This window comes from Actinomadura violacea, from assembly GCF_017573465.1.
GTDB lineage: Bacteria > Actinomycetota > Actinomycetes > Streptosporangiales > Streptosporangiaceae > Spirillospora > Spirillospora violacea.
On the sequence record NZ_JAGEPF010000013.1, the window covers coordinates 170,513 to 227,662 of the forward strand.

Genomic DNA, 57,150 nt, shown 5'->3' on the forward strand with positions numbered 1-57,150 from the left:
CGGGATGATCCACGGCGGGCCGGACAGCGCGATGACGGCGGCGCCGACGACCAGCGCGACGCCCGCCGCGCCGAGCCCGAACGAGCGGGTCGTGGTGGGCCGCCAGCGGTCCGAGCGCTCCCGGATGCCGGTCGCGATGACGTCGGCGACGTCGTCGAACGACATCTCGGGCAGCTGCGCCATCCGCGGCCGGAAGTAGAGGATCTCCCCGTCCCGCACCCCGAGCGCGCTCGTCGTCTGCGCCGGGTCGAAGGGGTCGCCGTCGAGCCGCTGCAGCACCCAGCCCGAGTGCGCGAGACCGGCATCGGCCATATTCTCGCCGGCCGCCCGCAGCAAGGTGGGAAGCATGTGCGCCAGGGGTACGTCTGCGGGCAGGGAGACGTCGATGCGCCGCCGCGGCGCGACGATGGTCACCCTGCACAGTTCGGTTGTGGCGGGGGAATTCACGGGAGCTCCCGTCCTCCGGGGTCGGATCGCGGGCCGGATCCGATCGACGCGCAGCTTAGGATGTGACGTCCGAATACGCTAAATCAACACCGAAACGTCAACATCACGCCAACGGGCCTGCGGGTCGGTCGCGCTCCCGGCATCGAGCGGCCACCCCGGGGGGCGTGACCCGTGGAGGGAACCCCCAGGTGAGCACGATCCTCGTCAAGCGCAAGGAGCGCCGTAAACCGCCCCCTGCCCCGAAGGGCGAGCTGCTCCTGGAGTCCCCGCCGGAGATCCCGGAGATGCAGAGCGGCGGCATGCAGGCGGTGCTCACCTACCTGCCGATGGCCGTGATGCCGGTGATGATGGGCCTGATGTTCATCGGCGGCGGCACCAAGTCCCCGATGATGATGATCAGCAGCGGCGGCATGGCGCTGGCCATGGGCGGCATGATGATCGGGCAGCTCGGCCGCGGCTCCGGCGAGCGCAAGTTCAAGCTGAACGGCGCCCGCCGCGACTACTTCCGCTACCTGAGCCAGGTGCGGCGCCGGGTGCGGCGGGCCGCCGAGCAGCAGCGCGAGTCGCTGGAGTGGAACAGCCCGTCCCCCGACTCGCTGTGGTCGCTGGTGATGAGCGCGCGGATCTGGGAGCGCCGCCCCGCCGACCCCGACTTCGGCAACGTGCGGATCGGCGCCGGCCCGCAGAAGCTCGCCGTGCAGCTGATCCCGCCGGAGACCAAGCCCATCGAGGACCTGGAGCCGATGACGGCGGGCGCGCTGCGCCGGTTCGTCCGCGCGCACTCCACCGTCCCGAACCTGCCGGTCGCGGTGTCGCTGCCGTCGTTCTCGCGGATCCTGCCGATGGGCGACATCGACGCGGTCCGCGGCATGGTCCGCTCGATGATCGCGCAGCTGACGGCGTTCCACTCCCCCGACGACATGCGGGTCAGCGTGTGCGCGTCCGCCGAGGCGATGCCGCACTGGGACTGGATCAAGTGGCTGCCGCACTCGATGCACCCGACGGTGACGGACGCGGCCGGGCCCGTCCGGCTGATGGCGGGCAGCCTGTCGGAGCTGGAGCGGATGTACGGCACCGAGGTGAAGGACCGTGCCCGGTTCACCCCCGGCCTGTCGCAGAACGACCTGCCGTACCACGTCGTCATCGTGGACGGCGGCGCCGTCACCCCCGACTCGCAGATCGGCTCGGACGGCATCGAGGGCGTCTGCGTCATCGACCTGTCCGGGCACGTCGCGCCCACATCCGACAACACGATGCTGCGGCTGCGGGTCGCCGCCGACAAGATGGCGATGCTGCGCCGCGACCGCACCGGCAAGGACGTCGCCAGCTCCCTCGGCCGGCCCGACCGGTTCAGCTACGTGCAGGCGGACGGCCTCGCGCGGCAGCTCGCGCCGCTGCGGGCCAGCGCCGCGGCGGGCGCCGAGCTGGACGCGCTGTCGGCCGCGACGACGCTGACGACGCTGCTCGGCGTCCCCGACCCGGCCCGGATCGACCCGCGGCAGTCGTGGCAGCCGCGCGCGCCGCGCAACCGGCTGCGCGTCCCGATCGGCCTGGACGCCGACGGCCGCCCCATCGAGCTCGACATCAAGGAGGCCGCGCAGGGCGGGTACGGCCCGCACGGCCTGTGCATCGGCGCGACCGGTTCCGGCAAGTCGGAGCTGCTGCGCACCCTCGTCCTCGGCCTGGCGATGACGCACTCCTCCGAGGTGCTGAACTTCGTCCTCGTCGACTTCAAGGGCGGTGCGACGTTCCTCGGCATGGACGGCCTCCAGCACGTCTCCGCCATCATCACCAACCTGGAGGACGAGCTCCCCCTCGTCGACCGCATGTACGACGCGCTGCACGGCGAGATGGTGCGGCGCCAGGAATGGCTGCGGCAGGCCGGCAACTACGCCTCGCTGCGCGACTACGAGAAGGCCCGCGAGCAGGGCGCCGCGCTGAAGCCGATGCCGACGCTGTTCGTGGTGCTGGACGAGTTCTCCGAGCTGCTGTCCGCCAAGCCCGACTTCGCCGAGCTGTTCGTCATGATCGGACGGCTCGGCCGGTCCCTCGGCGTCCACCTGCTGCTCGCGTCGCAGCGCCTGGAGGAGGGCAAGCTCCGCGGCCTCGACACGCACCTGTCGTACCGGATCGGCCTGCGGACGTTCTCGGCGATGGAGTCGCGGGTCGTCCTCGGCTCACCCGACGCCTACGAGCTGCCGCAGGCGCCCGGCAACGGCTACCTGAAGATCGGCACCGAGTCGCTGACCCGGTTCCGCGCCGCGTACGTGTCCGGACCGTACCGCCCCGACGAGGAGACGGCGTCGCAGAGCGGGCAGAGGGGCCCCAGGCAGCTCGCCCAGATCGTCCCGTTCACCCCCGCCTACGTGCAGCCGCGGATGCAGGAGCAGCCGCAGGAGCAGCAGGCCCCGGAGGACGACGGCCCGCAGATCAGCCTGTTCGACCTCGTCGTCAAGCAGCTCGCCGGCAACGGCCCGCCCCCGCACCAGATCTGGCTGCCGCCGCTGGACGAGCCGTCCACCCTCGACCAGGTCCTGCCGAACCTGCAGCAGACCCCCGAGTTCGGCTTCACCACCGCCGGCTGGGACGGCCGCGGCCAGCTGCACGCGTTCGCCGGCATCGTCGACAAGCCGTTCGACCAGCGCCGCGACCCGATGTGGCTGGACCTGTCCGGCGCCGCCGGGCACGTCGGCGTCGCCGGCAACCCGCAGGCCGGCAAGTCGACCCTGCTGCGCACCCTCATCACCTCCCTCGCGCTGATGCACACGCCGCAGGAGGTGCAGTTCTACTGCCTGGACTTCGGCGGCGGCTCCCTCGCCCCGCTCGCCGACCTCCCGCACGTCGGCGGCGTCGCCAGCCGCCTGGACCCCGACCGCGTCCGCCGCACCGTCGCCGAGGTGTCCGGGCTGCTGGAGTCCCGCGAGCGGTTCTTCACCGAGCGCGGCATCGACTCCATCGCCACCTACCGGCGGATGCGCGCCGCCGGCCAGATCCCCGGCGACGGCTTCGGCGACGTGTTCCTCGTCGTCGACAACTGGCTGACCGTCCGGCAGGAGTTCGAGGCCGTCGAGTCCACCATCACCGACCTCGCCGCCCGCGGCCTCGGCTACGGCATCCACGTCGTGGCCGCCACCAACAAGTGGTCGGAGTTCCGGCTCACCATCCGCGACCTGTTCGGGACGAAACTGGAGCTCAAGCTCGGCGACCCGTACGAGTCGGAGATGGACCGCAAGCTCGCCGCGAACGTCCCCGAGGGCCGGCCCGGCCGCGGCATCACCCGCGAGGGCCTGCACTTCCTCGGCGCCCTCCCCCGCGTCGACGGCCGCCCGTCCTCCGAGGACCTCTCCGACGGGGTCAAGCAGCTCGTCCAGACCGTCCAGTCCGGCTGGCAGGGCCGCCCGCCCGCTCCGCAGGTCCGGATGCTGCCGGACGTGCTGCCGCTCACCTCGCTGCCGCAGGTGTCCGAGACCGGCAAGCGGATCCCGATCGGCATCGACGAGGAGACCCTGTCGCCCGTCATGCTCGACTTCGAGAACGACCCGCACTTCGTCGTCCTCGGCGACAACGAATGCGGCAAGTCGAACCTGCTGCGCCTCGTCGTCGACGCCGTCAAGGCGCGCTACACCCCCGACGAGGCCCGCATCATCATGCTCGACTACCGCCGCGCCCTCCTCGACTCCGCCGAGAGCGACCAGGTCATCGGGTACGCGGCGTCGTCGACCGCCGCGGGCGGGCTGATGAAGGACGTCAACGGCGCCCTCGTCAACCGGCTCCCCCCGTCCGACCTGACCCCCGAGCAGCTGCGCAACCGGTCCTGGTGGAGCGGGTCGGAGCTGTTCCTCATCGTGGACGACTACGACCTCGTCGCCACCCCGTCCGGCAACCCGCTCGCGCAGGTCGCCGAGCTGCTGCCGCAGGCCCGCGACATCGGCATGCACCTGATCCTCGCCCGCACCATGGGCGGCGCGGGCCGCGCCATGTTCGACCCGGTCATGCAGCGCCTGAAGGACATGGCCAGCCCGGCGCTGATCATGTCCGGCAACAAGGACGAGGGCAACCTGTTCGACGTCCGCCCCGGCCCGCTGCCCGTCGGCCGCGGCACGCACTCCGACCGCCGCGCCGGCAAGCGCCTCATCCAGACGGCGTTCCACGGGGAACCCCGGTAACGACCACCGAAGAGCCCCGGGCCACGGTCCGGGGCTCTTCGCGCACGGCCGCCTGGAAGTGCGCGCACTCCGCCAGGTCCTCATGACCGCAGCCCATGGCGCACTCGATGACGTCGAGCGCCGCCCGCGCCTCCTCGATCCGCCGGACGAGGTCGTCGCGCCGCCGGCGCAGGATCTCCCGGCGCCCTGCGGCGTCCGAAGTCGCCAGCATCCCGCGGATCTCCTCCAGCCCGAACCCGGCCCGCTTCGCCCGCAGAATCACCGCGACCCGCTCCAGATCGCCCCGCCCGTACCGTCGCCGCCCGCCCGCCGCCCGCTCGGGACTCAGCAGCCCGACCGCCTCCCAGTGCCGCAGCACATGCGTCGCGAGACCGAAGCGCCCCGCCACCTCCCCGATGGACAGATCGGCGCTTGACTTCATGTCGACATTAAGTCGCAGCATGACCCGCATGTCCACGGAACTGATCGCCGCACTCGACACCGCCGACGCCGTACCCGGCGCAGAACAGCTGCGCGCCCGCACCTACGACCTCCTCCAAGCCGCACCCGGCGCCCTCGTCGCCGACATCGGCTGCGGCACCGGACGCGCCGTCGCCGAACTCACCGCCCGCGGCGTTCGCGCCACCGGCATCGACCCCGACGAGCAGATGATCGCCACCGCCCGCACCCGCGCCCCCGGCGCCGACCTCCGCGTCGCCGACGCCCGCGCCCTGCCCTTCCGCGACGCCGAACTCGCCGGCTACCGCGCCGACAAGGTCCTCCACAACCTCCCCGACCCCGGCCTCCCGCTCACCGAGGCCCGCCGCGTCCTCGCCCCCGGCGGCCGCATCGTCCTCTGCGGCCAGGACTGGGACGCCCTCGTCATCGACTCCTCGTTCCCCGACCTGACCCGCACCCTCGTCCACGCCCGCGCCGACCGGATCCCGTCCCCCCACTCCGCCCGCCAGTACCGCAACCTCCTCCTCGACGTCGGCTTCCACGACGTGGCCGTCGAGGCCCGCACCGCCCTGTTCACCGACGCGACGATCCTCCCCATGCTCACCGGCCTCGCCGCCGCACACCAGCAAGCCGACGAATGGCTCACCGACCAGCAAGAACGCGCCCGCACGAACCGCCTGTTCGCAGCCGTCCCGTTCTTCCTGGCCTCGGCCACCAGCCCCTGACCGGGGTGTGACTATGCGGCCCAATCGAGGGGCGGGCCGTTGCCCCCGGTTCGCGGTCGCGCATCCGCTGGCGGAAGCAATCGGTAGACGTAACGCCCGTCTGGATCTTTGGTGATCTGGATCTGATCGGGGCTGGTGTGCTTGAAGCGGTTGTGCCAGCCGCAGGTGAGAGCGAGCCGATCAATATCGGTGGGCGACTTACCGAGTGCCCATCCACCGACGTGATCGACTTCGCACAGCGTGCCCGGCATCTCGCATCCACGCACCGCACACGACGGATAGAGCGTCTCGAGAACCTGGCGTTGGGCAGCGGAGGCGAACCGTTCCCGGTAGCCCAGATAGAGCGGGGTGTTGCCGCGTCCCAGCAGCAGAGCCGACACCCCGGCGGCCAGCGCGATCCGACGGGCCTGAGCCGCAGGGATCGGTGTCCCGTCGGTGAGACGCGCCGGGGCGTTCCCGCCGGTCAGCGTCTCAAGGTCGCAGATCACGGTGACCTTGCTGGCCTTGTGCCCGCCCGCCAGCACACTGGACAGGGCAGCGGCCGTGCGCTCGCCCACGTCCCGACGATCTTCGGGCCCGGCCGGCTTGGCCAGCGGGGCAAGGGTGCCGTCCCAGATCGCGGCGTCCTCGGGGTTCAGCCACCCCTTCACATACCGACCGCCGTCCAGAGAAAGCGTGGTCGTGATCCACGACTTGGCATACCCGCGCTTGGAATCCTCGTCCGGCGCATCCTCATTGCCATCACGCTCGGCGATGACGTCACGGATCCGCTGCCCGAACGCCGCGACCTTCCCAGCCGAGAAGCCCTGGTCGGCCATCTCCAGCAACACGGCCTCGGCCTGACCGCAGTCCGCGTCGTCCAGCCGAGCGACCGACTCGGCGACGGTGGTCGCGTACCCGTACGACAACTCCCCGGCCGCGAGGCGCTTGGCCACCTGCGGAAGGCGATGCCGCTGCCGAGCGAGCGTCAAACGCTCCTTGGCGCGGCTCTCACGCATGCCGAGCCTCGAACGAAGCCATGCCCGCGTGGAGGGATATCCCCACCGCTGCTGCTCTCCAACCACGTCCACCCGGCCAATGAGAGTCGCGAGCGCACTTTCCTGTAGATCGGTGGCAGCCGCCAGAGCCTCGGCCAATTCCAGTGACGCTGCGGCCGAATCGGGCACTTCCCGCGCGGCGAGTTCAGCAGCGATCAGCGAAAGGGCGTCCACCAGTTCCAAGGTGGACGCGCCCTCAAGCTCGACCGTCACTGATTGCATATCTAAAGAATACCATGAGTGACGAACAATCGAACTCCCGAGCGGGCATTTCCTGGGTTGGTTTTCCAAACCGACTCAGCCAAGCAATTTGCCCGCATTCGCCCCTTCGCACCTTACGGAGGGGGTGGTGGGGTGGCGCGACCCGGGGCGGGGCAGGCGGAGCCTGCCCCTAACGCTGCCTCAGGGGCCGCAGAGGCTCCAAAGTCAAGGGTGGACGAAGTCCATCGCGCAGCGACGCCGAAGGCGCCCTTGACTTTGGAGGGGCGGCCCCGTACGCCAGCGCCACCCCACCACCCGAACACCCATTCCCCGAATTCCGGATATCAGGTAACCAACAAAAGAGTTCGCGATGAAAAGACACCAAGCCCCAGCGAGTCAGTTGCGGTCTTCGCCGGTCGGAAGGGCAGGAATGCGACCCGGCTTCCAGTTGCGGCGGCGGCCCATCGGAATGACCGCCCCGCCGAACGCGACAACGAGAGTGAGACCGAGGGCCCCGCCGGCTATGCCGAGGCCGATGTTGCGGGTGCGGTGGTCGACGGGCGCGGCGTGCGCGATGGGGACGGGCCCGCTCAGCGGACGCGCGGCGGACGTGTCCCCAGGCTTGGCGTTGGGGTCCAGCTCGGCGGACACCGCCTGCATCGGGCTGATCATGCCGTAGCCGCTGCCCTGCCCGTTGCCGCCCTCGGCGGTGAGCAGGATCCGGTTGATGACCTGCTGGTAGTTCAGCTTGGGGTAGTGGGACCGGACGAGCGCGGCGACGCCCGCGGCGTAAGGGGCGCTGAAGCTGGTGCCCTGCAGCCCGCCCGCGTACCCGGTCCCGACGGTGGTGATGATGTCCTGACCGGGCGCGGACACGTCGATGCGCGTCTTGTGGTTGGAGAAGTCGGAGATCGTGCCGCTCTGGTCCACCGCCGCGACGGACAGCACGCCCGGGTAGTTGGCCGGATAGCCGGCGCTCTCCTTGCCGCGTTCGTCCTTGTCGACGTTGCCGGCGGCGGCGACGATCAGCACGTCGTGCTGCTGCGCGGTCTTGACGGCCTGCCGCAGCAGGGTGGTGTCGGGCGCCCGCGCCGAGACGTTGATGACGTTGGCGCCGTGCTCGGCGGCCCACGTGATCGCCTTCGGCAGCAAAGTGTTGTCGTCGGTGCTCTCACCGGTGGTGAACTTGGCGTCGAGCAGCTTGGCCTGCGGCGCGACCCCGACGAACGGGACGTTGCGGCGGCGCTGGTCGGTGGCGGCGATGATGCCCGACACCTCGGTGCCGTGCCCGTAGCAGTCGGTGGGGGTGGTGCCCGTCGCGTCGTAGCTGCCGGCGATCTTGCCCTTGAGCTGCGGGTGATCGGCCTCGATGCCGCTGTCGACGACGGCGACGGTCACGCCGGCGCCGCGGGTGATCGTCCAGGCCTGCTCGAAGTCGAGCCGCCGCTGCGCCCACGGCTGCTGGGTGATCGCCGAGGCGGGCTGGCCGCTCGGCTTGTTGCACTGGGTCTGCGGCTTCTTCTGCTCTTGCGTCTTCTTCGGCGTGGGCTTGCCTGTGGGAGACGGCTTGGTCGACGGCTTGGTGGTCGGCGCGGCGTCCGGGCGGTCGCCGGGGGCGGCGGACGCGGCCGGGGCGAACACGAGCGCAGTGGTCAGGGCCAGTCCGGTGGCGCCGGCCACGAGTCCCGCTCCGCGCATTCCCCATCTCTCCTGAAACCGTACGAACGCCACGACTCTAGACGATTAATCGGACTCCGCGTCCTTCGCCGGCGGGTCGACGAGGTCGTCGTCCCACGTCCAGCCGAGGGTCCGGGCGGTGGCGGCGAGGGCCTCCCGGGTGCGGCCGCAGATGTCGACGGAGTAGTCGGCCATGCCGGTGTCGTGCCGGACGATCACGTCCGGCCCACCGAAGAAGGCGGTGTCGGCGCCGAGTTCCCGCCAGTTCTGCAGGCCCATGGGACGGTAGGCCGCTTCGATGCGCGCCCGCACTCCGTCCGGGAAGTCATCGTCGCCGAGCTGGACGGACCACCCGAAGTGGGACGGCAGCCGGACGGCGGCGAGGAGCACGAAGAACTCGGAGAGGGACTCCGCCTGCAGCGCCCATCCGTCCTCGTCGATGCTGACGAACACGCGCGGGTCGTCCTGGCCGGCCTCGGACGCGAGGTACGCCCACTCGTTGCAGTACTCGTACTCCGCCATGAAGCAGCAGAGCCGCAGGTCACCGCCCGGCTCGACGAACGGGTTCTCCTCTGGCAGGCCCTCGGCGACGCCGTAGCCGGACGGGTCGGGCCGAAGCGTCGGCGGGTACTCGGGGTTCGTCCAGTACAGCCGCGACGAGTGGGTGAAGGAGTTGAACGGCAGGTCCCACCATTCATCCAGCGCCTTCGGGATGGGCAAAGACCGGTCGACGCCCTTGAAGGGGTCCTCTTCCTCACCGGTCCATTCCTCATGCAGGGTGCGGACGTAGGTGCGGTGCTCGGTCTCGGACCATTTCGGCCATGGGACGGCTCCGGCGGGCACCGTGTAGCCCCATTCGTCCTGAAACTCGCGCAGTAGGTCCCAGCGGGCTCGCCGCGCGGCGAGCCGGTCCGCGAACCGCCCATAGTCGATGATCTCGGCCACGCTGGCAGCGTAGCCCCGTCAAGAGACGGAGCGCCCCCTGCCCATGAGCCCAGACAGACCGCCGACCGCATCCGCACACCCCTCACCCTCCGGAGGATGACCGGATGCGGACATGACACCGAGGCCCACCGAAGAACCACAACCGATCACTAGCCGGGCACAGCACCACCCGAGCCGCCAGCGCGTTCCAGAGCGAGGTCGTCCAGCCGGCCCCGGTCGTCGAGCCATTCGTGCGGAAGGCTGCTGGCGTCCAATTCCACGAGCGGAATTTCCGGCGTCAGGGCGCGCAGGGCCCGTTCCAGGGCACGCCGGCTCAGCCACCAGTCGCGCTGCCGCACGTAGCCGCTGACCGCGTGCTCGCGGGGGAAGGCGTCACCGGACAGGTTGCCGGCCATGTGCTCCAGGGTCTCCCGCTCGGCGCCGGACAGCCCGGGACGTGCGCGCGCAGCGGCCAGCCGCTCCTCGAACTCGGCGACGCCGCCGGGCGCGTCGTCCCGCAGGCTGACGCCGAGGTACCGGATCGGCGACCGGCGGACGACCCGCGGCGTCTCGAAGCGGACGACCGCGTCCACGTCCGGCCAGGGAAAGAACTGCGGCGAGGCCCCGGGACGCGCGCCGACCCGGACGCCGTCCGCGTCGAGGGCGAATGCCGTCCATCCGCTGCGCACCATGCGGCGCAGGCGCGCGACGCCCCCGCCGATCAGCCACGCGATGACGACGACCCAGAACACGATGCCGAACACGGCCTGCCAGGCGCGCATCTCCGCCATGAAGATCCCGGCGGTCACCAGCGGCGCGGCGACGACCCCCGCGATGATCATGAGAACGGGCACCACCGGGACGAAGCGGATCTTGTACGCCATCCGAGGAGCTTAAAGACTTAACGGTCGGTCGTACTAGCATGCGGCGGGTGCAGTCCACCGCGCCGGTCCCCCCGCCGCCGGGGGAGCCGTTCGGCGAAGGCGGGGGCAGGGCGTCCGTGCGGCGCCGGCTGGTCCCCGCCGTCGTCGTGTGCGCGGTCGCCGCGCTCGCGGCCGCGACGTGGGCCGCGGGCGGGTTCAAGGACGCGCCGAACCAGCCCGTCGAGAAGCCCGGCAAGGCGCTGAACGTCGGCCTGTTCACCGTGACGGTCCGGGACGCGCGGATCGGCGCGGTCCAGGGCGCGTTCGACACGGATGCCAAGCGGTATCTGATCGTCCGGATGCGGGTGGTCAACAACGGCAAGGAGACCGAGTCGCTCAGCTACGGCGGGCTGATGGACGGTCTCGCCGCGCGCACCAAGGCCGGCAAGTGGCTGAAGCCCGACCAGGTCGAGGGCGTCGCGGCCGGCGCGAAGACGGACTCGGTGCAGCCGGGCCTGCCCGTCGAGGCGTCCGCGATGTGGAAGGCGGGGCCGGCGGACGCGCCGCGCACGTTCACCCTCGGCCTGCGGAAATGGGAGTACCGGACGGGGTTCACCGACGTCAGCTACAACTGGCTGCCCGACACCGAGAACGACGCGCTCGCCGCGAAGATGACGCTCCCGGTCACCCCAGCCGCCCCCGCACCCACCGCGACGCCGACACCAGCGCTGTTCCCGACGCACACGCCACCCCCAACACGACGCCCGACCCGGCGCCCGGCGCGTCCGCCCGCGCACGGCATCCGGCCCATCACGCCCCACCCGACCACGAGCCCCCGATGAACGGCCGCGAACTGCTCGTGCGCGGCGGTACCGGCCTCATCGGGACGGGCCTGATCGTCGCGGCGATGTGGGTGCATACGATGCGGCCGAAAGTGGACGCCAAGGAGATGGACCCGCTCCGCAACGACGGAAAGATCGGGCAGACCGTCTCGAACCGGATGTTCAGCGTCCGCGTCGACGGCGTGCAGGCGGCCCGTTCGCTCGCGTCCGGCCTCAGCTTCGGCGACCATCCGCCGATCGGCACCGACGGCATCTATCTCGCCGTGAAGATCCGGGCGAAGAGCGAGCGCGAGCCGCTCCGCCTCGGCACCGCGAAGCTGGAGACGCCGGGCGGCTACAGCTACCGCTACGACCCGCGCTCCGCCACGACGAGCACGATCCCGGACATGCAGCCGATGATCTGGGCGCCCGGCACGCTGCTGTTCGAGCTGCCGAAGAACCACCTGCAGGGTGCGCACCTCGTCGTCGGGACGGGCGGGCTGCTCCCCCAACTGTCGGCCGCCGTCGACATCGACCTCGGGATCAGCGCGTCCGGCGTGCAGGCGCTGCTGCGCAGTGCCGTCGACCGTTACGATCCGGAGCCGTCCTCATGACGACCGCCGGCCACGCCTTCGGGGACCCCCAGCAGACCAACCCCGACCTGCCCGTGATCCCCCCACACCCCCCACGCCGACAGCGACAACGGCAAGGGATCCGCCCCCGCGACCGCCGCATCGTCCAGGCGTTCGCGCTGACCGCCCTGATACCCGCCCTCCTGGTGCTGAAATGGAAGGACGAGACCAACAGCGTCCAGAAGAGCATGAAACCACCGGAGAAGGTGACGGACGTCCCGCAGGGCGCGACCGGCACGCTCGCGGGCGCGCAGTGGAAGGTCGTCGGCCGGCAGACCGTCGCCCCGCTCCCGCTCGGCGGCGCCAAGCCGAAGGACGACACGGTCACCCAACTGCAGGTCGTCCTCGCCGTCCGGCCGGACGACGCGGCCGCCGCGAAGGCGATCGGCTCCTACGGCATCGTCTACACCTTCACCGACGGCGACGGCCGCAGCTGGTCGGCGACCGGCCTCACCACCGGGACGGCGCGGCCCGGCGCCGTCGCCCGCCTCACCGTCAAGGGGACGGTGCCCCGTACCAGGGCGGCTGCCCTGGCGCTGCGGGTGCAGGCGCCGAAGGCGTCACGGAAACCGGGGAAGCCACTGCCTTCGCTGCGTTTCGCGCCGTGACCCGCGCCATCACCAGGTTGAACGCCGCCGCGAGCAGGCAGATCCGCAGGATCTGGAAGACCAGGCCGGTCCCGTAGGCGACCATCGGCAGCCGCGGCATCCACCACGTCACCTCGTGCGGTCCGAGCAGCCCGTACACCCACCGGCGGGACGCGTCCTCCCCCACGTCCAGCGCGCTGAACAGCAGGCAGAACACCGCGAACGGCAGCATCCCGGACCGGCGGACGAGCCGCAGCCCGTACCAGGCGGGCAGCCACATCTCGCGGAACCCGCGGGTCAGCACCTCCCGGACGCTGCCCTCCCGCTCGATCCCGCCGGCCGCCGCGAGCCGCCGCGCCGCCCGGCCGCGGCCGAGCACGACCCGCTCGTCGCCCGCGTCCAGGCCGAGGATGACCCCGGCGATGACCAGCCAGATCAGCGCGCCGAGCACCGCGTCCTTGAACGGCGGCCACAGGTCCAGGACGGGTCCGGCGGCGCCGTCGAACCACTGCCAGGCCTGCCGCCCGGTGATCCAGTCGGTCGCGTCGCCGCGCAGCTGGTCGATGGTGAAGATGCCGAACAGCGTGAAGTTGATCTCCAGGAAGGCCATCAGCGCGCCCGCCGAGCGGCCGAGCCGCTCCTCCAGCAGCCACTCCACCGCCGTCTTGATCACGAAGAACGCCGCGGTGATGCCGACGGCGAGCACGATGTGCTTCTCCAGCGAGATGAGCATGCCCATCCCCTTGAGCTGCCCCTGGAACCCGTTCTCGGCGAAGCCGCGGCTCGCCGCCATGTCGGCGAACTCGCGGGCGTCGTCGGCCTGCATCCCCCACGCCAGGTAGAAGATGACGAACGGGAGCGCGGCCCGCGCCATCGCGCCGACCACCGACTCGTCGTTGCCGACCGCCCACGGCGTCAGGTCGCCGCCGCCCTCGCGGGCGTGCACCACGTCCAGGCCCTCGCGGACGCAGTGCACCATCAGCACCGCGGTCGCCAGCGTGATCATCACCAGCAGCCCGACGGTGACCAGCGGCGCGACCGTCGCGGCGGTGCCCTTCATCGCCCCGAGCTTGTACCCGCCGTACAGCGCGCCGTAGCGCAGCAGCCGCCCGGCGGTGAACCACAGGGTCAGCGGCAGGACGAACCGCCCCGCGAGCTTCAGTGCGGCCCACGGCAGCAGCAGCGGCGACCGGGCGGACAGTACGAACATCGCGCCGATGCTACCCCGCCCGTCCGCGCGGCCCCAGGCCGTGCGCCGCCGCGGAAACGGCGAACGCCACCACGGAAAACGACGAACGGCACCAGGGAAACGGCGAACCCCGCCGCCCCGGACGGACCGGGACGGCGGGGTTCGGCGGTTCGGAGACCCGAGGTCAGATGGCGACCTCGAGGCCGGCGACCTCGCCGGTCTTCGCGGTGACCGCGTTGTCGACGCTCACGCCGCCCGCGGCCAGCACCCGCACCGTCCAGTCGCCGTCGGCGGCGAAGAAGCGGAACACGCCCTCGTCACCGGTGACGACCTCGGCGGTGAACTCGCCGGTCGAGTCGAGCAGGCGCGCGTACGCGCTGGACACGGGGGCGCCGTCACGGGTGACGGTGCCCTGGATCACGGCCTCGTTGGTCAGGTCGACGGTCGCGGGAAGGTGCGCCGTCTGCTCCGGCGCTGCGCAGCCCTGGGTCATTGCTCCTCCATCTCCGTGCACACGGAAAAGATTCGTTCCGCCGGCGGCGGTGGGGTGTCCTGCCTGGTCTTGCTTCGGGCTTGTTACTTGGGGTCGCCGAGCTCGATCGGCACGCCGACCAGCGAGCCGTACTCGGTCCAGGAGCCGTCGTAGTTCTTCACGTTCGGCAGGCCGAGCAGCTCGCGGAGCGCGAACCAGGTGTGCGACGAGCGCTCACCGATCCGGCAGTAGGCGATCGTGTCCTTGGACAGGTCGACGCCCGCGTCGGTGTAGATCTGCCGCAGCTCGTCGTCGGACTTGAACGTGCCGTCGTCGTTGGCCGCCTTCGACCACGGGATGCTGCGCGCGGTCGGCACGTGGCCGGCCCGCTGCGACTGCTCCTGCGGCAGGTGCGCCGGCGCGAGCAGCTTGCCGCTGAACTCGTCGGGCGAGCGGACGTCGATCAGGTTCTGCGCACCGATCGCGTCGACGACCTCGTCGCGGAACGCGCGGATCGTCAGGTCCTGCTCCTGGGCCTTGTAGTCGGTGCGCGGACGCGACGGGACGTCCTCGACCAGCTCGCGGGAGTCCAGCTCCCACTTCTTGCGGCCGCCGTCGAGCAGCTTGACGTTGCCGTGCCCGTACAGCTTGAAGTACCAGTACGCGTACGCCGCGAACCAGTTGTTGTTGCCGCCGTAGAGGATCACCAGGTCGTCGTTGGCGATGCCCTTGCCGGACAGCAGCTGCTCGAAGCCGGTCTTGTCCACGAAGTCGCGGCGGACCGGGTCCTGCAGCTCGGTCTTCCAGTCGATCTTCACGGCGCCACGGATGTGGCCCTTGTCGTAGGCGGACACGTCCTCGTCCACCTCGACCAGGACCAGGCCCGGGTCGTCCAGGTGGGCCTCGACCCAATCGGTGTCCACCAGGACGTCGGAGCGGCTCATGCGGGAACCTCCCTGTCGGAGCGAATCTTCGCGGTGATACGTCGGAAGAGCGGATATATCTCGCAGCCGAGGCAGAACCCGAACGCCGCGTTCAGGAACGCCGCCGCCAGCGCGAGGGCGGTGGCACCGATGCCGAGCCAGGTGATCCCCGTCCCGTATCCGACCGTCCCCGCCAGGGCGAAGGCGAACCCGACGCCCTGCGCGAAGCGGGGCGCGGCCTCGTCCTCCAGTTCCCTGGGCGGAGCGAGCCGGGGGCGGATCAGCGCTTTGAACACCAGCCCGTACGGGGCGTACCGCAGACCGAGGAACGCGCCGATGGCGAACACGACGGCCTGAGCGGCGAGCAGTGCCCAGCTTCCCGTGACCAGGACCGCGACGAGGACGACCGTCGTGACGGACGCGCCGAAGCGCGGCCCACGCGGATCAACCTGCATCGGGGTGCTCCATGGCGGAGAGGAAGCGTGCGTACGAGCGTGGAAATCGGAAGAGCTCGGGGGCGGAAGGGCTCGATGCCTCAGGCCGGGCGACAGAGCGAGGCGGCCACGCGGCAGAAGTCGACCGCGCGGCGCTTCGTGAGCATCTGCTCTGTCCAGTAACGCACGGCACGATGGTAAGCCGACAATCCGCGCCCTGTCACATCCGTCTCGCCTTCCGAGACAGTGACATGTGTCTTATCCCAGGTCATCGGGGTACGGCTCACAGGTTGATCGCCCGTTCCCGGGTCTTGACAGGGCCGCCGGAGCCGGGTCGCGGTCACCGGATCGCGGCGCCGAGGGCGGCGATCACGTCGGCCTTGCGGGGCGCCCCCGCGGCGCGCCGGACGATCCGCCCGGCCTCGTCGAGGACGAGCACCGTCGGCGTCCGCACGACGTTCAGCCGCCGCACCAGTTCCAGGTGCGCCTCGGCGTCCAGTTCCACGTGCGCGACGCCGTCGACCATCTCGGCGACCTCGCCGAGGACGCGCCGGGTCGCGCGGCAGGGCGCGCAGAACGCACTGGAGAACTGCAGGAGCGTGGCCTTCGCGCCGAGTTCGGCGCCCAGCTCGTCGGCCCGCAGTTCTTCGTGCGGCAGGGTGTCGCCCACCTGGTCGTCGCCGTCCTTCCGTGCGCGGACCGCCGCCGGTGTGGCGCGCAGCACACCGTCACGGTGCCGGCGCACAAGGCCGAACACCGTCGCCGCCGACAGCACCACTAGGGCGACCAAAGCTCCGGTCATCATTGTCGACAACCCGCCCGCGACCGCGTTTCTTCCACACCGCGAGCCTACGTGGGGATGGTGAGCAGCGGTTTCCCGTCCAGCCCGACGATCTCGAACGAGTACAGCTGACCGCGCGGGAACATCGTGGAGCCGTGATAGTCGCCATAGCCGCGGTCGTACGGGACGGACCAGCTGCCGATCGCGTCCCGCCGCCCGTCCCGGGCGATCACCATCATCCGGCAGTGCTCCCCCTTCGGCACCCCCGACAGGTACAGCTCGACCTGCGTGCCCCACTCCTTGCGCTGCAGGTAGACGACGCCCTTGACCTGGTTGCCGGGGTTGACGGCGACGATCCGCTCGCCGCGCCCCGCCGGCTCCGCCGTCTGCTCCGGCGACGGCGTGGCCGACGCGGCGGGCGGGGACGCGGCGCGGCCGCCGCCGCTCGCCGGGAACACGAACCCGCCGAACAGCGCGCCCGCGACCAGCAGCAGGCACGCGGCGGCGGCGAGCGGCGCCCACCGGGCGATCCCCGCGCCCCGCCCGCCGAGCCGCCGGCGCAGCGGCCCGAGCGGCCCCCTCCGCCGTTCGGACGCGCGGGCCAGCAGCCCGTCCAGGAACTCCGGATCCGGCGGCTCCGCCCGGCCCGGCCCGGCCGCCCCGCCCGGCCCGGCCACCTGCGCCAGCTGCGCCTCCTCGACCCGGCCGAGCAGCGCCGGCAGCCCGGCCAGCCCCGCCAGCTCGTCCCGGCACGCCGGGCAGCCCTCCAGGTGCGCGTCGACCCGGCCCCGCTCGGCCGGTTCGATCGCGCCGACCACGTACACGCCGAGCGCGGTGCGCACGTCCGCGCATTCGTTCATGGCGCCAACCCCCGCTCCTCCAATGCGAGTTTGAGCGCCCGCAGCGCGTAATAGGTGCGGGACTTCACGGTGCCGGCCGGTATGCCGAGCGCCGTCGCGGCCTCGGCGACCGATCGGCCGCGGTAGTAGGTCTCCACCAGCACCGCCCGGTGCGGCGGCGTCAGCTGGGCGAGCGCCTCGGCGACCGTCCAGGACTCCAGCGCCCGGTCGATGTCGTCGGTGCCGGGCAGCGTCGCGATCACCTGCTCGTCGATGCCCGTCTCCGGGGGCCGCGCCCGCTTAGCCCGGTGCGCGTCCACCACCAGGTTGCGCGCGACGGTGAACAGCCACGGCCGCACCGGACGGCCCGACAGCGCGTCCGGATGCCGCCAGGCGCGCAGCAGCGTCTCCTGCACCACGTCCTCGGCCTGCGCCCGGTCCCCGCCCGTCAGCCGCAGGACGTAGCCCAGCAGCGGACCGCCGTGCTCGCTGTACAGGGCGCGCAGCAAACCCTCATCCGCGGTGGGACCCACATCACTGTCACGGCTCCGGAAGCGTCCCGGTTCACCGCGGCCGCGGCTATTTCTGCTGCTGAAGATCGTTCAGGTTGACGTTGTGGGCGGTCGCCGCGACCCGCAGCCCCTCGGGGGTCGGCTGGATCTCGCTGATCCGCGACCCCACCGGCAGGTCCCGCACCGGGACGATCCAGGTCAGCTGCTGCCGGACCAGCGTCAGCGGCAGCTGCGCCGCGCCGTTCGTGCCCACCGACTCCGGCGTGATCGCGATGCCCTTGGAGGTCGCCTTCACCGAGACCACCGCGCTGCCGTTCACCTGGAACCCGAGGACGGTCCCGGTCAGGTCGACCGCGAGGTCGTTCCCCTTCGGCGCGATGCTCTTGACCTCCTTCGGCGCCTCCTTCTTGATCACGTCGTAGGGGACGATCGCAGAGGCCGTCGCGGTGTCGGCCGTCATGTTCGAGGTGTCGCCGTTGATCACGTCCGAGAGCGGCGCGTTCAGCCCGCGCATGTCCACCTTGACGCCGGAGACGGTGACGCCCTGCTCCGTCCAGTCGCCGATGTCGACGGTGATGTGGTCGTAGGAGCCGCCGACCACCTGCGTCAGGAACGGGATGCCGTGGATCGTGACGTCCGGCTGCTGCGGCAGGTTGTACTGCGCGGCGACCTGCTGCCCGATCCGGTTCTGCGCGACCCGGACCCCGACCCGGTCGGCGACGACGAGGCCCACGGCGACCACGATCAGCAATGCCAGCAGTGCTTTGCGCATCTCTCTCCCTCGGGCGGCGGCACGCGCGATCGCCACACCTTATTGCCCGGAACGCCCTGGTCGAGTCGCACTGCGGAATGAGATCGCCGCACCCCGGCGTCACCCCGGGAGATCAGCCGCCCGCGAAGGGCGGGAGCACCTCCACCACGCCGCCCTCCGGCAGCTCCACCGACCCGTGCGGGCGGGCGCCCACCGGGTCCCCGTCGATCAGGAACGAGCTGCGCCCGACGACCCGCGCGAAGTCCGCGCCGCGCCCCGCGCGCCCCAGCGCCGCCTCGATCGCCTCCGCCAGCGTGCCCGCGTCGTAAGGCTCCTCGTGCGTCCCCGCCGCCGCCTTCGCCGCGGCCCAGTACCGCATCGTCCCTCTGGCCACGCTCCCACGATCTCATGCCCGCCGGACATGCGCCCATTGCCACCGGCGGGGCCTCGTATAAGCTCATGACGAGGGATCCGGGCGACGAGGCCATGGAGTTCATCCGCAACACCCTTCATGGCCGCCTCGTCTCCGAGCCGTGGCCGTGGCCGGGCTCGGGGGTGGGCCGCCTGGGTCCTACGTCTTTTTATGGACGAGGAGGCGGGCACTTGAGCAGCTTGCTCTTGCTGACCAACGCGCTGGAGCCGTCCGACGAGATCCTGCCCGCGCTCGGGCTGCTGCTGCACTCGGTGCGGGTCGCGCCCGCCGAGGCGTCCGCGCTGATCGACGCGCCGCCCGCCGACGTCGTGCTGGTCGACGCCCGGCGCGACCTCGTCCAGGCCAAGAGCCTGTGCCGGCTGCTGCGCACCACCGGACTGGACTGCCCGCTGCTGGGCATCGTGACCGAGGGCGGCCTCGCCGCGCTCAGCTCCGAATGGGGCCTGGACGACATGCTGCTGCAGACCGCCGGGCCCGCCGAGGTCGAGGCGCGGCTGCGGCTCGCGCTCGGCCGCGCCGCCGCGGTCGCCGACGCCGACGAGGTGCCCGGCGAGATCCGCAGCGGCGAGCTGACCATCGACGAGGCCACCTACACCGCGCGGCTGCGCGGCCGGATCCTGGACCTCACCTTCAAGGAGTTCGAGCTGCTCAAGTACCTCGCGCAGCACCCGGGCCGAGTCTTCACCCGCGCCCAGCTGCTGCAGGAGGTGTGGGGCTACGACTACTTCGGCGGCACCCGGACCGTGGACGTCCACGTCCGGCGCCTGCGCGCCAAGCTCGGCGCCGAGTACGAGTCCCTGATCGGCACCGTCCGCAACGTCGGCTACCGCTTCGTCCCCGACCACCGCCCCGGCGAAGCCGAAGAAAGAACCCCCGCCAAGGCATGAGCCCCGGCGGGGGTTTTTCGTTCAGCGCCTGCTGACGACGGTTCCTGCGGGTTGAAGCTCAGCCCGTCTCACGGGCAGGCACGCGGAGCGAGTGCAGCGAGCGGAGCGGGCCTGCCCGACGACGGACGAGGCGTTTCGCCGCGGAGCGCCAGCGGAGCGGGGAAACGCCTCGTCCGTCGCAACGGGGGTTCCAGGGGGTCGCCCCCCTGGGCAAACACGTCAGTTCTTACTGACTACCGCTCCCGTGTCGGGGTCGAGGATGACCTGTTTGGCCTTGGGGTGGCGGAAGTCGAACATGCCCTCGATGCTGCCCGCGCGGCCGTCGAGGGAGGCGTCGCCGAGGCGGCCGGTGCCCCAGTTGTCCTCGATGAAGCGCAGCACGGACGCCTGCTCGACCGGCCGGTGGTCGACGTGGTTGACCTTCGCGTAGGGCGAGACCACCAGCATCGGCAGGCGCTGGCTCGGGCCGCAGCGGTCCTTGTAGCCGCCCATCGCCTCGACGCCCGTGCACAGCGGCTGGTCGACGGCGGGGTCGGCGGAGCCGTTGGTGACGCGCGGGGCGACGTGGTCGTACCAGCCGTCGGAGTCGTCATAGGCGAGGACGACGGCGGTGGACTTCCACTCCGGCGACTTCTGCAGCTTGTTGATGGTGCCGGTGACGAACTTCTGCTCGTCGATCGGGTCGGAGTAGCCGGCGTGGCCGTCCTGGTAGGACGGCGCCTTGAGGAAGCTGACGGCCGGCAGGTTCCGGGCGTTGAGCGCGGCGTCGAAGTCCGTCAGGTCGTACTGGTGGTTGGCCTGGTCGGTGCGGCCGATGGCCTGGACGGACGACGGCGGCAGGTGCTTCTCGTTCGCCGTGGACTTGTAGTACTGGAACGGCTCGTGGTGCGGGCTGTAGTCGACGACCTGGTTCTTGCCGATGTTGGCGTGGGCGGAGCCGCAGACGGCGTAGCCGTTGGCCTTGCCGGTGGGGCGGAAACCGCCCTCGAACCAGCCCCAGGTGACCTTCTTCTCGTTCAGCAGGTCGCCGACGTTCTTGCCGGTCATGACGGCGAGGGCGTTCGTCGAGGTGTGGTTGTTGCCGGAGCAGTCGTCGAACGCCGGGTCCGGGTCGTTGATCATCGTGCCGATGCCGTCGGCGTCCGGGGACTGGACGGTGTAGGCGTCGGTGACCTTCTCGTGGGTCTTCGGGTCGACGGCGTAGACGCCGTGGGTCTGCCCGGAGATCAGGTTGATGGCGCCGGGGGTGGACGGCCCGAACGTCCCGTCCCACGAGTTGTCGCTCATGGCGTAGTGCTGGGCGTAGTTCCACATGCCGGTGACGGTGTTGCCGTCGAAGTAGTCCATGACGAGGCCGGGCTCGCCGAACAGGATCGGCTGGCCGGTGCACTTGTCCTTGCCGGTGAACTCGACGAACTTGTCCATCTTGCCGCCGTTGACGGCCTTCTGCTCGGCGCCGTAGCCGTGGTCCTGGTCGCAGGTGAGGGCCTGCGACGGGGTCAGCCGCTTCGGGTCGTACTGGTTCGGGTTGTGCTTCAGGAGCTTCTTGGTGAGGCCGTCGACCTTCGGCGTGTGCTTGGCGGGGTGGAACGGCGTCCCGTCGGTGTTGGCGGCGTGCGGGTACGTGCCGAAGTAGTGGTCGAAGGAGATGTTCTCCCCGTAGATGACGACGACGTGCCGGATCGGTGTGCGCGCGGGCGCGCCGGGCCCGTGGCCGGCGCCGCCGGCCCGGGCCGCGACTCCGGTGGGCGCGCCGGCGGATCCGCAGGCGGCGGCGAGGCCGGCGAGCCCCGCGGTGACGGCCGCGGCGGCGATCAGTGCGGGCCGGCGGCGGGCGCCGCGGCGGCGTCCGGTTCCGGCCGGTTCTCTTGGACCTGGTGTCTCCCGCATGTCTTCCTCCTCTGGTGAGGGGCTTTGCAGGCGCGCCGCGCGCCTACTGGAGCAACCCCCGGCCGAGATGATCTACCCGATCTCTGACGCCGGGAAGAACGAAGAAGTAACCGCCGCCGAACGGTGATATGTAGTCGGTGAGGGGCTCGTCGGCGAGGCGCTCCTGCACGGCCTCGAACTGGCGGTGCGGATCCTGCTGGAAGCAGCCGAAGACGAGGCCCATGTCGAGGTTCCCGGCGCCGTCGACGCCCCGGTCGTAGTTGCAGGACCGGCGCAGGATGCGGCTGGCGTCGGTGTCCGGGACGCGGGGGTTGGCGCGCCGGATGTGGCTGGTCAGCGGGATGACCTTGCCGACGGGGTCGGCGGCGTAGCGGGGCGCGTCGGTCTCGTGGACGCCGTCGAGGGGCGCGCCGGTGTCGCGGCTGCGGCCGAACATCTGCTCCTGCTCGGGCAGGCCGACCCGGTCCCAGAACTCGACGAGCATCCGGATCAGCCGGATGACCTGGTACGTTCCGCCGGACGTCCAGGCGGGCTCGTCGCGTCCGGCCCAGACGAGCCGGTCCATCTCGGCGGCGCGGGCGACGTCGGGGTTGGCGATGCCGTCCTTGAAGCCCATCAGGTTGCGGGGCGTGCCGGACGGGCGGGGCCGGTTGGCGAACCCGCTGATCCGCCAGCGGATCTGCATGCCGCCCCGGGTGTGGCGGCACAGGTCGCGGAGGGCGTGCAGGACGGTGTCCTCGTCGGCGGCGCCGAGGGTGAGGGCGAGGTCGCCGTGGCACCAGGCGGGGTCGAGGTCGTCGTTGGGGAACGTCCGCATCGAGGTGAGCCGCTTCGGCCGCCGGGACGCGAGCCCGAACCGGTCGTCGAACAGCGACGCGCCGACGCCGGCGGTGACGGTGAGGCCGCCGGCGGGGGCGTCCGGGCCGAGGATGCCGGAGTCGGGCGGCGGCGCGCTGATGCCCGGTTCGGCGGGGACGCCGCCACTGGTCAGCACGCGCGCCCGGTCGGTGAGGGCGCGCATCAGGTCGGTGAGCTCGGCCTTGTTCTCGGCGATCACGTCGAACGCGACGACGATCGAGCGGGCCTGGGGCTCCTCCAGGATCCCGGCCTGGTGGACGCCGTGGAACGGCGGAGCCTTCGGCGATGGGCTCTCCGGGTCCCTGTCAGCGGCGGCGGCGCTGCCGGCGGTCACCGCGCCCGCGACGCCCGCCGCGAGCGCGCCGCGCAGGAACGAACGCCGCCCCGGGCCGGTCACGACGTCCTCCTCACCGCGGCGACCGTGGCGACCGACGCGAGCCGTTCGACCAGGTCACCGACGGCGCCGTTGATGCGCTCGCGGTCGGTGGTGCTCAGCTCGTCCAGCGGCGTCCACTTCCCGTGCCGGTGCTGCGCGTCCAGCAGCTCGGACGTCCGGTCGAGGCCGCCGTCGATGCCGCTGAGGTCCATCCGCGGTGTCAGCACGGGACGCATCGGGTCGAGCACCGCGCGGGTCCCTTCGAGGTTCGCGGCCGCGGTCGCGAGGGCCGTCCCGCTGCCCTGGTCGCCCTTGCCGGTCAGCTCGAACTGCACCGTGTTCTCCAGGATCTCGTGCGCCCGCAGCCCGAGGTCCGAGGGGTCGATCTGCTCGCGCGGGAAGTCGGCGATCAGCGCCCGGACGTCGTCGGCGAGCCGGTCGGCGGGCTTGCGCAGCGACGACGCGGACTCCCCGTGCCACAGGCCGTGCTCGACGCGCCGGAACCCGGTGAAGCCGGGATCGCGGACGCCGTCCGGCAGGCCCGCCGGACGTCCGTCGATCTTGCCGGCGTAGTCGCCGAACGTGCCGTACGCGGCGCCGAGCCGCTCGTAGGCCAGGTGCGCGGGCAGCCACTTGTCGCGCGCCGCGTCCAGGTCGCCCGAACGGACGGCGTCGCGCAGCGCGTCCACCCGGTCCCGCAGGACGCCGAGCCCCTTGGTCACGTACGCACGATAGGACCGCAACGCCGGGAAGAGGTCGTTCTGCGTGACGGGCCGGACCGCCGGACCGCCCGCCGGGCCGTCCACCGTCACCTTCGGACCCGTGACGGGATGCCCGCCCTCCGGGAAGCACCAGAACGCGTACGTCCCGCCGCCGAGCGTCACCCGCATCTCGCGCGTCGTCCCCGGCCCGACCCCTTCCAGCTCGGCGTAGATCGCCCCGCTGGACGGGTCGATCAGGTCGACCTCGGTGGCGGCGCTGTCGCCGTTGTGGACCAGCAGCGTCCGCGTCCCGGCGCGCGGGTCGCTCCAGCCGCGCCCGCAGTGCGCCCGGTCCGCCTGCACCACCGTCCCGCCACGGTGACCGTCCCCGGAGCACGCCGCAAGGGAGCCGGCGAGCACCGCGCACAGGGAGCCGCCCAGCAGCCGCCCCCAGAGGAACGCACGATCACCGTCCACCGCGGCAGGTTAGCCGAAGCGGCCGGTGATGTAATCCTCCGTGCCCTTCTGCTCGGGGTTCGTGAAGATCTTGCTGGTGTCGTCGATCTCGATGAGCTTGCCGGGCTTGCCGGTGCCGGCGATGTTGAAGAACGCCGTCCGGTCGCTGACGCGCGCGGCCTGCTGCATGTTGTGGGTGACGATGACGATCGTGTACTGGCTCTTCAGCTTGCCGATCAGGTCCTCGATCGCGAGCGTGGAGATCGGGTCGAGCGCCGAGCACGGCTCGTCCATCAGCAGCACCTGCGGCTGGACGGCGATCGCGCGGGCGATGCACAGCCGCTGCTGCTGGCCGCCGGACAGGCCCGCGCCGGGCTTGCCGAGGCGGTCCTTGACCTCGTTCCACAGGTTCGCGCCGCGCAGCGACTCCTCGACGATCTCGTCGAGCCGGCGCTTGCCGCGCACCCCGTTCAGCTTCAGCCCGGCCGCGACGTTGTCGTAGATCGACATGGTCGGGAACGGGTTGGGCCGCTGGAACACCATGCCGACGACGCGCCGCACCGCGACGGGGTCGACCGACGAGTCGTACAGGTCCTCGTCGTCCAGCATCACCTTGCCCTCGACGCGCGCGCCCGGGATCACCTCGTGCATCCGGTTCAGGGTGCGCAGGAACGTGGACTTGCCGCAGCCCGACGGGCCGATGAACGCCGTCACCGAGCGCGGCTCGATCGTCATCGAGATGTCCTCGATGGCGTGGGTGCCGCCGTAGTAGGCGTGCAGCCCGGACACTTCGATCCGCTTCGCCATTGTGGGGTCTTCTCCTATCGGGCTATCGGGCGGACGGCCTGCGCAGCCACGCGACGAGGCGGGCGGCGAGGTTGAGCAGCATGATGAGCAGGATCAGCACCAGCGCCCCGGCCCAGGCGCGGTCGACCGCGTTGGCGTTGGGGTCGGTGGACTGGTCCCAGATGAAGGTGGGCAGCGAGCCCTGCGCGCCGCTGAACGGGTCGGTGTTGATCGCCTTCGTGATGAAGATCGTCAGCAGCAGCGGGGCGGTCTCGCCCATCACCCGCGCGACGGCGAGCATGACGCCGGACACGATCCCTGGCAGTGCCGTCGGCAGCACCACGAACATGATCGTGCGCCAGCGCGGCACGCCGAGCGCGTACGCGGCCTCCTTGAGGTCGCCGGGGACGAGCTTCAGCATCTCCTCGGTGGCGCGGACGACGGTCGGCAGCATCAGGATCGTCAGCGACAGCGCGCCCGCGAAGCCGGAGAAGTCCATGCCGAGCGCGAGCAGCCAGAACGCGAGCACGAACAGGCCGGACACGATCGACGGGATGCCGGTCATGACGTCGACGAAGAAGCTGATGGTGCGGCCGAGCCGCCCGCCCCGCGCGTACTCCACCAGGTAGATCGCGGTGAGCACGCCGAGCGGGACGGAGATCAGCGCGGTCAGCCCGACCTGCTCCAGCGTGCCGATGATGGCGTGGTAGGCGCCGCCGCCGGCGTCCTTGCTGGCCAGGCCGTTCATCGAGTGCGTGAGGAACACGCCGTCGAACCGCTTGGCGCCGTTGGAGATCACCGTCCACAGCACCGACACCAGCGGGATGATCGCGAGCGCGAACGCCGCGTAGACGAACACCTTCGCGGCGCGGTCCTTGGCCTTGCGTCCCGCCGACACCGAGGAGAGCGACGACGACTTCGTGGAGAGGGAGGTCACGAGAACTCCTTGCGGCGGGCCACGACCGCGCGGGCGCCCACGTTGACGAGCAGGGTGATGACGAACAGGACGAGGCCGGACGCGATCAGCGCGCTGCGCCCCGTCGGCCCGGACATGGCGAAGGTGTTGGCGATGTTCGCCGCGAACGTGTTGCCGCCGTCCTTGAGGATGTGCCAGTCGATGCCGGCCGTGGTGGACAGCACCATCGCGACCGCGATCGTCTCGCCGAGGGCGCGGCCGAGGCCGAGCATCGCCGCCGACACCATCCCGGACCGGCCGAACGGCAGCACCGACATCCGGATCATCTCCCAGCGGGTCGCGCCGAGCGCGAGCGCCGCCTCCACGTGCGCGTGCGGGACCTGCACGAACACCTCGCGGGTGATCGCGGAGATGATCGGCAGGATCATGATCGCGAGGACGATGGCGGCGGTGAGGATCGTCCGGCCGCCGGTCTCGCTGCCGCCGAACAGCGGGATCCAGCCGAAGTAGGAGTTGAGGAACCCCGACACCCCGGTCATCTTCGTGACCAGGAAGTTCAGGCCCCACAGGCCGTAGACGATGCTGGGCACGGCGGCCAGCAGGTCGACCAGGTAGGCCATCACGCCGGCGAGCCGGCGGGGCGCGTAGTAGGTGATGAACAGCGCGATGCCGACCGCGACCGGCACCGCCATGACGAGCGCCAGCACCGAGGTCATCAGCGTGCCGAAGACGAGCTGGGCGATGCCGAACTTCGCGGGGGCCCCGTCGGGGTTCCACTCCTGCGAGGTGAGGAAGTTCGCCTTGTCGTCCTGGAGCGCGGGGATCGCCTTCCACACCAGGAAGACGGCGATCGCCGCCATGATCGCCAGGATCACCAGGCCGGAGCCGCGGCTCAGCCCGGCGAAGATCCGGTCCCCGGCGCGGCCGGTGCTCATCGAGAGCGCGGGCCGGGGACGCTCCGCCGCCTTGGCCAGGGCGGCGGGGGTTTCGCTCGTCACGGTGTCTCCCTCCTCGCGGCCCGCGTCCGGGCCGCTGAGACGTGCGGCGGCCCCGCCGCCGGCATCGCCGGCGGCGGGGCTGTGGCTGGTGCCGGAGTCCTCGACGGTCAGGACAGGCCCTTGACCGTCTCGCGCACCTTGGTGGCGATGTTGTCGGGCAGCGGGGCGTAGCCCTGGGCGGTCAGCGACTGCTGGCCCTCGGTGCTGGAGATGTAGGTGAGGAAGGACTTGACGAAGGCGGCCTGCTCGGTCGGCAGCCCCTTCTCACAGGCGATCTCGTAGGTCACCAGGACGAGCGGGTAGGCGCCCGCGACCTTGGTGTTGTAGTCCAGCTTCAGGCTGAGGTCGTTGCCGGTGCCGACGATCTGCGCGCCCTGGACGGCCTTGGAGGCGCTCTCCGGGCTGATCTCGGTGTACTCGCCGGCGCCGTTCTGCAGCTTCGCCGTCTGCAGGCTGTTGTTGCTGGCGAACGACAGCTCGACGTAGGAGATCGAGCCCTCGGTCTGCTTCAGGGCGGTGGAGATGCCGTCGGAGCCCTTGAGGCCCTGGCCGCCGGGGGCGACCCACTTCTTGCCGGGCTCGAACGACCACACGTCGGGGGCGGTGGCCTTCAGGTACTTGGTGAAGTTGTCGCTGGTGCCGGAGTCGTCCGAGCGGTGCAGCGTCTTGATCGCCGAGGACGGCAGCTTGGCGCCGCCGTTCTCCTTCGCGATCGCCGGGTCGTTCCACTTGGTGATCTTGCCGGCGAAGATGCCGGCCAGCGTCTTCGGCGACAGCTGCAGGCCGTCCACGCCGTTCAGCTTGTAGACGACCGCGATCGGGCCGGGCACCATCGGCAGGTCGATGGCCTTGCCGGTCTTGCAGCGGGCGTCGGCGGGGCCGTGCTCCTCGGGCTTGAGCGCCGAGTCGGAGCCGGCGAAGGCGACCTGGCCGGAGGTGAACGCCTGGATGCCCGCGCCGGAGCCGCTCGGGTTGTAGTTGATGTTGGCGCCCGAGCACTTGCTCGTGTAGACCTTCGTCCACTCCTCGATCGCGTTCTTCTGCGCGCTCGACCCGGCCGCGTTGATCGCGCCCTTCGCGCAGTCGATGTTGGCGGCCGCGGCGCTCGTGGCGCCAGTGGTGCCGCCGGAGTTGTTGTCGTCGCTGCCGCAGGCGGACAGGGCCAGCGCACCAGCGACGACCACACCGCCGAGGGCGGCGAGCCGAGAACCGTTCTTCACCGGGAGGTCTCCTCTTGGATTCGTCGGGCGGGTCCCCCGACCGCCGCTTTGGCACGGTTTGACCAGGTGGTGGGGTCGCCGTCGGAAGCGACGGTAGGCAGGCGAGGTGACCGGACGCCCCGATCCAGGTGAACGGAGAATGAACGAGGCCAAGCTCTATTGCGAAGAATGTCCCGATTTGGCGTGGCCGCTGGGTTAACAGCGCAGCTCAGGCATGCCAAAAGCCCGTACGGAGACGGTCATCCGGGTTTGCGGCGGCCCGCCGCCGGGGAGCGCCGGACGGGCCGGCGTCCCGGGTCACCGCGGGTCGGCGGGCTCGTCCAGGCGGCGCTTGTAGTAGGCCCACGGCGAGTCGAAGTCGGACGGGACGATCTGCTCCCAGCCCCGCTCCTCCAGGGCGCGCCTGCGGCGGCGCGACGGCCACCACAGCCGCCGGTGCTCCCACTTGTCCGGCGAGGCCTCGACGAGGTGGAAGAGGTAGCCGTAGTCGACGGAGTGCCAGCCGCGTCGGCCCTCCTCCTCCAGCGCCTCCATCTCGTTGAAGGCGTGCAGCGGACGGAGCACCCGGTGCGCCGGGCCGCCGTCCGGGACGGCGCCCTTCGCGCCGGCCACCGCGGCGCCGAAGCGCTGCTGGGCGGCCTGGCGGCTGATGCCGAGCAGCCCGCCGAGCGCCTCCCAGCTGTGCCCGGCGGCGCGGGCGCCGGTGATCGACTGCCGCAGCAGCCGGCTGGTCTCCTCGGCCGCGACGGCGGACGCCGCGACCATCAGCAGCGGGGCGTCCGGGTCGCTGTCGAGGCCCTTGCGGCCCTGCTCGCAGGCGGACAGGACGGCCTCGGTGACCGCCTCGCGGATCGCGTCCGCCTGCTCGTCGCCGACGGCCGCGCTCACCGGCCGTCCTCGTCGCGCGGGGGCAGCGGTTCGAGCTCGTCGAGGCGGGCGGCGTCCGCGGCGGGCCCGGCCGAGCGCACCGCGGAGGCCGCCGCAACCACGCCCGCGACGAAGACCGTGAACGACGCGACGATGGACGCGATCCACAACGCGAGGCTGTCGTACACGGCCTGGAAGGCGAGCAGGACCCCCACCACCGGAAGGCCGGCGATGGGGATGAGGGCGCGGGCAGTGGACGTCATGATGTCAAGGATTCCTTGACATCACCCCTCGTGTCAACGATTCCTTGACATCACTCGCCGATGCCGTACATGACGTCGACCGCGAACCGCGTGAAGCCGAGCGACTCGTAGAGCCGGACGGCCGCCGTGTTCGACTCGTCCACGTACAGCATGAACTGCTCGAGCCCGGAGTCGCGGAGATGGTGCAGGCCGGCGAGGGTGAGGGCGCGGCCGAGGCCGAGGCCCTGCGCGTCCGGGTCGACCCCGACCACGTACACCTCGCCGATGCCGCCGGGATGCGTCTTCGTCCAGTGGAACCCGGCGAGCTCACCGCCGCGCTCGGCCAGGAAGAAGCCCGACGGGTCGAACCAGTCCTCGGCCTCGCGCTCGCGGACGTCCTCGATCGTCCAGGCGCCCTGCTCCGGGTGGTCGGCGAACGCGCGGCCGTTCACCCGCAGCCACGCCTCCTCGTCGCGTCCCGGCTCGAACGCCCGCAGCCGGACGCCCTCGGCGACCTTCGGCTCGGGCAGCGGCCCCTCCGCGGGACGGCGCATCTGGAACAGCGCGCGCGCACGCTCCATGCCCTCGGACGCGGCGAGCCCCGCCGCGGCGGGCAGATCACCATGCGCCCACACGCGCAGCGGACCGCCCGCCTTCTCGCGCAGCGCCCGCAGCAGCGCGCGCCCATGCCCGCGCCGCCGGAACTCCGGATGGACGACCAGCTCACCGGCCGCGGGCTCGTCGTCCGTCGCCGGATCGAAGTGCGCGTACCCGGCGACCGCGCCGCCGTCTCGCACCACCAGCCCCCCGCGCCCGGCGCGCAGCGCGAGCAGCGCGTGCTCCGACAGCGGTGCCACCCCGTCCGCCCCGGTGGCCGCCTCGACCAGCGCGGCCTCGTCCCCCCGCAGCTCGCTCATGATCACACCCTAACCGCCCGCCGCCCTGGTCAAGTTGTCACATAACCGTCATCACTCCGCCGATCGCCGGATGCCCGGCCTCTCTAGCGTCCAGCGCATGATCCGACGACGCACCCTCCTGGCCTGCGCCGCTGCCGGGGTCACGGCCGTGGGCCTGGCCGCGGCGCCCGCGTCCGCGCACCCCAAGCCCCCGGCGTCCGTGCGCCTGCTCGCGCTGAACGACTTCCACGGCAACCTCGAACCCCCGGCCGGCAGCTCCGGCACCGCCATCGACGAGAACGGGAACTCCGTCCCCGCCGGCGGCGCCGCCTACATCGCCGCCCACCTCAAGCAGCTGCGCGACCGCGACACCCTCACGGTCGCGCAGGGCGACCTGATCGGCGCCTCCCCGCTGATCTCGGCCGCCTTCCACGACGAGCCGTCCATCGAGTTCATGAACGACATGGGGCTCACCGCGTCCGCCGTCGGCAACCACGAGTTCGACGAGGGCTACCAGGAGCTGCTCCGCATCCAGAACGGCGGCTGCCACCCCGTCGACGGCTGCTCCCCCGCCGGGAAGTGGAAGGGCGCCAAGTTCGACTACCTCGCGGCGAACGTGCTGCTGGAGAAGAAGAACAAGCCGATCCTCAAGCCCTGGACGATCCGCCGGATCAACGGCGTCAAGATCGGCTTCATCGGCGTCGTCACCAAGACCACCCCGACCATCGTCACCGCCGACGGCGTCAAGGGCCTGCGGTTCGACGACGAGGTCGACGCCGCGAACAGGGCCGCCAAGGAGCTGCGCAAGCGCGGCGTCCACGCGATGGTCCTGCTCGTCCACGAGGGCGACCAGGTCAACGCGGGCGAGCGGCCCGACGACTGCGGCATCGTCCCCGGCGCCGGCACCCGCATCGCCCAGCAGGCCGACCCTGACATCGACGTCGTCCTGTCCGGCCACACCCACCAGCAGTACGTCTGCACCGTGAAGGGCCCGGACGGCCGGCCGCGGCTCTACTCGTCCGGCTCCTCCTTCGGCCGGATCATCACCCAGGTCGACCTCAAGGTGGACCGCCGCACCGACGACATCATCCGGTCCTCCATGAAGGCGGACAACCACGTCGTCACCCGCGACATCGCGCCCGACCCGGCGACGCAGAAGTTCGTGCAGACCTGGAAGGACCGGGTCAGCGTCATCGCCGACAAGCCCATCGGCAAGATCACCGCGGACCTCACCCGCGCCCCGTCCGCCGGCGGCGAGACCGCGCTCGGCGACGTCATCGCCGACTCCCAGCTCGCCGCGATGAAGGACAAGGGCGCGCAGCTCGCGCTGATGAACCCCGGCGGCGTCCGGACCGACCTGACCTACAAGGCGAGCGGCTCCGAGGGCGACGGCGTCGTCACCTATGGCGAGGCGTTCGCCGTCCAGCCGTTCAGCAACGTGCTCGGCGTGACGTCGCTGACCGGCGCGCAGCTCGACGCGCTGCTGGAGCAGCAGTGGACGTCCGCAGGCGAGAAGATCCTGCAGCCGTCGGCGAACCTGCACTTCACCATCGACCGCTCCAAGCCCGTCGGCGACCGCGTCTCCGGCATCACCGTGGACGGCACCGCCGTGGACCCCGCCGCGACCTACAAGGTCGCCGCCAACAACTTCCTGCTAGGCGGCGGCGACGGCTTCACAACGTTCACGCAGGGCAAGGACCAGGTCCTCGGCCCCATAGACCTGGACGGCTTCGTCACCTACCTGACCGCCCAAGGCACGATCAGCCCCCCACCCCTGACCCGAATCACCGGCAAGTAAGACCCGCCCAAGGAACGGAAGGCCCGGCTGAACACCGGACCGGAAGGCCGGACCTCAGCCACGGCCACGGGTAGGCCCGCGGAGCGAGTGCAGCGAGCGCAGCGGGCCTACCCGACGACGAACAACGCGTTTCCCGCGGAGCGCCAGCGGAGCGGGAAACGCGTTGTTCGTCGTGACGGGGGTTCCAGGGGGTCGCCCCCCCTGGGAAAACACGGCCACGGGTAGGCCCGCGGAGCGAGTGCAGCGAGCGCAGCGGGCCTACCCGCCGGTCGACAGGCTGTTTCGCGCGGAGCGCTAGCGGAGCGCGAAACAGCCTGTCGACCGTGACGGGGGGGTTCCAGGGGGGTCGTCCCCCCTGGGAAAATCAAGCCCAGAAGTGCACGGCCCAGTACACGACGGCGGCGACGATCGCGGCGGCGGGCAGGGTGAGGACCCAGGCCATGACGATGTTGCCGGCCATGCCCCAGCGGACCGCGGAGAGCCGCTTGGTGGCGCCCGCGCCCATGATCGCCGAAGTGATCGTGTGCGTGGTCGAGATTGGAGCGTGCCAGAAGTAGGCGGTCACGTACAGCACGATCGAGGCGGTCGCTTCCGCGGCGAACCCCTTCGGCGGGTCCACCTCGATCACCTTGCGGCCCAGCGTCCGCATGATCCGCCAGCCGCCCGCGTACGTGCCGAGCGACAGCGCGCCCGCGCACGACACGATCACCCACAGCGGCACCGAGTTCCCGCTGGCGTGCCCGGTGGTGACCAGCGCGAGGACGATGACGCCCATCGTCTTCTGCGCGTCCTGCAGGCCGTGGCCGAGCGCGAGGGACGCCGCGGACAGCGTCTGCGCGATGCGGAACCGCCGCACCACCCGGCTCGGCTGCGCCCGCCGGAAGATCCACAGGATCGCGACCATCGCCAGGTAGGCCAGGACGAACCCGACGACCGGCGACACCACCATCGGCACGACGACCTTGTCGACCACGCTGTGCCAGTTCACGAAGGACGACGAGGCCAGCCCGGCCCCGACGACGCCGCCGATCAGCGCGTGCGAGGACGAGGACGGCAGCCCGAAGTACCAGGTGATCAGGTTCCAGGTGATCGCGCCGAGGACGCCGGCGGCGATGACGGTGAGGCCGTGCAGGCCGGACGGCGGGGTGATGACCTCGCTGATGGTCTTGGCGACCTGCACGCCGAGCAGCGCGCCCAGCATGTTCATCACCGCGGCCATGCCGAGCGCCACCCGCGGCGTCAGCGCGCGCGTGGACACCGCCGTGGCGATGGCGTTGGCGGCGTCGTGGAAGCCGTTGGTGTAGTCGAACACCAGCGACACCACGATGACCAGGACGAGCACGGCCATCTGCGCGTCGGACCGCAGCCCGAGCGCCCCCGCGATCATCACCAGGACGATCCCGGCGAGCAGCAGCAGCCAGGCGCGGCCGCTCACGCGGCGCGTCGCCTGCTCACCGATGGTGGGGGCGGCGTCCGCCGACGGGTCCCGGACGAGCGTCGAGCCCGGGTCCTCGCCTGCGCTCATGATTCCTTGACCGCGATGGTCTCGACCGTGTTCGCGACGTGCTCGAACGCGTCCGCGGCCTCTTCCAGGCAGTCGATGACCTGCTTGAGCTTCAGCACGTCCAGGGTGTCGTACTCGCCGCTGAACAGCTGCGCGAGCAGCTTGCGGTACACCTGGTCGCCCTGGTTCTCGAGCCGGTTGATCTCGATCCAGTACTCGCTGAGCTCCTTCATGGAGCGCAGCCGGGGCATGGCCTCCGCGGTCAGCTCGGCGGCACGCTCCAGCACCTCCACCATGTGCACGATCCCCTTCGGGAACTCGTCGATCTTGTAGAGGACGACGAGGTCGGCTGCCTCCTCCATCTCGTCCATCACGTCGTCGATGGTGGAGGCCAGCCGGTAGATGTCCTCGCGGTCGAACGGGGTGATGAACGTTTCGTTCAGCCGTCGCATGATCGCGTGAGTGCATTCGTCGCCCGCGTGTTCGCAGGCGCGCATCTTCTCCGCGATCGCTGCCCGGTCGGCGCCGTCGCTGATGAGCTCCACGAGCAGCCTGGCGCCGGTGACCAGGTTGTTCGCCGAGTCGGCGAACATGTCGTAGAAGCTGTCCTCACGCGGCGTGAGACGCAAGCGCACGTCGTTCTCCTGAAGTGCCGGAACAGTCCGGAGAGGATCGTAGGCGCTACCGGCCGTAAAAAGAACCTTTGCCCCAGCTTCGACCGGTGTCCCCCATCCTCTCACCTACAAGATTGCCCTAGATCACCAGGTACATACCCCTGCGGCTACGCCAATCGGGGCGGCTGCGCCTAGGCTCAGGGGCGGAGGAACGGCCGTACGGAGAGTGACGACGCGCGTGAGTGAGATTCGTTACAGCGCCCCGGCGATCAGCTGCGGGCATCGCGTGACCGCGATCAGCGGTGAGGCCTGGCAGGCGCCCGGCGGTCGCGGCCGCCCCGGAACGTGAACCGGGGACGTCCGTGGCGGACGTCCCCGGGCGGATCGGATCTCGGCTAATCCTGCGGCGTCAGCTCGCGACGACCGGCCTCGCCGGAACGCACCCCGAGCACCATGTCGATTTCCGCGATGGTGAGCGGCCGCTCCGCCGCCGCCACCGCACTGAGCATCTCGGCATAGAGTTCGATCTCGTCCAGCGCAACGCGGTCGTGGACGCGCAGATCGAGGTTCTGCTGGCGCACCGCGTCCACCTCCGTTCGTTCCCCACACCCAAGTCGAGGCTACGCGTCCCGCCCCGACGGGCACATGACCCAAGAGGGCCATTCGAGGGCCACCTGCACCCGTGGTCTTCCCGGGTCAGGCGGGCATGATGCGCCCGGCCACGCGGGAGGGGTCCCGGACGGCGCGCGCGGCGGACGCCGCGGGCGCCGTCAGCCGCCCCGGTGGAAGTCGCCGAGCATCTGCTCCAGCGCCGTCTCAGGCAGGTCGCGGGCGGTGAGCCGGGCCACCGTCGCCGCGTTCACGTCCGCACCCGCCAGGCGCGCCGCCTGCCGCGCGACCGTCTGCTCGAACAGCGCCCGGACCGTCCTGGCGTAGGCGAACGACGGGTCCTGCCGCATGCGCTCGAAGCGGGTGAGCAGCTCGACGCGCAGCTCCTCGTCCAGCATGTACAGGTCGCGCTCGGCGTACTTCTGGAACAGCTGGACCATCTCCCGGTCGCTGATCCCGTGGAACTCCACGATCCGCCCGAACTCGGCGCGGAACGCGGGGCTGCCCGTGAGGAACCCCTCCATCTCCGCCGCCGGGCTGGAGCAGACCACCATGAACCGCCCGCCGCGCTCCCGCATGCCGCGCAGCAGCTCGTTCACCACGGCCGGGCTGCGGTCCAGCAGGTTGGCCTCCTGGATCAGCAGGACGCCGCCGAGGGCCTGGTCGATCATCCCGGCGACCCGGCTCTCGGTGTCCGGCTGGTCGCGGCCCGCCAGATGCACCGGACGGCACGCCACCACGTGCCCCGACTCCAGCAGGCCGAGCGCCGCGTAGATCCCGCCGACGAGTCCCGCCACCGTCGTCTTGCCCGTCCCCGGCGGGCCCGTGAACACCAGGTGGTGGTGCACGCGGTCCGCCACGCCGTACCGGACCCGGTCCGCCGACTGCTCCGCCTCGTCCGCCAGCTCCCGGACGACCGCCTTGACGTCCTCCAGGCCGGTCAGCCCGTCCAGCCGGTGCAGGTAGCCGTCGATGTCGCCGGGCGGCCGCAGCGCCGGCTCGATGCCCTCCGCGACGCCGTGCAGGTCGTCCGGCGTCAGCACGAGCCGGTCGTGCGACGCGCCCGCCCGCGCCATGTTCCGCTGGCTCGCCTGGTCCAGGTACGCCTCGACGAGCCGCGCGTTCACCAGGTCGCCCGGGCCGCGCAGCCGCTCCAGGTCCTCCTGCGCGACCTCCAGCGCCGACGCCCCGATCGTGACGCGCCGCTCGTCCGCCAGCAGGTGCAGCAGCGTCATCCGGTTGTCCAGCCCGCCGAAGTCCGGCAGCCGGTGCACCCGGAACGCCTGCACCAGCTTCGGGTGCTCCCTCAGCAGCTCCTTGTACGCGCGCGGCTCGCACGTCGCGATCAGCGGCGTCGTGTTCACCGGGTCGCGGCGCGCCCGCCGCACCGCGCCGGTCACCGCCACCGGGTCCTGCGCGGCCCTGATCGCCACGTCCAGCCGCTCGAACAGGATCGCCGGACCCGGCTGCCGCAGGATCCGCTCCACGGCGTCCACCGGCGCGTCCCGGACGTCGTCGGCGTCGTGCGCCCGGATCGCCCCGTCGCCGAGGCCCGCGTCCGCCAGCGTCAGCGCGATCAGCCGCGCCAGCCGGCGCTGCCCGGTGTGCGGGCCGCCGACCAGCAGCACCCCCGGCACGCCCGTCGGCGACGACCCCGGACGGCCGTCCACCCGGGTCGCCTCCGCGTCCTCGCCGGCCGGCGAGTTCCACTCCTGGACCTGCGCGCGCAGCTCGTCCAGCAGCTCGCCCGCGTCGTGCTCGCCGGACACGAACCCGATGCCGAACCGCTCGAGGGTCGGCCGGCGGCCGAGGTCCTGCGGCGGCGGGATCTCGTGGACGGGCCGCTCCGGCGACGGCGTGTCGTCCAGGAAGTCGAAGTCGCCGACCATCGTCTCGGACATGATCCGAGTCCCCGGACCGGGCGGCGGCCCCGGCGCGGGACCGTCCGCCATGTCCTCGGGGCCCAGGATCCGCGTCCCGGGCGGCTGCGCGTTCTGCGGGGGCGGAGGCACCGGCGGGCCCCCGGCGCCCTCGAACCGCGTCGCGTAGGGCTGCGCCCCGTCGTCCTCGGTCCGCGTCGCGTACGGGTCGAAACCGGGCGCCCCTTGCGGGCCGGGCGGCCCCTGGGGGCTCTGCGCGCCCGGCGGGTTCGCGGGTTCCTGCGGGTTCGGCACGCCCGGTGAGGCGTGGGCGGCCGGGGGTACGCCCGCGCCCGGCGGCATGCCCTGCGCGGGAGGCCCGGCGCCGGGGCGCTCGTAGCCGAGCTGCGTGTAGGGCGGCACGATCGGCTCGTCGTGCTTGTCCTCCTCCGGGGAGAACCCGCCGCCCCGATACTGCTCGGCGTCGGGCGACGTCGCCTCCTGGTCCTGCGCGGCGAAGGGCTGCTGCCCGCCCCCCGGATACGGCGCCGGCGGCTGGCCGGCGGCATACGGAGGCTGTTCCGGCCCGCCCGAGTACGGCGCACCGGCCGCCGGCTGACCGGCGGCGAACGGAGGCTGCTCAGACCCGCCCGGGTACGGCGCACCGGCCGCCGGCTGACCGGCGGCGAACGGAGGCTGCTCGGACCCGCCCGGGTAGCCCGCTCCCGGCGCGCCCTGACCGGACGGCGGGGCGGCCTGCATGCCGAAGGCGGCCTGCCCCTGGCCGCTCGGCACGGGCTTGGGCGCGGACTGCTGGAAGCCGAGTTCGGTGTACGGCGGCGCCGCGCTCCCGGCGGCGGCGTCCTCCTCGGCGGGCGAGTACCCGCCCATCCCCGGATCCGGCGACGCGAACCCCGCCGCCGGCGGCTGCTGCCCCGCCGGCCCGGGCGCGTTCTCCCACCCGGGCTGGGCGGGCGGCTGGACGAACGGCTGCGCCGGGCCCTGCGGCTCCGCCGGCTGCGGCGGCGACCCGGGCGCCACGCCCGGCTGGCTCTGCATGCCGAACGGCGGCGACGGCGACGGGCCGGGGGGCGACGGGTTCGGGGGCGGCGTCTGCGTCGGCGCGGCGGCCGTCGCGCGCGCCCGGCTCCGCCCGATGATCCCCGCGACGAGCGCGGTGGGCACCGGGAAGCCGCGGGGCCGCGCCGGCATCCCGCCGAGCCGGCACCACGCGAGGTCCAGCTCGTACATCGCGGCGAGCAGCGTCTCCGCGCCCTCGCCCGAGCCGGCCGCCCGCAGCGGGTCCGGCAGCCGCAGGTCGACCGGCCACAGCCGGCGCAGCGGATGCCCCTTCTGCTCCGCGACCGCCTGCACCGTGTACCGGATCTCCGGGTCCAGCCACGGGACGATCGAGCCCGCCATGTCCTTGCGGACGACGTCCAGGTCGGCGGCCAGCAGCGCCGCCGCCACCATCCGCGGCTCGGTGTACGCCGGGTCCGCGGAATCGCCCGGCAGGCCTCCGATGGCCTCGCTCAGCGTGTAGAACGCGTGCCGGAAGTTGTCGCCCGGCGAGCTCTCGTTCCGCAGCGCCGGCACCAGGTGCGGCGGGCACCGCGTCAGCCACTGCTGGACGATCGCCTGGTCCCCGTAGGGGAGCGCCCCGTAGTCCACCGTCGGGTTGCTCAGCGTCGTCCCGAGGATGGCGAGCAGCGCGTCCGCCCGGATCTGGAACCGCGGGTCGTCGCGCAGCGCGCTCGCGACCGCCCACATCGTCCGCAGGACGACGACCGCCGCGTCCACCCGGCTGGCCCGCAGCCGCTCGGAGTACAGCCCGACCAGCGTCTCCAGCGCGGGCGGGGTCAGCCAGCGCGGGCCGTCCACGTCCGGCAGCGGCCTGGCCCGGTACGGCTTCCACAGGTCGAGCATCTGCGCGTCCAGCCGGGCGTCGAACACCGGCGCGGACGCGCACCACATCATCACGCCCCACGCGACCGCCACCGTCGACGGCGTCTCCTGCGTGAACTGCGACCACCAGTGCGGGTACTCCGGCGCGGACAGCGCCGCCGCGGACTCCACCGTCGCGCGGACCCGGGCCGTCAGCTCGCTCGCGAACCCGTGGCCGACGAACGGCAGCGACGCGGGCGGGTCATAGGAGAAGTCGGGGCCGGCCGGGATCACGTGCGGCGGCAGCTGCGGGACCTGCATCCCGCCCTGCTGCGCGGGCCGCGCAGCCATCCGCACCGCGGGCGTCCGCGGCGGCGGGCACAGGTACCACTGCCCGTCCGAGGGGTGCAGCCGGTACCACCGGGCCCACGCCCCGAACAGCCACCACGTCCCGTCGGGCAGGACGAGCATGCGTCCGGCGATGGCGTGATGGCGCTGCTGAGGAGGCGCCGACGGCCACCATTGGGCGGCCACCATCGCCCTCGTGTCGCGCTCGGCCTCCGTGAACGGATCCTGCCCCATTTGGGGGCTGGGCGGCGGAGCATTGCCATAGCCCGGTCCCCACACCACGGGGGTCATGGTAGTCAGACGGAGCGCCCGGGAACGCCCCCCGTTTCGCCCGGTGCCCCGTCTCCCCAGGTCAGGCGCGTGCGGATCAGCGCCAGGAGGCTTGCCGGTGGCGCCCGGCCTTCTGCATGTAGACGTCCGGCGTGTGCTGCAGGACGAGCCGGTCGTTCTCGTTCAGCTCCCGGACGATCTTGCCGGGCGTGCCCGCGACCAGGACGCCCGCCGGGATCTGCTTGCCGGGCGGCACCAGCGCGCCCGCCGCGATGAGCGTGCCCGCGCCGATCCGCGCGCCGTTCAGCACGATGGCGCCGATGCCGATCAGCGAGCCCGTCTCGACGTGCGCGCCGTGCACCATCGCCTTGTGCCCGAGGCTGACCCGGTCCTCCAGGACGGCGGGCATGCCGGGGTCGGCGTGCAGGCAGCTGAGGTCCTGGATGTTGCACTCGTCGCCGACGACGATCTCCTCGTCGTCGCCGCGCAGCACGGAGCCGTACCAGACGCTGGACGCCCGGCCGAGCGTCACGCGTCCGACCACCACCGCCCCGGGCGCCACCCACGCCTCGGCGTGGATCGTCGGCTCTTCCTCACCCAGCGACCCCACATAGCTCATGCGCCCGATGCTAAGCCGTCCCCCTCTCTCCGCCTCTCGCCCCCTGCCCGGTGCCGAGCAGGGCGCGGATGTGCGACACGGGGGCGCAGGTGGGGGCGTTTTTTTGGGAAATTGGGTAGTTTGTCGGCTCCAGCCAGTGAAGAAACGGCAGCGAGAAGGGCGTTCCGGTTGCGCGATCGGGGCGGATCGCACGAGAGTCGATGCTGACGTTTCTGCTGTGGGCCCGCTGACCGGCGGGTGAGGATTCGCAAACCGACCCTGACGGGGTGATACCCCCGCCAACGACCCCCCAAGGCATCATGAGCAACGAAGCCGAAATCCTGCCGAACCTCCTTCAAGACGAGTCCTTCGAGATCGTCATGCGCGGCTACAACCGCCGCCAGGTCGACGACTACATCGCCCGCGCCCAGCAAAAGCACCGCGAGCTCGAGGCCCGGCTCGCCCGCGCGCAGGACGACGCCGAGCGCGTCCGCCGCGAGATGGCCGAGGTGCGGGAGGCCCGCAAGCCCACCGGCGACGACCTGAGCGACCGGCTCCGCCAGATCATCAACCTGGCCGAGGACGAGGCCCAGGACAAGGTCGCCGAGGCCGAGGCCAAGGGCACCGAGATCCGCCAGGACGCCGAGCAGGAGTCCAAGCGCATCATCGACGAGGCCCGCGCGCACGCCGACAAGAACCTCTCCCAGGCGCAGGAGAAGGCCGACCACATGCTGGCCGCCGCCAAGAAGGAGTCCGACAGCGTGCTGTCGGGCGCCAAGCAGGAGGCGGAGCAGACGGTGACGAGCGCCCGGCTGGAGGCCGAGCGCACCCTCACCGCGTCCGAGCGCCGCGCCGGCGTGATCAACGAGGGCGCCACCCAGCGGCTCACCGCGCTGACCAAGAACCACACGCAGGCGCTGCAGCGGCTCACCGAGATCAGCGAGACCCTGCACCGGCTGCTGACCGCCGAGAACGAGGCGGGCCCGCTGGAGAAGATGGTCGAGGACGCCGTCCGGCAGTCGCCGCCGCGCAAGCAGCCGGCCGCCGGCCAGCCGGTCGCGGGCCAGCCGGTCGCGGGGCAGCCCGCCCCGGCCGCCGCGCCCAAGCCCGCCCCGGCCAAGCCGGTGACCGCGCCGGCGCCGTCGATGAAGAAGCCGGAGCCGGACGCCCCGGCCGCCGCCCCGGGCCCGCAGGTCCCGCCGCCGGCGAAGGCGCCGCGGCCGGTGGAGGACGCCGACGGCGGCCCGTCCGGCGGCCACGCCCCGATCGTTCCCCCGGCCCCGCGCGGGCCCGCCGACCCGAGCTGATCCCCAGCCCAGGCGGAAACGTCACCCGCTCCGCGAAAGGGGCGCCCGGCCCGCGCCGGGCGCCCCTTTCGCGTCCGCGGCCGTTCGAGGGGCGCGGAGATCGCCGCATAGGATCGTCCGGGTGAGCAAGAGGACCACCACGCGCAACGGAACCGCCCGCCCGATCAGGCTCCTCGGCGACCCGGTGCTGCGCACCGAGTGCGATCCCGTGCGGACGTTCGACACGGCTCTGGAGAAGCTGGTCGACGACATGTTCGTCACGATGTACGAGGCGGACGGCGCGGGAGTGGCCGCGAACCAGGTCGGCTCCGGTCTGCGGCTGTTCGTGTACGACTGCGAGGACGACCGCGGGCGCCGGCACGTCGGCCACGTCGTCAATCCGGTTCTCGTGGCCGCCGACGGTGAGCTGCTGGTCGAGGCCGAGGGATGCCTGTCGCTGCCCGGCATGCGCTTCGACACGCCGCGGCACGCGCACGCGGTCGTGGAGGGCGTGGACGCGAAGGGCAGGCCCGTCCGGGTGGAGGGCACCGGGTACTTCGCCCGCTGCCTCCAGCACGAGTGCGGGCATCTCGATGGCCAGGTCTACATCGACACCCTCTCGGGCGATGTCCGCCGCGAGGCCATGCGGGCGATCCGGGATCTCCGTCACACCGCTTGACGGCGGCGAGCGCGAGCGGACGGTTTCCGGCGAAGGCCCGGCACACCCGCACAGGAGAGGCCCCGGCCCGGCTCGCACGCGGCGACCGGCCCGGCCGGACGAGAAGAAGCGACAGCCCGACCCCCGGACGTGAATAGCGATCCGGGCCTTTCGACATGCCTTCTGACATCCATTTCCCGCACCCGCAGCGGTCGATTCTGAACAGTATGCGAACAAGAATTCGCCGGCTGGTTCCCGCGTCCGCGCGGATGCTAGGTTCGCAGCACAACTCCAACAAATAGAGCCAGCATCCGGCTCACGGAGTTGCGTCCGATTCACCATGGGACGCAACACGGGGGCCGGATGTTCACCTGCCCCTTGTGTCGTCCCACGTAGACCCAAGGGGTTGACGTGAACAACAAAGAAAACCGCAAGACCGGAGGCGGCGGACCCGCCCCCGGTGAACCGGCCCGGACGAGAGGGTCCAGGAACTGGCTCGTCGCGACCATCGCCGGATCGCTGTGGCTGCTCGTGGCGGCCGTGGCGCACGTGGCGGGCGCCGTCTCCCAGCGGAGCGCCACCGCCGTGATGCAGCCGCTCACGGCCGACCACCAGGTGACCGCGATCCAGGCCACCACCCTGACCTACCTGGTCAGCGCTCCCATCTACTGGGGGCTGCTGGCGGTGGGAAGGAAGCGGCTCGGCGAGGCGAGGCTGCGCGACGCCGCCCCGCCCACCGAAACCGCCGAAAAGCGCGACAGGTGGCTTTCCCGCCTGCCGCGCGCCGTCCGGTGGTTCCCGCCGGCGCACAGGCTCCTGTCCCGACTCGTCGAATGGGAGAAGAAGCACCGGTGGGTGCTGACGGTCCTGCCGTTCCTGGTGGGTTTCGTCGGCGCCAACATCCTGGCGCAGTTCTACGCCGCGAGGCTCCCCTTCTCGACCGGCAATGCCATCACGACCTTCGGCCCGATCACCTTGGGGCTGGTGCTCGTGTGGCGGACCAAGAAGGAGAGCACGCGGTTGCGAAAGGACCGCGACAGGGCCCTCAAGCTGTTCCTGACGCTGTTTCCGGCGGCGGGAGCGGCGATGATGATCCCGTGGGGTCAGCACATCGACGGCGCCGGGGTGCTCGCCGCCCTGGGCGGCGCCGTGTGCTCGACCCTGATGGTGTCCAGTTCGAAGGACATGGCCGACGCGAAGATCGCACTCAAGGGAACGGGCCTGCCCATGGCGGTGGGTCTGGTCCTCGGAGCGCCGTCCCTCATCACCGTCCCCTGGGGATGGGAGGTCGGGCGGCACGCGATCATCGGGGGCCTCCTGGTCATCGCCGGGGCGGTCCTGTACTGGCTCGCGCAGGGACCCCTCCGCCTCCCGAAGAGGCTGGCGGGCGCCCTGGCGGCCAACGGGCCCGCACTGTCCGGCCTCGTCGGGCTGACCGTGCTCAACCAGGCCCTCGGCCTGCTGAGCCTGATCGGCATCGGGACGATCCTGGTCGGCTCGCTGCTCAACGCGGCGCTGACCGGCTCCCCCGAGGAGCGGGCCAAGGAGCTGGCCAGGTACGGCAACAAGGCGCCGGATGAGGAGCCGAAAGCTCACCATCCGACGCCCGACAAGAGCGTCGCGCGCACGAGGTCCGCATCTCGGCGCGCACGCAGGAGGCCGCCGAGCTGGTCGGCGCAGGTCCGGAAGCGGAAGGCGCAGGCCAGGACGGCCAAAAGGAGGCGGAAGCCCTGAATGATCGCGGCCCCGGGTTCACCCCCGGGGCCGCAACCCCAAAGGCGGACCATCATGGTCCGGGCGGCGCCCGGAGACCTTCGTGTCCGGACGATCGTCCGGCGACTCCCGTGTCCGACCGGGGCTCAGTCGGTGTCCAGCGGGAGCAGCACGCGGAACGTCGCGCCCTCGCCCGGGGTGGAGTCGACCTCGACGGACCCGTCGTGCGCGGCCACGAGGGCGGCGACGATGGCGAGGCCGAGGCCCGTGCCGGTGCGGCCGTCCTCGCGGGAGCGGGACGGATCGGCGCGGTAGAACCGCTCGAAGACGCGTTCGGCCTGGTCGGGTGCGAGACCGGGGCCCTCGTCCGCGACCTCCAGCGCCGCGGCCGGCGCCCCGCGCAGGGTGCCGGGAGACAGCCGAACCTCGACCGCCGTGCCCGGCGGCGTGTGCGCCACCGCGTTCGTGAGCAGGTTGCCGAGGACCTGCCGGAGCCGCGGCTCGTCCCCGCGCACCTGGTAGGCGAGGCCGCCCTCGACCGACAGCTCGATCGGACGGTCCGGCGCGACGACCCGCGCCTCCTGGACGGAGTCCGCGGCGACGGCGAGCAGGTCGACCGGCCGCCGCTCGATCGGCCGCTGGCGGTCCAGGCGGGCGAGCAGCAGCAGGTCCTCGACGAGCAGCCCCATCCGGCCGGCGGTCTCCTCGATGCGGCCGATCATCCGGCCGATCTCCTCGGGAGTGCGGGCGGCGCCCTGCCGGTAGAACTCGGCGAAACCGCGGATGGCGGTCAGCGGGGTGCGCAGCTCGTGGCTCGCATCGGCGACGAAGCGGCGCATCCGCTCTTCGGACCGGCGGGCCGTCTCCTCCGAGCGCCGCGCCGCCGCCTCCGACTCCGCGCGCGCGCCGAACGCGGCCTCGATCTGCGCGAGCATCGCGTTCAGGGACCGTCCGAGCCGTCCCATCTCGGTGCGCGGGTCGGCCTCCGGGACGCGCCGGGACAGGTCGCCGGCCGCGATCGCGCCCGCGGTCTCCTCGATCTCGGCGAGCGGGCGCAGGCTGGCGCGCACCACCCACACCCCGAGGACGACCAGCACGGCGAGCACCAGCAGCCCGACGATCACGTCGATGGCGATCAGCCGGTTCACGGTCCGCTGGATCTCCGCGAGGCTGACGGCGAGCAGCACGGTGGCGCCGGTGCCGCGGATCGGCTCGGCGATCACCCGCCATTTGGCGCTCGACCCGCCCGTCCCGGGCACGGTGAACGGCTCGTCGACCCGGCTGGTGAAGTCGGCGGGGAACTTCGGGTAGCCGCGCTCGCTCGGCGCGAGGCTCTGCCCGAGCAGCCGCCCGTTCGAGTCGCGGACCTGCGCGTACATCTCGCTGGGCACCCGGACGTCCACCTTGTAGTCGCCCTGGATCTCGGGGGTCACCTGGATCAGCACGTGGCCGACCGAGGAGCGCAGCTGGTCGTCGGCACGCCCGACGAGGTACTGGCGCAGCACGGACGCGCCGGCCGCGCCCATCACCGTCATCCCCAGGGTGACCAGGACGAGCATGCCCGCGATGAGCTTGGTCTGCAGCGGCGACCGCGCCCATGCCCCGCGGATCCACGAGGTCCATCGCGGAGGCCGCGGCCCCTGCGCCGGGGCTTCCGGGGCGGCGGGGCCGTGGACGCGGGGGTCCATCAGGCCGGGGGCTCTCGCAGGACGTAGCCGACGCCGCGCAGCGTGTGGATGAGGCGCGGTTCGACGTTGTCGACCTTGCGCCGCAGAGCGGACACGTAGGACTCGACGATGCCCGCGTCGCCGCGGAAGTCGTAGTTCCACACGTGGTCGAGGATCTGGGCCTTGGACAGGACGCGTCCGGCGTTCGCCATGAAGTAGCGCAGGAGCTTGAACTCGGTCGGCGAGAGCTGGACGGACTTGCCGCCGCGCCAGACCTCGTGGCTGTCCTCGTCCAGCTCGACGTCGGCGAACACCATCCGGGGCGGGGGCTCGGCGACGCCGCCGCGGAAGCGGCGCAGCACGGCGCGGATGCGCGCGATGACCTCCTCCAGGCTGAACGGCTTGGTGACGTAGTCGTCGCCGCCGATCGTCAGGCCCTTGATGCGGTCCTGCACCGCGTCGCGCGCGGTGAGGAACAGCACCGGGGTGTGGTCGCCGCCGGACCGCAGCCGCCGCGCGACGTCGAACCCGTCGATGTCGGGCAGCATCACGTCGAGGACGATCAGGTCGGGCCGGTGCCGGCGCGCGGACTGGACGGCGTCGGCGCCGTTGGTCGCGGTGAGCACCTCGAAGCCGGTGAAGCGCAGGCTGCCGGCGAGCAGTTCGAGGATGTTGGGCTCGTCCTCGACGACAAGCAGCGTCGCCTCGGGTGCCCGTGCGCCTGCGCCCGCGGTGGCGTTCGCCGTCCGTTCAACCACTGACACGCTCTCCCTCCAGGGTCGCCTTCGAGGTTTCCATGCGAACCTGAATGTCCCCTGAAGGTGAGCCGAGCATTCCCTTCATCCGCTCTCGGGAAGATCGGGGGGGGGATTCAGGGAACGTTCAGGTAGGTGCGGTTGAGTGTTCAGCACAGGGCGCGCCCCGGTCCGGACAGGGGCCGGATCCCGCGCCCTGGCCAACCTCCCCGCCACCGCGGCCGAGAGGGCGACACGCCGCACGCCCTCCCGGTCGCGGTTTTTTGATGCCCGCCTTATCCAGCACACTTTCAGGTCGGATCCAGGTGGGTTCCAGTCCCCGGGCGCAGATTCGTAGGCGACGGCGAGACGAGGGAGTTCACATGGACGCCGGCAGGCCCGAGGAGCGACACCAGCACACCGGGGATCGGCACGTCGCGGGATCCGAGCGGCAGGCCGAATCCGAGCAGCACCCGGCACCGGAACAGCACGCGGCAACGGAGCAGCACCCTGCGCCGGGACCGTACGCGGCGCCTGGGCACCCGATGGGGCCCGGCCAGCCGGGATTCGCTCCGCACGGACAGTGGCAGGAGCACGGAACATGGCACGCGGCGCCCCCGCATGCGAGCGCGGCCGGTGCCGGGGGCGCGGCCGGCGGGCCGCCGCACTGGGGCGTCCCGCAGGCGGAGGCGGCCGAGCCGTTCCGCCGGGGCCCGATGTGGACGGCGCGGCGGAAGGTCGCGGCGCTGGTCGCGGGGGCCGCGCTGGCGGTCGGCGCGGGCGGCGCGGGGGCGGCGGTCGCGATGGCGTTCGCCGACCACGGCACCGTCTACGCCAGCCCGGTGGCCGTGTCCGGGGCGTCCAGCAAGGCGAGCACGACCGCGCAGGTCGCCGCCGCCGTGCAGCCGAGCGTGGTGTCGATCTCCAGCCGGTCGCAGATGAGCGAGAGCGAGGGGTCCGGGGTGATCCTGCGCTCCGACGGCGTGATCATGACGAACGCGCACGTGGTCTCCGGTGGCGGCCAGCTGTCGGTGAAGTTCAGCAACGGTAAGACCGCGCCGGCCACGCTGCTCGGCGCCGACACCGCGAACGACATCGCGGTGATCAAGGCGCAGGGGGTGTCCGGGCTGAAGCCCGCGACGCTCGGCGACAGCAGCAGGCTGGCCGTCGGCGACTCGGTGCTCGCGGTCGGCAACCCGCTCGGGCTGAGCGGCTCGGTGACGTCCGGGATCGTCAGCGCGCTCGGACGCCAGGTCCAGGAGGGCGACTCCGGCGGCGGCCAGCAGGACCTGCCGCCCGGCCTGCAGGGACGGCTGTCCCAGGAGCAGCAGGCGGTCATCGAGAACGCGATCCAGACCGACGCGGCGATCAACCCGGGCAACTCCGGCGGCGCGCTGGTGAACGGCGCCGGCCAGGTGATCGGCGTCAACACCGCGATCGCCACGTCCGGCAGCAGCTCGGGCAACATCGGCGTCGGCTTCGCGATCCCGATCGACCAGGCGAAGAAGGCCGCCGACAAGATCATCGCGAGCGCGTCCGTCTAGAGGCTCACCGGGGAGCGCCGTCCGGCCATGCTCTGGGGGGAGCGGGCGGACGGGCGGCGGCCCCGGTGTGCGGGGCCGTTCCCAGGCCGGGCCGGGTACTGGGGACGGCTCCGGCATGGGAGAGCGGCCGCGTGACCTGCCTGTGGGTCACGCGGCCGTCGCCGTGCGCGCGGCTTGCCGGACACAGCGCTCAACTGGAGACGCAGCGCCCAACGGGAGACGCAGTGCTCAGCTGGACGGGACGCGGATCGCCGGACGGCGCCGGGCCGTCGCCTTCGCGAGCATCTTGCGCGTCGTGTGGAGGTAGTACTCGCGCGGCAGCGTCCGGACGCGCACCGGCAGCCGCGGGTACACCACCGACAGCGTCCCCATCAGCAGCCGGAACCGCAGCTCGCGCGCCCGGTTCCACTTCCAGCCGTACTGCTCGCGGATCGGCGCCGGCATCATCCCGGCGGTGATCAGCCGGATGGCCGCGAGGCCGGGCGCGTTCAGCGGGCCGCCGGGCAGCCGCGGGTGCAGCACCTGCGCGGCGATCGCCCGGGACGCGTCGCTGATCTTCAGGTTCGCGAGCATGCCGGCGTAGTACTCGCGGAAGTCCTGGTAGGTCGCGGGCAGCCGGTCCTCGGGGCAGCCGAGGATGGTGGCGTAGACCTTGGTCTGGCCGTAGAACTCCGCCAGCTCGTCGTCGGTGAACGTCCGGCGGAACAGCAGCTGGTAGAACTGCGCGGCGACGGCGAAGAGGGTCGCCGCGACCCAGACCTGCAGCTCGGGGTCGTTGGCCTCGTAGTCCGGGCCGGTGACCTGGGCGTGCCCCCGGGTGACGATGGCGCTGAAGGCCTCCGCCTCCTCGCGGGTGCCGAACTGCACCGCGTAGAGCCAGCCCATGGTGTTGCGCAGGCGCCGCAGCGGGTCCTCGGCGGTGTAGCTGTGGTCGTACACGCCCTGCGCGACCTTGGGGTGGGCGGTCTGCAGCAGCGACGCGGCCCCGCCCGCCGCGATGAGCGCGCCCTCCCGGGTGATGTGGCGGATCAGGTCGTCGTCGGAGAACAGTCCTTCGGTCATGGTGATCAGTGTAAGTAAGTACTTGCTATTCCCGCACCTCCGGGGCGGCGGAAAACCGGACGACATGATCGTCCGCGGGCGGGGATAATCGTGGGCATGCCCGACGACATCCACGTCCGCGGCTCGGTCTCCATCCCGGAGTCCGAGCTCGGCTGGCGCTTCTCCCGCTCCTCGGGACCCGGCGGGCAGCACGTCAACACCAGCGCGACGGCCGCCGAGCTGTCCTTCGACGTCGCCGCGTCGCCGTCGCTGCCCGAGACGCTCAAGGCGCGCGCGCTGGAGCGGCTCGCCGGACGGCTCGTCCGCGGCGTCCTGACGATCCGCGCCGAGGAGTACCGCTCGCAGGCGCGCAACCGCGACGCCGCGCGGACCCGGCTCGGCGCGCTGCTGGCCGAGGCCACGGCGCCGCCGCCGAAGAAGCGCATCCCCAAGAAGATCCCACGCGGTATCAACGAGCGGCGCCTGGAGAACAAGAAGCGCCGCTCCGACGTCAAGCGCCAGCGCTCCCGCCGCTGGGACTGACCTCCGGCACCTGGCGGCGTTCTCCGCACCCCATGGACGGGCTGTCCAAAATAAGCCATTTAGCCGTAATGCCCGAGCGAGGGCCGCCTCGATCGACGGCGAAAACTCCGCCATGCCGAAAGCAACGGCAAACTCGGCCGAATACGCAAAAAGTCGCTAGATGTTTGTTTCTCCGGGCGGACGGAATGACCTGCGCGATTCCACGGCGGGACGCCGTGGCCGGGCCGCGGCGCGCCGCCGCCGGGTCTGCAGATCACCCAGAAACGGAGAAAAACAGGATGAGATGGACTACCGCGGGTTCGGCCGGCCTCGTCGCCGTGCTGGCCGGCCTCACCCCCTTCGCACCCGCCGCCCCGGCCTCCGCGCAGGACACCGCCGGCCACCGGTCCCGCACCCACGTGGTGCGCCCGGGGCACTCGATCCAGGCCGCCGTCGACCGGGCGCGGCCCGGCGACACCATCCGGCTCCTGCGCGGCACCTACGACGGGGGCGTCCTCGTCCGCAAGCGGCTCACCATCCGCGGCGCCGGGGACAAGACCGTGCTGCGTCCCGGCCGCAAGGACCACTGCGCCGCCGTCCAGTGGGCCGGCACCGGCATCTGCGTCATCGGCCGCGCCGGACACCCGGTCCAGGGCGTGACGGTCAAGGACCTGACCGTGCGGAAATTCGCGAAGAACGGCATTTTCGGCCACTTCACCGACCGGCTCGGCGTCGAAGGCGTCCTGGCCGCCCATAATGGCGAGTACGGAATCTCGGAGTTCAATTCGACGCGCGGCCGGTTCATGCGCAACTGGGCGCGCGACAACGGCGACGAGGCGGGCCTATACGTCGGCGACATCGCCGACGCGCACGGAACCGTCGTCGCCGGGAACCGCTCCACCGGGAACGCCGTCGGCCTGCTCGTCCGGCACGCCCGCAACGTCAAGGTGTGGGGCAACGACCTCGTCGGAAACTGCGTCGGCGTCGCCCTCGTCGACGACAGCCAGAAGGGCGGCCAGGGCAACACCACGGCATGGAAGAACAACATCTCGAAGAACAACCGGCAATGCGCCGCGCACGAGGAGGTGCCGCCGCTCGGCGGGACCGGGGTGCTGCTCTTCGGCGGCGACCACAACGTCATCAAGAAGAACGTCGTGAAGGACAACCGCGGGAAGCTGCCGTATTCGGGCGGCATCGTGCTCTTCCGCGGGACGCCGCCGCTGAACCGGCCCGCCCGCGACAACCTCGTCCTGCTCAACGTCGCCCTCGGCAACGCGCCGTTCGACCTGGTCGACGCCAGCGGCAGCAAGAGCAACCGGTTCCGCCGCAACATCTGCCGCACCTCGCAGCCGTCCGGCCTGTGCTGAGCTGACCGGCGGCCCGCCGTCCGCGGGATCTCCTCTTCGCGGGAGCCGGCGGCGGCCCGCCGCGAGCCGGCCGCACCGGTCGCCCTCGGCCGGTGCGGCCGGCCCCGCGGTGCTCCCCGAGGCACCGCGGCATCGCGGGGACCGGCCGGCGCCCGGAGCCGGAGCGGGACGGCCCCGGGCGCCGGTCAGTCCCGGGCGCGGGTCAGACGCGCTCCCAGAGGGCCGGGACGTTCGGCGGCGTCCAGCCGGGCTGCGCCGTGTGCGCCTGGAGGCAGCGGTAGCTGACGCCGTCGTAGGTCACGACGTCGCCGGCGTTGTACGCGGTGCCCGCGGCCCACGTCCCGCCCGGGTCACCCGGATCCCCGGGGTCGCCCGGGTCGCCCACGCGGTCGCCGACGTTGACGCCCGCCCACGCGTTCGCGACGGAGGCGTACTCGGCGCTCGACTCCCCGTACAGGGCGGACGCGGCCGCGAGCGTCGCGCGGCGGGCGTCGGCGTAGTCGGTGCTCGGCCGCATCTCCTCGGTGAGCGCCTTGTACCAGACGGCCGCGGCCTTGTCCCGGCCGATGCCCGTCACCGGCTGCCCGTCGGCGGTCGGCGAGTCGTACCGCACCCCGTTGATCACCTTCGAGCCGCTGCCCTCGGACAGCAGGTAGAAGAAGTGGTTCGCGATGCCCGAGGAGTAGTGGACGTCCACGTTCCCCGCGTTCGGCGACCAGTAGTCCAGCGACGAGCCGTCCTTGCTGGGCTGGTCCATGTACCGCAGCGGGCCGCTGCCGGAGATGTTGAGCTTCTCGCCGATGAGGTAGTCGCCGGGGTCGCTCGGGTTGTTCGACCAGAACTCGATGGCGGTGGCCATGATGTCGGACGTCGCCTCGTTCAGCCCGCCGGACTCGCCCTGGTACTCCAGCCCGGCCGTGTTGGACGTGACGCCGTGCGTCATCTCGTGGCCCGCCACGTCCAGCTCGGTCAGCGGCTGCGCGTTGCCCTGGCCGTCGCCGTAGGTCATGCAGAAGCAGCCGTCGTCCCAGAACGCGTTGACGTAGCCGCTGCTGTAGTGGACGCGGGAGTAGGCGCCGACGCCGTCGCCGCGGATGCCGGACCGGCCGAAGACCGTCTTGTAGAAGTCCCACGTCTGACCGGCGCCGTAGGCGGCGTCGACGCCCGCGGTCTGCGCGTTGTAGGGGGTGCCGTCGCCCCAGTTGTCGTCGGTGTCGGTCATGACGCTGCCCTGACCGGAGGTCCCGCCGTTGAGGTTGTAGGTGGTGTGGCCGCCGCGCGGGTTGTCCTGCAGGTAGTAGTAGCCGCCCGAGTTGACGGTGTTGAGCTGGACGGTGCCGGAGTACTCGCTCTGCCCGGTGCCCGTCTCGATGCCCTGCCACTGGGTGATCTTCTTGCCGGTGGTGGCGTCGGTGATGACGTGCAGGCGGCTCGGCGTGCCGTCCTTCTGCGTCCCGCCGGCCACGGTCTCCCAGGCCAGGACGGGCTTGTCGCCGTTCATCCAGACGACCTTGCGCGGCGCCTGGCTGCCCTTCGCCTTCGGCGTCGCCGGCTTGGTGGACGCCAGGGTCTTCGGCGCCGTGTCCACCTTCAGCCGGTGGGTGACGCCCTGGCTGACGCGCTCGATCGCGCCGGCCTTGTTCCGGTGGACGATCAGGTCGCCGCCGAGGACGGGCAGGCCGTCGTAGGTCCGCAGGTAGTGGGTGTGGGTGGTGCCGTCCTGGTCCTTGACGACGGTCTTCACCTTCAGCCCGACCTTGGCGCCGAGCTTCAGCTGCGAAGCGGTCTGATCCTGCTCCGCCTTCGCCTGGCCGACGAGCGCCTTGTACTCCTTCGCGCTGGTCTTCGCGGGGAGCTGGCCGGGGTCGCCGTGCGGGCGGGGGGCCGCGGCGGCCGGTCCCGCCTGCATGCCGAGCACCGCGGCGGCGGCGACGGTGACCAGTGCGCTTCCGGTGGCGACGCGCCGGTGGACGCGTCCGGGGGTGGTGGGTCTCACGCGGTACTCCTTGTCCGGCGGCCGGTTCGGGTGTCCGGCCGAGGGAGCGCTCCGGCCGCTGTGGCGTCCGGAGCTCCCGGATGACGGGGGGGTGTGGTGCGTGGGAACGATCGCACGCCATCAGCGGGCAAGTCACCGCAAAGTTCGCCGTAACCGGGAGGTGTAGGGGAAGCGGAGGGCGGGGCTAGGGAGATCCCTACACGCCTCGGGTATTTACAGAATCCGTCCGCCGCGCTAGGGAGCCGCCACTGGCGGGCTTGAACCCGCTGCCACCGGAGGGGCCGAGCAGCGAGGCGAGTTGCGTCCGGGAGCAGATGCCGAGCTTGCGGTACACGCGGGTGAGCGACGCCTCGACGGTCTTCACGCTGACGAACAGGCGGTTCGCGACCTGCTGGTTGGTGGCGCCGCGTCCGACGAGCAGCGCGATCCGCCGCTCCCCCTCCGTCAGAGCCGCGTCGGGCAATTCAGGCGGGGGCGGCGCGGCCGGGTCCTGCGCGCCGGTTTCGAGGCGGGTAAGGCGCCGCGCCTGCTCCGCCAAAGGCCGCGCACCGCACCGGGAGAAGATCCCCAGAGCGTCCGCGGCGGCCTGCCGGGCCGGACCGGGACGCCGCCGCCGGCGCTCGACGTCGGCGCGTTCGAGCAGGCAGTGGCCCACTTCGAGCGGCTGCCCGAGCCGCTCGAACAGCGCCGCCGCCCGTCCCAGCAGCGCGACGGCCGCGTCCGGTTCGCCGCGCGCCGCGAGCACGGCGGCCTCCGCACGGTCGAGGCGGGCGCGCACGCCGGCGCTCCGCGCCCGGTCGCCTGCCAGCGCGCGGGTCGCGCGGACCACCTCCGCCGCCCGTTCCGTCTCGCCGAGCGCCGCCAGGCCCTGCGCGAGGTCGTCGCGCCAGCGCAGGACCAGCGGCGAACGCAGCCCCCGGCCGTCGCCCAGCGCGCCGATCCGCCACAGCGTGTCCACGCCGCCGCGCACGTCGCCCTCCCGCATGCGGGCCACGCCGAGCACGTGCAGCAGCCGGCTCTGGAAGATGACGTCGTCCTCCTGCTCGGACGCCCGCAGCCCCTGCTCGGCCAGGACGGCGGCGCGCCGCACGCTGCCGCCCGCCAGCTCCGCCAACGCCCCGTGGTACCAGGCCGGTCCCGGGCTGAGCGCGGCCTCCTCGGTGATGCGCATGGCGCGGTCGGCGAAGTCCAGCGCCTCGCGGCACCGGCCCGTCCGGACGGCCACCTCGGACAGGTTGCGCAGGACGTGCACGACCTCCTCGCCGGACCCGCGCTCGACCAGCGCCAGCATCCGCAGCAGCTCCGTCCGCGCCTCGGCCAGCCGGTCCTCGAAGATCGCGCAGTAGGCGGCCAGGTAGCGGGGCGTCGTGTGCATCTGGCCGTCCAGCGGCGGCTCCGGCAGGTTCCGGGCACGCCGCAGGTCCGCGGTGTGGTCGTGGCCCTCGATCAGCGCGATGTTCGCACGGACGGCCAGTGCCTTCGCCTCCAGCGCTGGGTCCCCCGCCTCGCGCGCGTGCGCGAGCGCGCCGTCCACCTCCTGCTCCGCCTGCTGCGGCGCGCCGTTCACTAGCGCCGCCAACGCCATCCGCAGGCGCAGCGGCCCGAGAAGCGCCGGGTCGCCCTCCGCGTCCACCAGCGCGGCAGCGAACACCTCCCCCATCTCCGCGAGCCCCTGCCCGGACAGGTCGAGCACCGCGAGCCGCACCCGCACCCGCTGCGCACGGGTCGCGTCGGCGGCGAGGACGGCCTCGGCCGCGCCGTGCACCAGGTCGGGCAGGCCGCCGTTCGCGCCCGCCTCCGCCGCCGCGACCAGCCACTCCAGCCGCGCGTCCGCGGGCTCGGCCGGCGACCGGTCCGCCGCCAGCCGATACAGCTCGGCCGCCATCCGGTGCGAGCCCTGCCGCGCGGCCCGCTCCGCCGCGGCGACCAGCGAACGCGCGAGCTCGGCGTTCCCCGCCGGGGCCGCCAGGGCGCGGTGCCGGGCCCGGCCCGCCGCGTCCGGCACCACCGCCGCCAGCCGGCGGTGCACCCGCGCGACGTGCCCGGCGTCGGCCGACTCGGCGAGGACGGTGCCGACCGCGGGCGGCGTGAACCGGATGCCGCCGCCCTCGCAGATCAGCAGCCCCAGCCCCGCGGCCTGCGCGACGTCCCGGGCCGCCTCGGCGCGGCCGGCCCGGCGCAGCAGGTCCGTCGTCGGCCGGATGGCGAGCGCCGCCATCAGCAGCGTCTCGCGGGCCTGCTCCGGCAGCAGCCCGAGCCGCTGCGTGATCACCGCCTGGACGCGCTGCGGGAGCGGCGCGGGCCGCCAATGGCGCGGGACGCGGTCGGTGAAGGCGCCGCCGAGCGCGAGCGCCAGGAACGGGTTGCCGCCGGAGTCGGAGTGCAGCGTGTTCACCACCCGCACCGGCAGCCCGTAACCACCGAACATCTCCGCCAGCCCGTCCGGCCCGAGCGGCGGGACGGCGATGTGCAGCGCGCCCGGCGCGGGGGCCCAGGCGGCGGCGCCCGCGTCCCCGCCGGTCAGCCCGTCCGGCCAGCGTCCCGCGACCACCGCGCGGACGCCCCGCGACGCGAGCCGCCCGACCGTGTACCGGACGGCGTGCACCGACTCGGCGTCCAGCCATTGGGCGTCGTCGACGAGCAGCAGGACGGGCCGCTCCCCGGCGCAGCGGGCGAGCAGGCCCCGGAACACCGGCCCGCAGGCGAGATGGTCCGTCCCTGGCCGTCCGGCGGCGTCCGCGGCGTTCGCGGGGTGCGGGTCGGGGCGTCCGGTGAGCCGGTCCTTCGGCAGGCCGGCGGTGAGTGCGCCGGGCAGCTGGTCGAGCAGTTCGGCCAGCCCCGCGCACGGCACCCAGCGCTCGGTCTCGGTGCCCGCGACGCGCAGGACCAGCTCCCCGCGCGCGGTGGCGGCGGCTCCGAGCGCCTCGAGCAGGGCGGTCTTGCCGATGCCGCTGGGTCCGGTGAGCACGGCGCTGCCGTTCGCGGCGAGCCGGGACTCCACGGACGCGAGCAGCACCGAACGCCCTGCCGGTGGGGCCGGTGCTCCGTTCGGGACGACCGGCGGCGCCGCAGCGACGTCCATCACCTCTCCTTTCCGAGGAACCGGACGCCGCACCGACGATAACGGCGGGCAACGACGCCCACAACGGCCCCGTTCCAAGGAGTGACAACCCGCAGGCGGAGCGGAAAGGCCTGGCGGGCGGGAACGCGCGAACGCCCGTCCCGGGGGTGGACGGGACGGGCGTTCGGACCTGACCGCGGCTCAGGGGGCCGCCGCGGTGCGGGGGTCAGCCGTAGTACTCGATGAACGGGACCTTCCCGTTCGGCTGCGTCGCGGTGCCGGCGCTGACGATCGCCGTCGTGCCGGGGCGGGCGTCGGCGTCGGACGCCTGGACGGTGCCGGTGCGGCCGGCGGCGCCGTTGAGGGTCGTCCAGGACGTGCCGTTGTAGTGCATGTACTGGGTCCGGCCGCCGGTGGTGACCGGCAGCATGACCACGCCGCCCTTGCCGTCGGCCGACAGCCCGATGCCGGCCGTGTTCAGCGGCGTGTTGACCGTCTTCCAGGACGTGCCGTCGTAGTGCAGGATCGCGTTGGTGACCTGCGCGTTCTGCCGGACGCGCAGCACGTACACGTTCGTCGGCGAGTTCTCGACGATCTTGTAGAGGGTGCCCTGGTAGGCGGGCACGCCGAGCGAGCCCGGCACCGCGATCCGCTTCCACGCCTTGCCGTCGTAGTGCATCACCAGGCCGGTGACGGACGTGCCGTTGGACGTGGTCCCGGCGAGCCAGACGTCGCTCTTCGACTTCACGTCCACGGCGGTGATCGCGGACGAGGCGGGCAGCGGGACCTTCGCGTCCGTCCACGCGGTGCCCGTCCAGCGCAGGACGGCGCTGAGGCCGCCCGCGGTCGCGTCGACGCCCGCGACGGAGTAGGCGGTGCCGTCCGGCGCGGCCGCGACCTGGCTCGGCAGGCCGACCAGCGGGTAGGCGACCTTGGCCCACTTGGCGCCGTTCCAGTACAGGCCGACGGTGCCGCCGAGGTTGTAGCCGACGATCCACGCCTTGCCCGCGCTCGCGACGGCGACGTCGGTCGGGGTGAAGCCGACCGGGGCGGCCTGCGCCGCCCAGGTGGAGCCGGTCCACTTCGCGATCTTCGTCTGGGGGCTGAAGAACGAGCCGGCGGCGCCGACGGCCCAGCCGGCGTCCTTCGCGCCGAAGTCGACGCGGTCGAGGCTGCCGTTGTAGTTCAGCCCCGCGCCGCCGACGTTCTTCCATCCGGCGGCGGCCTGGGCGGGCGCGGTGGCCAGGGCCAGCGTTCCGGCGCCGCAGGCGATCGCGAGGGCCGCGGCCGGCACCGCGTTCCGTCCCATATGAGCTCCCAAGATCAGTTCAAGCGCACGGCAAAGAGTACGGGAAGACTTACTTCCGAGTAAGAGGGACTTTCCGGGCGGCCGGATCAGGCCGCGACCGCCCCCGGACACGACGACGCCCGGAGCCGTTGCGGCTCCGGGCGTCGTCCGGTGTGCGAGGGGCGGTGGCCGGAGGACGCGCCTCCACTCACCGGCCGCGGATCACCGGCGGAAGGCGGTCACTCGCCCTTCCAGTTCGGCTTGCGCTTCTCGGCGAAGGCCGCCGGGCCCTCCTGCGCGTCCTTGGAGGTGAAGACGGGCAGCGTGATGTCCTGCTGCTTCTTCCACGCCTCGGCGGACGTCCAGTCGGCGGACTCGACGATGACCTTCTTGGTCGCGGCGAGCGCCAGCGGGGCGTTCTCCGCGACCTTCAGGGCCAGCTCCTTGGCCGCGGCGAGCGCGCCGCCCGGCTCGGCGAGCCGGTTGACGAACCCGAGCTCGGCCATCCGCTCCGCCGGGTACTTGTCGCCGGTCAGGGCGATCTCCATGGCGATGTGGAACGGGATCCGCTGCGGCAGCCGCAGCAGGCCGCCGCCCGCGGCGACCAGCCCGCGCTTCGGCTCGGGCAGCCCGAACTGGGCGTCCCGGGAGGCGACGATCATGTCGCAGGACAGCGCGACCTCGCAGCCGCCCGCCAGCGCGTAGCCCTCCACCGCGGCGATCAGCGGCTTGGCCGCCGGACGCTCGGTGATGCCGGCGAACCCGCGGCCCGGCACGGTCGGGTTGTCGCCGGTGAGGAAGCCCTTGAGGTCCATCCCGGAGCAGAACGTGCCGCCGGCGCCGG

51 protein-coding genes (2 of these 51 only partly in view) are annotated in these 57,150 nt (G+C 72.2%); 13 read left to right on the plus strand and 38 right to left on the minus strand.

Going from position 1 to position 57,150, the window contains the following annotated elements:
* Window positions 1-447 carry the start of a type VII secretion integral membrane protein EccD gene (gene eccD, locus J4709_RS21910; protein WP_208243634.1) on the minus strand. The gene continues 954 nt to the left of window position 1, outside the view, so 447 of the gene's 1,401 nt are visible here — the first part of the coding sequence; the start codon lies at window positions 445-447; its stop codon lies beyond the left edge, outside the window.
* Window positions 448-635: 188 nt separating this feature from the next.
* On the opposite strand from eccD, the gene eccCa reads away from it, so the two are divergent.
* Window positions 636-4,613 carry a type VII secretion protein EccCa gene (gene eccCa / locus J4709_RS21915; protein WP_208243636.1) on the plus strand — a complete coding sequence of 1,326 codons (3,978 nt, stop codon included), beginning with the start codon at window positions 636-638 and terminating at the stop codon, window positions 4,611-4,613.
* Here the strand turns inward: eccCa and J4709_RS21920 are convergent.
* Window positions 4,579-5,064, minus strand: a complete 486-nt coding sequence (locus J4709_RS21920; RefSeq protein ID WP_232383889.1) for a MerR family transcriptional regulator — start codon at window positions 5,062-5,064, stop codon at window positions 4,579-4,581. The two genes, eccCa and J4709_RS21920, sit on opposite strands and share 35 nt — an antisense overlap.
* Between J4709_RS21920 and J4709_RS21925 the strand changes: the two genes are divergently transcribed.
* A complete protein-coding gene (locus J4709_RS21925) occupies window positions 5,063-5,776 on the plus strand; it encodes a methyltransferase domain-containing protein (protein WP_232383855.1) in 714 nt (237 codons plus the stop codon). The genes J4709_RS21920 and J4709_RS21925 overlap by 2 nt on opposite strands.
* A gap of 11 nt (window positions 5,777-5,787) precedes the next feature.
* Here the strand turns inward: J4709_RS21925 and J4709_RS21930 are convergent, their stop codons facing one another.
* The 4 genes from J4709_RS21930 to J4709_RS21945 form a co-directional block, all read right to left on the minus strand.
* Window positions 5,788-7,035, minus strand: coding sequence for an HNH endonuclease signature motif containing protein (locus J4709_RS21930; RefSeq protein ID WP_208243641.1), 1,248 nt, complete (start codon window positions 7,033-7,035; stop codon window positions 5,788-5,790).
* Between the two features lie 375 nt (window positions 7,036-7,410).
* Window positions 7,411-8,712: a S8 family peptidase gene (locus tag J4709_RS21935; protein WP_208243643.1), complete on the minus strand. Its 1,302-nt coding sequence runs from the start codon at window positions 8,710-8,712 to the stop codon at window positions 7,411-7,413.
* 45 nt (window positions 8,713-8,757) lie between these two features.
* Complete coding sequence (locus tag J4709_RS21940) at window positions 8,758-9,636, minus strand: hypothetical protein (protein ID WP_208243644.1); 879 nt, start codon at window positions 9,634-9,636, stop codon at window positions 8,758-8,760.
* 149 nt (window positions 9,637-9,785) lie between these two features.
* Complete coding sequence (locus J4709_RS21945) at window positions 9,786-10,499, minus strand: hypothetical protein (RefSeq protein ID WP_208243646.1); 714 nt, start codon at window positions 10,497-10,499, stop codon at window positions 9,786-9,788.
* A gap of 47 nt (window positions 10,500-10,546) precedes the next feature.
* Here J4709_RS21945 and J4709_RS21950 point away from each other — a divergent pair, with 47 nt between their 5' ends.
* The 3 genes from J4709_RS21950 to J4709_RS21960 are packed head-to-tail and all read left to right on the plus strand — an operon-like array spanning window position 10,547 to window position 12,539.
* Window positions 10,547-11,320, plus strand: coding sequence for a hypothetical protein (locus J4709_RS21950; protein WP_208243648.1), 774 nt, complete (start codon window positions 10,547-10,549; stop codon window positions 11,318-11,320).
* Window positions 11,317-11,913 (plus strand): hypothetical protein, encoded by a 597-nt coding sequence (locus J4709_RS21955; RefSeq protein ID WP_208243650.1) that lies wholly within the window; start codon window positions 11,317-11,319, stop codon window positions 11,911-11,913. The genes J4709_RS21950 and J4709_RS21955 overlap by 4 nt, the downstream gene beginning before the upstream one ends.
* Window positions 11,910-12,539 (plus strand): hypothetical protein, encoded by a 630-nt coding sequence (locus J4709_RS21960; protein ID WP_208243652.1) that lies wholly within the window; start codon window positions 11,910-11,912, stop codon window positions 12,537-12,539. The genes J4709_RS21955 and J4709_RS21960 overlap by 4 nt, the downstream gene beginning before the upstream one ends.
* Here the strand turns inward: J4709_RS21960 and J4709_RS21965 are convergent.
* From J4709_RS21965 to J4709_RS22005, 10 genes are all read right to left on the minus strand, one after another.
* On the minus strand, window positions 12,427-13,728 hold the full coding sequence (locus J4709_RS21965) for a hypothetical protein (RefSeq protein ID WP_208243653.1): 1,302 nt from the start codon (window positions 13,726-13,728) through the stop codon (window positions 12,427-12,429). The genes J4709_RS21960 and J4709_RS21965 overlap by 113 nt on opposite strands.
* Before the next feature lie 163 nt (window positions 13,729-13,891).
* Complete coding sequence (locus tag J4709_RS21970; protein ID WP_173098448.1) at window positions 13,892-14,200, minus strand: DUF1416 domain-containing protein; 309 nt, start codon at window positions 14,198-14,200, stop codon at window positions 13,892-13,894.
* An 83-nt stretch (window positions 14,201-14,283) separates the two neighbouring features.
* Complete coding sequence (locus tag J4709_RS21975; RefSeq protein WP_208243655.1) at window positions 14,284-15,123, minus strand: sulfurtransferase; 840 nt, start codon at window positions 15,121-15,123, stop codon at window positions 14,284-14,286.
* Entirely contained in the window at window positions 15,120-15,557 is a 438-nt protein-coding gene (locus J4709_RS21980; protein ID WP_208243657.1) for a DUF4395 domain-containing protein, read from the minus strand. Before J4709_RS21980 ends, J4709_RS21975 begins: the two co-directional genes overlap by 4 nt.
* 80 nt (window positions 15,558-15,637) lie before the next feature.
* Window positions 15,638-15,808, minus strand: a complete 171-nt coding sequence (locus J4709_RS56155; RefSeq protein ID WP_372442127.1) for an Ms5788A family Cys-rich leader peptide — start codon at window positions 15,806-15,808, stop codon at window positions 15,638-15,640.
* Between the two features lie 68 nt (window positions 15,809-15,876).
* Complete coding sequence (locus J4709_RS21985; protein WP_307801435.1) at window positions 15,877-16,206, minus strand: TlpA family protein disulfide reductase; 330 nt, start codon at window positions 16,204-16,206, stop codon at window positions 15,877-15,879.
* A 179-nt stretch (window positions 16,207-16,385) separates the two neighbouring features.
* The gene (locus J4709_RS21990) at window positions 16,386-17,177 is read right to left on the minus strand and encodes a zf-HC2 domain-containing protein (protein ID WP_208243660.1); all 792 of its coding nucleotides are present in this window, start codon (window positions 17,175-17,177) and stop codon (window positions 16,386-16,388) included.
* A complete protein-coding gene (locus J4709_RS21995) occupies window positions 17,174-17,665 on the minus strand; it encodes a sigma-70 family RNA polymerase sigma factor (protein ID WP_443608527.1) in 492 nt (163 codons plus the stop codon). The genes J4709_RS21990 and J4709_RS21995 overlap by 4 nt, the downstream gene beginning before the upstream one ends.
* Window positions 17,666-17,735: 70 nt before the next feature.
* A complete protein-coding gene (locus J4709_RS22000) occupies window positions 17,736-18,440 on the minus strand; it encodes an LmeA family phospholipid-binding protein (RefSeq protein ID WP_208243664.1) in 705 nt (234 codons plus the stop codon).
* 112 nt (window positions 18,441-18,552) lie between these two features.
* Window positions 18,553-18,813, minus strand: coding sequence for a ubiquitin family protein (locus J4709_RS22005; protein ID WP_208243665.1), 261 nt, complete (start codon window positions 18,811-18,813; stop codon window positions 18,553-18,555).
* 209 nt (window positions 18,814-19,022) lie between these two features.
* On the opposite strand from J4709_RS22005, the gene J4709_RS22010 reads away from it, so the two are divergent.
* Complete coding sequence (locus tag J4709_RS22010) at window positions 19,023-19,739, plus strand: winged helix-turn-helix transcriptional regulator (RefSeq protein WP_208243666.1); 717 nt, start codon at window positions 19,023-19,025, stop codon at window positions 19,737-19,739.
* 219 nt (window positions 19,740-19,958) lie between these two features.
* On the opposite strand, the gene J4709_RS22015 is transcribed toward J4709_RS22010, so the two are convergent.
* The 10 genes from J4709_RS22015 to mshD all read right to left on the minus strand — a co-directional run bounded on the left by J4709_RS22015 (window position 19,959) and on the right by mshD (window position 29,966).
* Window positions 19,959-21,629, minus strand: coding sequence for a phospholipase C (locus J4709_RS22015; RefSeq protein ID WP_208243667.1), 1,671 nt, complete (start codon window positions 21,627-21,629; stop codon window positions 19,959-19,961).
* A 43-nt stretch (window positions 21,630-21,672) separates the two neighbouring features.
* Window positions 21,673-22,884 (minus strand): iron uptake transporter deferrochelatase/peroxidase subunit, encoded by a 1,212-nt coding sequence (efeB, locus tag J4709_RS22020; protein WP_208243668.1) that lies wholly within the window; start codon window positions 22,882-22,884, stop codon window positions 21,673-21,675.
* Window positions 22,881-24,041 carry an EfeM/EfeO family lipoprotein gene (locus J4709_RS22025; RefSeq protein WP_208243669.1) on the minus strand — a complete coding sequence of 387 codons (1,161 nt, stop codon included), beginning with the start codon at window positions 24,039-24,041 and terminating at the stop codon, window positions 22,881-22,883. The genes efeB and J4709_RS22025 overlap by 4 nt, the downstream gene beginning before the upstream one ends.
* Before the next feature lie 9 nt (window positions 24,042-24,050).
* Entirely contained in the window at window positions 24,051-24,827 is a 777-nt protein-coding gene (gene pstB / locus J4709_RS22030; protein ID WP_208243670.1) for a phosphate ABC transporter ATP-binding protein PstB, read from the minus strand.
* Between the two features lie 22 nt (window positions 24,828-24,849).
* On the minus strand, window positions 24,850-25,743 hold the full coding sequence (gene pstA / locus J4709_RS22035) for a phosphate ABC transporter permease PstA (protein WP_208243671.1): 894 nt from the start codon (window positions 25,741-25,743) through the stop codon (window positions 24,850-24,852).
* Window positions 25,740-26,720, minus strand: a complete 981-nt coding sequence (gene pstC, locus J4709_RS22040; protein WP_307801424.1) for a phosphate ABC transporter permease subunit PstC — start codon at window positions 26,718-26,720, stop codon at window positions 25,740-25,742. The genes pstA and pstC overlap by 4 nt, the downstream gene beginning before the upstream one ends.
* Window positions 26,721-26,827: 107 nt before the next feature.
* Window positions 26,828-27,940: a phosphate ABC transporter substrate-binding protein PstS gene (gene pstS, locus J4709_RS22045; RefSeq protein ID WP_208243672.1), complete on the minus strand. Its 1,113-nt coding sequence runs from the start codon at window positions 27,938-27,940 to the stop codon at window positions 26,828-26,830.
* A 297-nt stretch (window positions 27,941-28,237) separates the two neighbouring features.
* Window positions 28,238-28,828: a hypothetical protein gene (locus J4709_RS22050; RefSeq protein ID WP_208243673.1), complete on the minus strand. Its 591-nt coding sequence runs from the start codon at window positions 28,826-28,828 to the stop codon at window positions 28,238-28,240.
* On the minus strand, window positions 28,825-29,070 hold the full coding sequence (locus tag J4709_RS22055) for a hypothetical protein (RefSeq protein WP_208243674.1): 246 nt from the start codon (window positions 29,068-29,070) through the stop codon (window positions 28,825-28,827). The genes J4709_RS22050 and J4709_RS22055 overlap by 4 nt, the downstream gene beginning before the upstream one ends.
* 50 nt (window positions 29,071-29,120) lie before the next feature.
* Window positions 29,121-29,966, minus strand: a complete 846-nt coding sequence (gene mshD, locus J4709_RS22060; RefSeq protein WP_208243675.1) for a mycothiol synthase — start codon at window positions 29,964-29,966, stop codon at window positions 29,121-29,123.
* A 97-nt stretch (window positions 29,967-30,063) separates the two neighbouring features.
* Between mshD and J4709_RS22065 the strand changes: the two genes are divergently transcribed.
* On the plus strand, window positions 30,064-31,743 hold the full coding sequence (locus J4709_RS22065) for a bifunctional metallophosphatase/5'-nucleotidase (RefSeq protein WP_208243676.1): 1,680 nt from the start codon (window positions 30,064-30,066) through the stop codon (window positions 31,741-31,743).
* Between the two features lie 364 nt (window positions 31,744-32,107).
* Here J4709_RS22065 and J4709_RS22070 read toward each other — a convergent pair whose 3' ends face one another.
* The 5 genes from J4709_RS22070 to J4709_RS22090 all read right to left on the minus strand — a co-directional run bounded on the left by J4709_RS22070 (window position 32,108) and on the right by J4709_RS22090 (window position 39,450).
* Window positions 32,108-33,268, minus strand: coding sequence for an inorganic phosphate transporter (locus J4709_RS22070; RefSeq protein ID WP_269757364.1), 1,161 nt, complete (start codon window positions 33,266-33,268; stop codon window positions 32,108-32,110).
* Window positions 33,265-33,882, minus strand: coding sequence for a DUF47 domain-containing protein (locus J4709_RS22075; protein WP_151539314.1), 618 nt, complete (start codon window positions 33,880-33,882; stop codon window positions 33,265-33,267). Before J4709_RS22075 ends, J4709_RS22070 begins: the two co-directional genes overlap by 4 nt.
* A 374-nt stretch (window positions 33,883-34,256) precedes the next feature.
* Window positions 34,257-34,451: a hypothetical protein gene (locus tag J4709_RS22080; RefSeq protein WP_232383912.1), complete on the minus strand. Its 195-nt coding sequence runs from the start codon at window positions 34,449-34,451 to the stop codon at window positions 34,257-34,259.
* Window positions 34,452-34,631: 180 nt separating this feature from the next.
* Entirely contained in the window at window positions 34,632-38,795 is a 4,164-nt protein-coding gene (locus J4709_RS22085; protein WP_208243677.1) for an AAA family ATPase, read from the minus strand.
* 133 nt (window positions 38,796-38,928) lie between these two features.
* Complete coding sequence (locus J4709_RS22090; RefSeq protein ID WP_208243678.1) at window positions 38,929-39,450, minus strand: gamma carbonic anhydrase family protein; 522 nt, start codon at window positions 39,448-39,450, stop codon at window positions 38,929-38,931.
* Window positions 39,451-39,749: 299 nt separating this feature from the next.
* Here J4709_RS22090 and J4709_RS22095 point away from each other — a divergent pair, with 299 nt between their 5' ends.
* From J4709_RS22095 to J4709_RS22105, 3 genes are all read left to right on the plus strand, one after another.
* Window positions 39,750-40,736, plus strand: coding sequence for a DivIVA domain-containing protein (locus tag J4709_RS22095; RefSeq protein WP_208243679.1), 987 nt, complete (start codon window positions 39,750-39,752; stop codon window positions 40,734-40,736).
* A 121-nt stretch (window positions 40,737-40,857) separates the two neighbouring features.
* Window positions 40,858-41,394 carry a peptide deformylase gene (gene def, locus J4709_RS22100; protein WP_208243680.1) on the plus strand — a complete coding sequence of 179 codons (537 nt, stop codon included), beginning with the start codon at window positions 40,858-40,860 and terminating at the stop codon, window positions 41,392-41,394.
* 390 nt (window positions 41,395-41,784) lie between these two features.
* Window positions 41,785-43,107 (plus strand): DMT family transporter, encoded by a 1,323-nt coding sequence (locus J4709_RS22105; RefSeq protein WP_208243681.1) that lies wholly within the window; start codon window positions 41,785-41,787, stop codon window positions 43,105-43,107.
* 125 nt (window positions 43,108-43,232) lie between these two features.
* Here J4709_RS22105 and J4709_RS22110 read toward each other — a convergent pair whose 3' ends face one another.
* On the minus strand, window positions 43,233-44,774 hold the full coding sequence (locus J4709_RS22110; RefSeq protein ID WP_208243682.1) for a sensor histidine kinase: 1,542 nt from the start codon (window positions 44,772-44,774) through the stop codon (window positions 43,233-43,235).
* Window positions 44,774-45,511, minus strand: a complete 738-nt coding sequence (locus J4709_RS22115; protein WP_208243765.1) for a response regulator transcription factor — start codon at window positions 45,509-45,511, stop codon at window positions 44,774-44,776. The genes J4709_RS22110 and J4709_RS22115 overlap by 1 nt, the downstream gene beginning before the upstream one ends.
* Window positions 45,512-45,870: 359 nt before the next feature.
* Here J4709_RS22115 and J4709_RS22120 point away from each other — a divergent pair, with 359 nt between their 5' ends.
* A complete protein-coding gene (locus J4709_RS22120) occupies window positions 45,871-47,031 on the plus strand; it encodes a S1C family serine protease (protein WP_232383856.1) in 1,161 nt (386 codons plus the stop codon).
* A 228-nt stretch (window positions 47,032-47,259) separates the two neighbouring features.
* Here J4709_RS22120 and J4709_RS22125 read toward each other — a convergent pair whose 3' ends face one another.
* Window positions 47,260-48,093 carry an oxygenase MpaB family protein gene (locus J4709_RS22125; RefSeq protein WP_208243683.1) on the minus strand — a complete coding sequence of 278 codons (834 nt, stop codon included), beginning with the start codon at window positions 48,091-48,093 and terminating at the stop codon, window positions 47,260-47,262.
* A 96-nt stretch (window positions 48,094-48,189) separates the two neighbouring features.
* On the opposite strand from J4709_RS22125, the gene arfB reads away from it, so the two are divergent.
* On the plus strand, window positions 48,190-48,615 hold the full coding sequence (arfB, locus tag J4709_RS22130) for an alternative ribosome rescue aminoacyl-tRNA hydrolase ArfB (protein WP_208243684.1): 426 nt from the start codon (window positions 48,190-48,192) through the stop codon (window positions 48,613-48,615).
* Between the two features lie 278 nt (window positions 48,616-48,893).
* Window positions 48,894-49,961: a right-handed parallel beta-helix repeat-containing protein gene (locus J4709_RS22135; RefSeq protein ID WP_208243685.1), complete on the plus strand. Its 1,068-nt coding sequence runs from the start codon at window positions 48,894-48,896 to the stop codon at window positions 49,959-49,961.
* Window positions 49,962-50,163: 202 nt separating this feature from the next.
* Here J4709_RS22135 and J4709_RS22145 read toward each other — a convergent pair whose 3' ends face one another.
* The 4 genes from J4709_RS22145 to J4709_RS22160 all read right to left on the minus strand — a co-directional run.
* On the minus strand, window positions 50,164-51,957 hold the full coding sequence (locus J4709_RS22145) for a M4 family metallopeptidase (protein ID WP_307801426.1): 1,794 nt from the start codon (window positions 51,955-51,957) through the stop codon (window positions 50,164-50,166).
* Window positions 51,958-52,153: 196 nt separating this feature from the next.
* A complete protein-coding gene (locus J4709_RS22150; RefSeq protein ID WP_208243686.1) occupies window positions 52,154-55,039 on the minus strand; it encodes an AAA family ATPase in 2,886 nt (961 codons plus the stop codon).
* Window positions 55,040-55,244: 205 nt separating this feature from the next.
* Window positions 55,245-56,327: a hypothetical protein gene (locus J4709_RS22155; protein WP_208243687.1), complete on the minus strand. Its 1,083-nt coding sequence runs from the start codon at window positions 56,325-56,327 to the stop codon at window positions 55,245-55,247.
* Window positions 56,328-56,545: 218 nt separating this feature from the next.
* Window positions 56,546-57,150 carry the 3' portion of a crotonase/enoyl-CoA hydratase family protein gene (locus J4709_RS22160; protein ID WP_208243688.1) on the minus strand. It continues 160 nt past the right edge of the window, so only the last 605 of its 765 coding nucleotides appear in the window; its start codon lies off the right edge, out of view; it ends in the stop codon at window positions 56,546-56,548.

What these genes read in the sequence shown, in the direction of transcription:
- J4709_RS21925 (WP_232383855.1), top strand. Translation starts at nt 5,063, where the DNA reads ATGTCCACGGAACTGATCGCCGCACTCGACACCGCCGACGCCGTACCC.
- J4709_RS21920 (WP_232383889.1), bottom strand. Translation starts at nt 5,064, where the DNA reads ATGCGGGTCATGCTGCGACTTAATGTCGACATGAAGTCAAGCGCCGAT.
- J4709_RS21930 (WP_208243641.1), bottom strand. Translation starts at nt 7,035, where the DNA reads ATGCAATCAGTGACGGTCGAGCTTGAGGGCGCGTCCACCTTGGAACTG.
- J4709_RS21935 (WP_208243643.1), bottom strand. Translation starts at nt 8,712, where the DNA reads ATGCGCGGAGCGGGACTCGTGGCCGGCGCCACCGGACTGGCCCTGACC.
- J4709_RS21945 (WP_208243646.1), bottom strand. Translation starts at nt 10,499, where the DNA reads ATGGCGTACAAGATCCGCTTCGTCCCGGTGGTGCCCGTTCTCATGATC.
- J4709_RS21955 (WP_208243650.1), top strand. Translation starts at nt 11,317, where the DNA reads ATGAACGGCCGCGAACTGCTCGTGCGCGGCGGTACCGGCCTCATCGGG.
- J4709_RS21960 (WP_208243652.1), top strand. Translation starts at nt 11,910, where the DNA reads ATGACGACCGCCGGCCACGCCTTCGGGGACCCCCAGCAGACCAACCCC.
- J4709_RS21965 (WP_208243653.1), bottom strand. Translation starts at nt 13,728, where the DNA reads ATGTTCGTACTGTCCGCCCGGTCGCCGCTGCTGCTGCCGTGGGCCGCA.
- J4709_RS21970 (WP_173098448.1), bottom strand. Translation starts at nt 14,200, where the DNA reads ATGACCCAGGGCTGCGCAGCGCCGGAGCAGACGGCGCACCTTCCCGCG.
- J4709_RS21975 (WP_208243655.1), bottom strand. Translation starts at nt 15,123, where the DNA reads ATGAGCCGCTCCGACGTCCTGGTGGACACCGATTGGGTCGAGGCCCAC.
- J4709_RS21980 (WP_208243657.1), bottom strand. Translation starts at nt 15,557, where the DNA reads ATGCAGGTTGATCCGCGTGGGCCGCGCTTCGGCGCGTCCGTCACGACG.
- J4709_RS56155 (WP_372442127.1), bottom strand. Translation starts at nt 15,808, where the DNA reads ATGACCTGGGATAAGACACATGTCACTGTCTCGGAAGGCGAGACGGAT.
- J4709_RS21990 (WP_208243660.1), bottom strand. Translation starts at nt 17,177, where the DNA reads ATGAACGAATGCGCGGACGTGCGCACCGCGCTCGGCGTGTACGTGGTC.
- J4709_RS22000 (WP_208243664.1), bottom strand. Translation starts at nt 18,440, where the DNA reads ATGCGCAAAGCACTGCTGGCATTGCTGATCGTGGTCGCCGTGGGCCTC.
- J4709_RS22015 (WP_208243667.1), bottom strand. Translation starts at nt 21,629, where the DNA reads ATGCGGGAGACACCAGGTCCAAGAGAACCGGCCGGAACCGGACGCCGC.
- pstB (WP_208243670.1), bottom strand. Translation starts at nt 24,827, where the DNA reads ATGGCGAAGCGGATCGAAGTGTCCGGGCTGCACGCCTACTACGGCGGC.
- J4709_RS22055 (WP_208243674.1), bottom strand. Translation starts at nt 29,070, where the DNA reads ATGACGTCCACTGCCCGCGCCCTCATCCCCATCGCCGGCCTTCCGGTG.
- mshD (WP_208243675.1), bottom strand. Translation starts at nt 29,966, where the DNA reads ATGAGCGAGCTGCGGGGGGACGAGGCCGCGCTGGTCGAGGCGGCCACC.
- J4709_RS22065 (WP_208243676.1), top strand. Translation starts at nt 30,064, where the DNA reads ATGATCCGACGACGCACCCTCCTGGCCTGCGCCGCTGCCGGGGTCACG.
- J4709_RS22070 (WP_269757364.1), bottom strand. Translation starts at nt 33,268, where the DNA reads ATGAGCGCAGGCGAGGACCCGGGCTCGACGCTCGTCCGGGACCCGTCG.
- J4709_RS22085 (WP_208243677.1), bottom strand. Translation starts at nt 38,795, where the DNA reads ATGGGGCAGGATCCGTTCACGGAGGCCGAGCGCGACACGAGGGCGATG.
- J4709_RS22090 (WP_208243678.1), bottom strand. Translation starts at nt 39,450, where the DNA reads ATGAGCTATGTGGGGTCGCTGGGTGAGGAAGAGCCGACGATCCACGCC.
- J4709_RS22095 (WP_208243679.1), top strand. Translation starts at nt 39,750, where the DNA reads ATGAGCAACGAAGCCGAAATCCTGCCGAACCTCCTTCAAGACGAGTCC.
- J4709_RS22110 (WP_208243682.1), bottom strand. Translation starts at nt 44,774, where the DNA reads ATGGACCCCCGCGTCCACGGCCCCGCCGCCCCGGAAGCCCCGGCGCAG.
- J4709_RS22120 (WP_232383856.1), top strand. Translation starts at nt 45,871, where the DNA reads ATGGACGCCGGCAGGCCCGAGGAGCGACACCAGCACACCGGGGATCGG.
- J4709_RS22125 (WP_208243683.1), bottom strand. Translation starts at nt 48,093, where the DNA reads ATGACCGAAGGACTGTTCTCCGACGACGACCTGATCCGCCACATCACC.
- arfB (WP_208243684.1), top strand. Translation starts at nt 48,190, where the DNA reads ATGCCCGACGACATCCACGTCCGCGGCTCGGTCTCCATCCCGGAGTCC.
- J4709_RS22135 (WP_208243685.1), top strand. Translation starts at nt 48,894, where the DNA reads ATGAGATGGACTACCGCGGGTTCGGCCGGCCTCGTCGCCGTGCTGGCC.
- J4709_RS22150 (WP_208243686.1), bottom strand. Translation starts at nt 55,039, where the DNA reads ATGGACGTCGCTGCGGCGCCGCCGGTCGTCCCGAACGGAGCACCGGCC.
- J4709_RS22155 (WP_208243687.1), bottom strand. Translation starts at nt 56,327, where the DNA reads ATGGGACGGAACGCGGTGCCGGCCGCGGCCCTCGCGATCGCCTGCGGC.